Origin of the sequence: Novosphingobium kunmingense (assembly GCF_002813245.1) — a bacterium.
In the GTDB taxonomy this organism is placed as follows: Bacteria; Pseudomonadota; Alphaproteobacteria; order Sphingomonadales; family Sphingomonadaceae; genus Novosphingobium; species Novosphingobium kunmingense.
In genome coordinates this window covers 586,660-642,458 of record NZ_PHUF01000004.1, presented here as the reverse complement: position 1 = coordinate 642,458, position 55,799 = coordinate 586,660, and the positions used below count along the sequence as shown (strand labels likewise).

55 protein-coding genes (2 of these 55 only partly in view) are annotated in these 55,799 nt (G+C 66.7%); 30 read left to right on the top strand and 25 right to left on the bottom strand.

Translation table 11 applies throughout. From position 1 onward, the window contains the following. Positions 1-142, top strand: the 3' portion of a protein-coding gene (locus B0I00_RS12485; RefSeq protein WP_100867692.1) for a hypothetical protein. It extends 50 nt beyond the left edge of the window; the window shows 142 of its 192 coding nt (coding positions 51-192); its start codon lies beyond the left edge, outside the window; the stop codon is at positions 140-142. Between the two features lie 3 nt (positions 143-145). On the opposite strand, the gene B0I00_RS12480 is transcribed toward B0I00_RS12485, so the two are convergent. The 5 genes from B0I00_RS12480 to B0I00_RS12460 are packed head-to-tail and all read right to left on the bottom strand — an operon-like array spanning position 146 to position 4,429. After that, the gene (locus B0I00_RS12480; protein WP_232730225.1) at positions 146-1,375 is read right to left on the bottom strand and encodes a WcaI family glycosyltransferase; all 1,230 of its coding nucleotides are present in this window, start codon (positions 1,373-1,375) and stop codon (positions 146-148) included. 10 nt (positions 1,376-1,385) lie between these two features. Then, positions 1,386-2,561, bottom strand: coding sequence for a nucleotidyltransferase domain-containing protein (locus B0I00_RS17280; RefSeq protein ID WP_100867690.1), 1,176 nt, complete (start codon positions 2,559-2,561; stop codon positions 1,386-1,388). Between the two features lie 7 nt (positions 2,562-2,568). After that, the gene (locus tag B0I00_RS12470; RefSeq protein WP_232730224.1) at positions 2,569-3,141 is read right to left on the bottom strand and encodes an LptA/OstA family protein; all 573 of its coding nucleotides are present in this window, start codon (positions 3,139-3,141) and stop codon (positions 2,569-2,571) included. Then, positions 3,141-3,785, bottom strand: coding sequence for an LPS export ABC transporter periplasmic protein LptC (locus B0I00_RS12465; protein ID WP_100867688.1), 645 nt, complete (start codon positions 3,783-3,785; stop codon positions 3,141-3,143). Before B0I00_RS12465 ends, B0I00_RS12470 begins: the two co-directional genes overlap by 1 nt. Positions 3,786-3,808: 23 nt before the next feature. Further along, the gene (locus B0I00_RS12460; RefSeq protein ID WP_100867687.1) at positions 3,809-4,429 is read right to left on the bottom strand and encodes a ribonuclease D; all 621 of its coding nucleotides are present in this window, start codon (positions 4,427-4,429) and stop codon (positions 3,809-3,811) included. A gap of 69 nt (positions 4,430-4,498) precedes the next feature. Between B0I00_RS12460 and ung the strand changes: the two genes are divergently transcribed. After that, positions 4,499-5,188 carry a uracil-DNA glycosylase gene (ung, locus tag B0I00_RS12455; protein WP_100867686.1) on the top strand — a complete coding sequence of 230 codons (690 nt, stop codon included), beginning with the start codon at positions 4,499-4,501 and terminating at the stop codon, positions 5,186-5,188. Here ung and B0I00_RS12450 read toward each other — a convergent pair. The 5 genes from B0I00_RS12450 to B0I00_RS12430 form a co-directional block, all read right to left on the bottom strand. After that, positions 5,185-6,069: an ATP-grasp domain-containing protein gene (locus B0I00_RS12450; RefSeq protein WP_100867685.1), complete on the bottom strand. Its 885-nt coding sequence runs from the start codon at positions 6,067-6,069 to the stop codon at positions 5,185-5,187. The two genes, ung and B0I00_RS12450, sit on opposite strands and share 4 nt — an antisense overlap. Positions 6,070-6,119: 50 nt before the next feature. Continuing rightward, a complete protein-coding gene (locus tag B0I00_RS12445) occupies positions 6,120-7,556 on the bottom strand; it encodes a glutamate synthase subunit beta (RefSeq protein WP_100867684.1) in 1,437 nt (478 codons plus the stop codon). An 11-nt stretch (positions 7,557-7,567) separates the two neighbouring features. Further along, positions 7,568-12,208, bottom strand: coding sequence for a glutamate synthase large subunit (gene gltB, locus B0I00_RS12440; protein WP_100867683.1), 4,641 nt, complete (start codon positions 12,206-12,208; stop codon positions 7,568-7,570). A gap of 232 nt (positions 12,209-12,440) precedes the next feature. After that, positions 12,441-13,835, bottom strand: a complete 1,395-nt coding sequence (locus B0I00_RS12435; RefSeq protein ID WP_100867682.1) for a hypothetical protein — start codon at positions 13,833-13,835, stop codon at positions 12,441-12,443. 42 nt (positions 13,836-13,877) lie between these two features. Next, the gene (locus tag B0I00_RS12430; RefSeq protein WP_100867681.1) at positions 13,878-15,107 is read right to left on the bottom strand and encodes a TIGR04063 family PEP-CTERM/XrtA system glycosyltransferase; all 1,230 of its coding nucleotides are present in this window, start codon (positions 15,105-15,107) and stop codon (positions 13,878-13,880) included. A 200-nt stretch (positions 15,108-15,307) separates the two neighbouring features. Here B0I00_RS12430 and B0I00_RS12425 point away from each other — a divergent pair, with 200 nt between their 5' ends. The 6 genes from B0I00_RS12425 (at position 15,308) to B0I00_RS12400 (ending at position 20,884) form a co-directional block, all read left to right on the top strand. Continuing rightward, a complete protein-coding gene (locus B0I00_RS12425) occupies positions 15,308-16,678 on the top strand; it encodes a putative O-glycosylation ligase, exosortase A system-associated (RefSeq protein WP_100867680.1) in 1,371 nt (456 codons plus the stop codon). Further along, positions 16,675-17,775 carry an acyltransferase family protein gene (locus B0I00_RS12420; RefSeq protein ID WP_232730223.1) on the top strand — a complete coding sequence of 367 codons (1,101 nt, stop codon included), beginning with the start codon at positions 16,675-16,677 and terminating at the stop codon, positions 17,773-17,775. Before B0I00_RS12425 ends, B0I00_RS12420 begins: the two co-directional genes overlap by 4 nt. Positions 17,776-17,892: 117 nt before the next feature. Further along, positions 17,893-18,342, top strand: coding sequence for a MaoC family dehydratase (locus B0I00_RS12415; RefSeq protein ID WP_100867678.1), 450 nt, complete (start codon positions 17,893-17,895; stop codon positions 18,340-18,342). 51 nt (positions 18,343-18,393) lie between these two features. Continuing rightward, positions 18,394-19,578: an acetyl-CoA C-acyltransferase gene (locus B0I00_RS12410; RefSeq protein WP_100867677.1), complete on the top strand. Its 1,185-nt coding sequence runs from the start codon at positions 18,394-18,396 to the stop codon at positions 19,576-19,578. A 4-nt stretch (positions 19,579-19,582) separates the two neighbouring features. Continuing rightward, positions 19,583-20,170: a carboxymuconolactone decarboxylase family protein gene (locus B0I00_RS12405; RefSeq protein ID WP_100867676.1), complete on the top strand. Its 588-nt coding sequence runs from the start codon at positions 19,583-19,585 to the stop codon at positions 20,168-20,170. Positions 20,171-20,248: 78 nt separating this feature from the next. Further along, positions 20,249-20,884, top strand: a complete 636-nt coding sequence (locus tag B0I00_RS12400) for a DUF4126 domain-containing protein (protein WP_100867675.1) — start codon at positions 20,249-20,251, stop codon at positions 20,882-20,884. On the opposite strand, the gene B0I00_RS12395 is transcribed toward B0I00_RS12400, so the two are convergent. Continuing rightward, positions 20,881-22,125 carry a polyhydroxyalkanoate depolymerase gene (locus B0I00_RS12395; protein ID WP_198519229.1) on the bottom strand — a complete coding sequence of 415 codons (1,245 nt, stop codon included), beginning with the start codon at positions 22,123-22,125 and terminating at the stop codon, positions 20,881-20,883. The genes B0I00_RS12400 and B0I00_RS12395 overlap by 4 nt on opposite strands. Positions 22,126-22,283: 158 nt before the next feature. On the opposite strand from B0I00_RS12395, the gene B0I00_RS12390 reads away from it, so the two are divergent. From B0I00_RS12390 to B0I00_RS12370, 5 genes are all read left to right on the top strand, one after another. Beyond that, complete coding sequence (locus B0I00_RS12390; protein WP_100867674.1) at positions 22,284-24,116, top strand: ABC transporter transmembrane domain-containing protein; 1,833 nt, start codon at positions 22,284-22,286, stop codon at positions 24,114-24,116. A 72-nt stretch (positions 24,117-24,188) separates the two neighbouring features. Continuing rightward, positions 24,189-26,303, top strand: coding sequence for a M13 family metallopeptidase (locus tag B0I00_RS12385; RefSeq protein ID WP_100867673.1), 2,115 nt, complete (start codon positions 24,189-24,191; stop codon positions 26,301-26,303). A gap of 46 nt (positions 26,304-26,349) precedes the next feature. Continuing rightward, positions 26,350-26,979, top strand: a complete 630-nt coding sequence (locus B0I00_RS12380; protein ID WP_100867672.1) for a 2-hydroxychromene-2-carboxylate isomerase — start codon at positions 26,350-26,352, stop codon at positions 26,977-26,979. A gap of 33 nt (positions 26,980-27,012) precedes the next feature. Further along, complete coding sequence (locus B0I00_RS12375) at positions 27,013-27,822, top strand: undecaprenyl-diphosphate phosphatase (protein ID WP_100867671.1); 810 nt, start codon at positions 27,013-27,015, stop codon at positions 27,820-27,822. 119 nt (positions 27,823-27,941) lie between these two features. Further along, positions 27,942-28,241 carry a hypothetical protein gene (locus B0I00_RS12370; protein WP_100867670.1) on the top strand — a complete coding sequence of 100 codons (300 nt, stop codon included), beginning with the start codon at positions 27,942-27,944 and terminating at the stop codon, positions 28,239-28,241. Positions 28,242-28,312: 71 nt separating this feature from the next. Here the strand turns inward: B0I00_RS12370 and phhA are convergent, their stop codons facing one another. After that, positions 28,313-29,266 (bottom strand): phenylalanine 4-monooxygenase, encoded by a 954-nt coding sequence (gene phhA, locus B0I00_RS12365; protein WP_100867669.1) that lies wholly within the window; start codon positions 29,264-29,266, stop codon positions 28,313-28,315. 108 nt (positions 29,267-29,374) lie between these two features. On the opposite strand from phhA, the gene ppk2 reads away from it, so the two are divergent. From ppk2 to B0I00_RS12335, 6 genes are all read left to right on the top strand, one after another. Then, positions 29,375-30,154: a polyphosphate kinase 2 gene (gene ppk2, locus B0I00_RS12360; protein ID WP_100867668.1), complete on the top strand. Its 780-nt coding sequence runs from the start codon at positions 29,375-29,377 to the stop codon at positions 30,152-30,154. A 127-nt stretch (positions 30,155-30,281) separates the two neighbouring features. After that, complete coding sequence (gene rpmG, locus B0I00_RS12355) at positions 30,282-30,449, top strand: 50S ribosomal protein L33 (RefSeq protein ID WP_013832249.1); 168 nt, start codon at positions 30,282-30,284, stop codon at positions 30,447-30,449. A gap of 52 nt (positions 30,450-30,501) precedes the next feature. After that, positions 30,502-31,152, top strand: coding sequence for a LolA family protein (locus B0I00_RS12350; protein WP_100867667.1), 651 nt, complete (start codon positions 30,502-30,504; stop codon positions 31,150-31,152). 280 nt (positions 31,153-31,432) lie between these two features. Beyond that, entirely contained in the window at positions 31,433-32,224 is a 792-nt protein-coding gene (locus tag B0I00_RS12345; RefSeq protein ID WP_100867666.1) for an exodeoxyribonuclease III, read from the top strand. Further along, positions 32,221-33,276: a GTP cyclohydrolase II gene (gene ribA, locus B0I00_RS12340; protein ID WP_100867665.1), complete on the top strand. Its 1,056-nt coding sequence runs from the start codon at positions 32,221-32,223 to the stop codon at positions 33,274-33,276. The genes B0I00_RS12345 and ribA overlap by 4 nt, the downstream gene beginning before the upstream one ends. Continuing rightward, entirely contained in the window at positions 33,276-33,779 is a 504-nt protein-coding gene (locus B0I00_RS12335; RefSeq protein WP_100867792.1) for a GNAT family N-acetyltransferase, read from the top strand. Before ribA ends, B0I00_RS12335 begins: the two co-directional genes overlap by 1 nt. Here B0I00_RS12335 and B0I00_RS12330 read toward each other — a convergent pair. The 3 genes from B0I00_RS12330 to B0I00_RS12320 are packed head-to-tail and all read right to left on the bottom strand — an operon-like array spanning position 33,776 to position 35,903. Next, positions 33,776-34,717, bottom strand: a complete 942-nt coding sequence (locus B0I00_RS12330; RefSeq protein WP_100867664.1) for a hypothetical protein — start codon at positions 34,715-34,717, stop codon at positions 33,776-33,778. The two genes, B0I00_RS12335 and B0I00_RS12330, sit on opposite strands and share 4 nt — an antisense overlap. 55 nt (positions 34,718-34,772) lie before the next feature. Then, complete coding sequence (locus tag B0I00_RS12325; protein WP_100867663.1) at positions 34,773-34,982, bottom strand: toxin-antitoxin system HicB family antitoxin; 210 nt, start codon at positions 34,980-34,982, stop codon at positions 34,773-34,775. Positions 34,983-34,991: 9 nt separating this feature from the next. Further along, complete coding sequence (locus B0I00_RS12320) at positions 34,992-35,903, bottom strand: SPFH domain-containing protein (protein ID WP_100867662.1); 912 nt, start codon at positions 35,901-35,903, stop codon at positions 34,992-34,994. A 273-nt stretch (positions 35,904-36,176) separates the two neighbouring features. On the opposite strand from B0I00_RS12320, the gene B0I00_RS12315 reads away from it, so the two are divergent. Together B0I00_RS12315 and B0I00_RS12310 are read left to right on the top strand one after the other, a co-directional pair. Then, complete coding sequence (locus B0I00_RS12315; RefSeq protein ID WP_100867661.1) at positions 36,177-36,356, top strand: YdcH family protein; 180 nt, start codon at positions 36,177-36,179, stop codon at positions 36,354-36,356. A gap of 72 nt (positions 36,357-36,428) precedes the next feature. Continuing rightward, positions 36,429-37,439 carry a TerC family protein gene (locus B0I00_RS12310; RefSeq protein WP_100867660.1) on the top strand — a complete coding sequence of 337 codons (1,011 nt, stop codon included), beginning with the start codon at positions 36,429-36,431 and terminating at the stop codon, positions 37,437-37,439. Here the strand turns inward: B0I00_RS12310 and recQ are convergent. After that, positions 37,436-39,220 carry a DNA helicase RecQ gene (recQ, locus tag B0I00_RS12305; RefSeq protein ID WP_100867659.1) on the bottom strand — a complete coding sequence of 595 codons (1,785 nt, stop codon included), beginning with the start codon at positions 39,218-39,220 and terminating at the stop codon, positions 37,436-37,438. The genes B0I00_RS12310 and recQ overlap by 4 nt on opposite strands. Positions 39,221-39,251: 31 nt before the next feature. Next, positions 39,252-40,442: a serine hydrolase domain-containing protein gene (locus tag B0I00_RS12300; RefSeq protein WP_100867658.1), complete on the bottom strand. Its 1,191-nt coding sequence runs from the start codon at positions 40,440-40,442 to the stop codon at positions 39,252-39,254. 12 nt (positions 40,443-40,454) lie between these two features. On the opposite strand from B0I00_RS12300, the gene B0I00_RS12295 reads away from it, so the two are divergent. Next, a complete protein-coding gene (locus B0I00_RS12295; RefSeq protein WP_100867657.1) occupies positions 40,455-40,682 on the top strand; it encodes an OST-HTH/LOTUS domain-containing protein in 228 nt (75 codons plus the stop codon). Here B0I00_RS12295 and metH read toward each other — a convergent pair. From metH to B0I00_RS12270, 5 genes are read right to left on the bottom strand one after another with little or no spacing between them, the layout of a single operon-like run. Then, entirely contained in the window at positions 40,679-43,294 is a 2,616-nt protein-coding gene (gene metH / locus B0I00_RS12290; protein ID WP_100867656.1) for a methionine synthase, read from the bottom strand. The genes B0I00_RS12295 and metH overlap by 4 nt on opposite strands. Beyond that, on the bottom strand, positions 43,291-43,830 hold the full coding sequence (locus B0I00_RS12285) for a GNAT family N-acetyltransferase (protein ID WP_100867655.1): 540 nt from the start codon (positions 43,828-43,830) through the stop codon (positions 43,291-43,293). Before B0I00_RS12285 ends, metH begins: the two co-directional genes overlap by 4 nt. Further along, positions 43,830-44,891: a homocysteine S-methyltransferase family protein gene (locus B0I00_RS12280; RefSeq protein ID WP_100867654.1), complete on the bottom strand. Its 1,062-nt coding sequence runs from the start codon at positions 44,889-44,891 to the stop codon at positions 43,830-43,832. The genes B0I00_RS12285 and B0I00_RS12280 overlap by 1 nt, the downstream gene beginning before the upstream one ends. Then, positions 44,888-45,793, bottom strand: a complete 906-nt coding sequence (metF, locus tag B0I00_RS12275) for a methylenetetrahydrofolate reductase (RefSeq protein ID WP_100867653.1) — start codon at positions 45,791-45,793, stop codon at positions 44,888-44,890. Before metF ends, B0I00_RS12280 begins: the two co-directional genes overlap by 4 nt. Continuing rightward, positions 45,790-46,770, bottom strand: a complete 981-nt coding sequence (locus B0I00_RS12270) for an ArsR/SmtB family transcription factor (protein WP_100867652.1) — start codon at positions 46,768-46,770, stop codon at positions 45,790-45,792. Before B0I00_RS12270 ends, metF begins: the two co-directional genes overlap by 4 nt. Before the next feature lie 167 nt (positions 46,771-46,937). On the opposite strand from B0I00_RS12270, the gene B0I00_RS12265 reads away from it, so the two are divergent. The 8 genes from B0I00_RS12265 (at position 46,938) to B0I00_RS12230 (ending at position 54,394) form a co-directional block, all read left to right on the top strand. Continuing rightward, positions 46,938-47,168, top strand: a complete 231-nt coding sequence (locus tag B0I00_RS12265; RefSeq protein WP_157812555.1) for a hypothetical protein — start codon at positions 46,938-46,940, stop codon at positions 47,166-47,168. 11 nt (positions 47,169-47,179) lie between these two features. After that, positions 47,180-47,392: a hypothetical protein gene (locus B0I00_RS12260; protein ID WP_100867650.1), complete on the top strand. Its 213-nt coding sequence runs from the start codon at positions 47,180-47,182 to the stop codon at positions 47,390-47,392. Positions 47,393-47,464: 72 nt separating this feature from the next. Further along, positions 47,465-48,373 carry an SDR family NAD(P)-dependent oxidoreductase gene (locus B0I00_RS12255; RefSeq protein WP_100867791.1) on the top strand — a complete coding sequence of 303 codons (909 nt, stop codon included), beginning with the start codon at positions 47,465-47,467 and terminating at the stop codon, positions 48,371-48,373. A gap of 12 nt (positions 48,374-48,385) precedes the next feature. Next, complete coding sequence (locus B0I00_RS12250) at positions 48,386-49,552, top strand: acyl-CoA dehydrogenase family protein (RefSeq protein WP_232730222.1); 1,167 nt, start codon at positions 48,386-48,388, stop codon at positions 49,550-49,552. Beyond that, on the top strand, positions 49,553-50,761 hold the full coding sequence (locus B0I00_RS12245) for a CoA transferase (protein WP_100867649.1): 1,209 nt from the start codon (positions 49,553-49,555) through the stop codon (positions 50,759-50,761). After that, the gene (locus B0I00_RS12240; RefSeq protein ID WP_100867648.1) at positions 50,758-51,972 is read left to right on the top strand and encodes an acetyl-CoA C-acetyltransferase; all 1,215 of its coding nucleotides are present in this window, start codon (positions 50,758-50,760) and stop codon (positions 51,970-51,972) included. Before B0I00_RS12245 ends, B0I00_RS12240 begins: the two co-directional genes overlap by 4 nt. Beyond that, a complete protein-coding gene (locus B0I00_RS12235; protein WP_100867647.1) occupies positions 51,969-53,543 on the top strand; it encodes an acyl-CoA dehydrogenase family protein in 1,575 nt (524 codons plus the stop codon). Before B0I00_RS12240 ends, B0I00_RS12235 begins: the two co-directional genes overlap by 4 nt. Next, the gene (locus tag B0I00_RS12230) at positions 53,543-54,394 is read left to right on the top strand and encodes an FAS1-like dehydratase domain-containing protein (RefSeq protein WP_100867646.1); all 852 of its coding nucleotides are present in this window, start codon (positions 53,543-53,545) and stop codon (positions 54,392-54,394) included. Before B0I00_RS12235 ends, B0I00_RS12230 begins: the two co-directional genes overlap by 1 nt. On the opposite strand, the gene arfB is transcribed toward B0I00_RS12230, so the two are convergent. The 3 genes in view from arfB to B0I00_RS12215 are tightly spaced (each overlapping or abutting the next) and all read right to left on the bottom strand, a layout consistent with a single transcriptional unit that may run on beyond the window. After that, a complete protein-coding gene (gene arfB, locus B0I00_RS12225) occupies positions 54,395-54,814 on the bottom strand; it encodes an alternative ribosome rescue aminoacyl-tRNA hydrolase ArfB (protein WP_100867645.1) in 420 nt (139 codons plus the stop codon). It lies immediately after the preceding gene. Then, positions 54,795-55,463 (bottom strand): RluA family pseudouridine synthase, encoded by a 669-nt coding sequence (locus B0I00_RS12220; protein ID WP_100867644.1) that lies wholly within the window; start codon positions 55,461-55,463, stop codon positions 54,795-54,797. The genes arfB and B0I00_RS12220 overlap by 20 nt, the downstream gene beginning before the upstream one ends. After that, positions 55,460-55,799, bottom strand: the final stretch of a protein-coding gene (locus B0I00_RS12215; RefSeq protein WP_232730221.1) for a pyridoxal phosphate-dependent aminotransferase. Its footprint extends 827 nt past the window's final position; 340 of the gene's 1,167 nt are visible here — the last part of the coding sequence; its start codon lies beyond the right edge, outside the window; the stop codon is at positions 55,460-55,462. Before B0I00_RS12215 ends, B0I00_RS12220 begins: the two co-directional genes overlap by 4 nt.

Sequence of the window (55,799 nt, the reverse complement as noted above, 5' to 3'; positions counted from 1 at the left end):
GTGGTGGGCTGGCAGCATACTGTTGCTGGCCTACTGTTCGGTGCCGGCCGCCGAAGAGACGGCGGCGCCGCAAGCGAGCGCATCGGACATGGCCGCCGTGGCCGACGCACTCAAGGCGATCGACGAGGCACCCTCCGAATAGGACTCAGTCCGCCGTATCGAGCGCTGCCGCCCAGCGCGCGATGATCGCGGCCTTGCTCCACCGGTCGCTTGCCCGCGCGGCCGCCGCTGCACCCAGCACGGCACGCCGCGCTGGATCGTCGGCAAGCGCGGCGATCGCCGCCGCCAGGGCTTCGGCGTTCTCGGGCGGGGTCAGCACGCCGCAACCCTCGACTTCGGTGTAAAGCCCGGTCCCCGGCTCGGTCGTCGCGACGATGGTCCGGCCCGAGGCGAGCATGTTGGTCAGCTTCGAGGGGAGCACGAGATCGGCCGCTCCGGCGATCTGCGGCAGCAGGTGCAGGTCGGCCATGGCGAGCGTGGCACCCATCCGTTCTGCCGGTTGAAGATCGCGCAGCTGCACGTTCGGCAGCCCTGCGGCGCGGCGCTCCAGCGCCGCGCGGTTCGGCCCTTCGCCGCAGATGACAAAGGCGATGTCTGTCCGGCGTTCGAGCAGGCGTGCGGCATCGACCAGCACCTCGATTCCCTGCTTGCGCGCGATGTTGCCCGAATAGAGCGCCACCATGTGCTCCTCGAGCCCCCATTGGCGGCGCAGGGCAGCAGCGCCGGCCGCATCGGGGACGAAGCGGTCGTCGGCCCAGTTGCGCAGTTCGAGCGCGCGCGCCGGATCGACGCCCTTGGCCGCCAGCCGCGCGACCATCTGCGGGCTGATCGTCGAGACCCGGTCGGCCCGGCGCAGGATGAACCGCTCGAGCGCCAGCGCCAGTCTTGCAGCGAGGCCGCCTTCGCGCAGCAGCCCGGTGGCGACCGCCGCCTCGGCCTCGAAATCCTGGACGTGAACCCACAGCCTGGCGCCGGCCAGCCGCGCCGCGATCCACGCGGTCAGGACGGCGAGCAAGGCCGGGGCCACGGCAATCACCGTGTCGGGCCGGTCGCGGCGTAGCGCCATGCGCAGGGCCGCCGGCAGCGAAGAGAGCGCGAAGCTGGCAAGGTGGACAATGCGCTTGAGGCCGGTGGGGTCGGCCGGAATGTAGTGCGGGCAGCGCGTGACGCTGACACCTTCCTCGCAGGTCGTGCGATAGCCCGAGGCAAACCCGGCCTGGCGCCGCCACTGCGGGTAATACGGCTGGCCGCAGATCACCGACACCGTATGGCCGCCTTGTACGAGCGCCTCGGCCAGGCCTTGCGTGTAGGGACCGATGCCGACCGGTTCGGGCGCGTAGTTCAGCCCGATGATCAGGATGCGGGACCCCGGCACGGTGCAGCGATCAACCCTGCAGCCAGCGGCGGAACCGGGCGAGATCGCGCGCTTGCCGACGCTGCGCCGGGTCGGCGAGAGAGGCGGCGAGGCTGCGGAGCTTGCCGATGGTCCAGGCAAGGCGGCCGCCGTCCTGTGCGCGATCGATCCGGGTGCCTTCATCGTCCGCCACGCGGACCCGCCCTGCGGCAAGATCGTGCACCTTTCCGAAGCCGCCCGTGGCGAGCGTAGCGAGGAAGCGCGCGTTTATCTTGGTGGTGAAGTCCTGCAGCAGCAGACTGCGGGCAAGGTCCAGCATCGCATCATCCGGCGCCGCGGGTTCGGCGGCATGGCGGGGCAAGCCGGCCGCGCCGTGATAGTGCCGCACCAGCGCGAGCACGAGCGCAGCGCCATCCGCCCAGCTTTCCGCCTCGGCGCGCTGCCAGAACAGGTCCCAGTCGATCGACTGGCTGGCGGCGAGGAACCGCACGTCGGTGAGGAGTAGCGGCCCGCAATCGAAACGATGGCCATAGACGGCGTGTACGACGAGATGGGCCAGGAGATCTGCCGGGGCGGGATAGCGCAGGCCGTCCTTCACGATGGCGCGGCCCCGCAGGGCATGCTCGTCCCCCTCGGGCGTGGCGTATTCGAGCCGTCCGTTGCGTTCCATCAGGCGGGCATGCAGTTCCAGCATCGTGCCGCGCGGCATCCGCAGCGGCGGCATGTGCTTGTCGAGGCGGGCCGCCTCTTCCAGCGCGATCTTGCTCTGGCCGACAAGGGTATGGCCGGCCGCGCGCAGGGCTTCGAAAGCGGGCAGGATGCGGTCCGCCGGGACGAGGATGTCGATGTCGCGCATCGGCCTGAGGGCCGCCTCGGGATAGGCGTTGCGGGCAAGGAACGCACCCTTCAGCGCGACCGGCTCGAAGCCTTGCGCATCGAGCAAGGCCATGGCGTCGGCGGCGTCGGCGTGCTGGACCAGCGCGGTCAACGCAGCCTGGCGATAGGCGACGGCCCAGTCGCGGCGCAGCTCCTCGGGGATGGCGTCTTCGGTTTTGTGGCGATGATGCAGCCACGGGCCAAGCCGGTGCAGCGCGGCGAGCGTGCCGATGGCTTGCCAGTCCGCTGCGATGGGGGCCGACAGATCAGCCGTCGTGGCCGTCCCGGCGAGGTCGAGCAGCGTCCGGACCGCGATCCCGGGCCGGGCCAAGTCCGGGTCAGTTCCGCTTGGGAACCGAAAAGGTTCCCGTCACCCGGCCACCCCCGCTGGTCGAGCCAACGGGCGCGCCCACGGCCGACGAGCCGCCGCTGGCGCTGCCATCGACGCTGGACACGCCGGTGGCGAGGTCGATCACCAGCCGCCCGCCGTTCAGCGTGTCGGACCCGCGGCGCAGCGCAACGTTGCCGGCCATGGTGATGATCCGGCGGTTGAAATCGTAGATCGCGACATCGCCGCGCGCGCTTTCGTTGCCGCGCGTCACCTGCACGCCGCCGGTCGCGTCGATCCGCTGGATGCTTAGCGACCCGGCATCGGTATAGGCCACCGTAGTGCGCGCCGCGCGCAGGTTGAGCCCGGCCTGGGTGATCGCGACATTGCCAGACAGGACCACGCGGTTCTGCCGGTCCTGCAGCTCGATCCGGTCGGCCGCATAGCTGACCGGGGCGTTGCTGTTGTGCCCGGCGATCGCCTGGGCATCGGTGCGCCCGATCGACAACGTCGCAACCGTGCCAACGGCCAGGCCCACACCAAGCGAGCGCAGCGCGGTCGTAAGAAGCGACGTTTCGGCCATCATGGCATCCTGAGCTTGCCCGGTGCCATCAGCAGGCGGGCGTTACCTTCCAGCGCGACGGTGCGCGCGCCGAGATCGGCCACTAATTGGTTGGCGCTGAAAGTTCCAGCCGGAATGGCACCCCTTACTCCGCCGCTGCCGATGACGCGGCGGGTCTTGAGGTCGATCGAGACGTTGCCCGCCGCCATGCGATAGCCGTCGGCGGCGGTGAACAGGACCTGGTCGGGCACCGTCACGCGCTCGAGGTCGTAGTCATACTGGCCGAACGGGGCGGTCAGCTCAGCCGGGCCGTCGGCCAGGCGGATGCGGGCAGCCAGCGCATCCATCCTGACCACCGGTTCGCGCGCGCTCTGCTGGACGGCATCGCCGGCAGTCACAGTGAAGGGCCGTCCTTCGTTGTCGATGCCGCGGTACAGCGCATCGGCCACGCGCACGCGGTCCTGCGTGATCGCCACCTTGTTGCGGTCGAGCAGGAAGCTCACCTCGCCGCGCGGAAACAGCGGCTGCACGATCATCGCCGCGGCGACCACGCCGACCAGCCCCGGAAGCCATTTCGCCAGGAAGCGGACGCGCCGGTCGTGCGAACCGCCTGGGGCAGCCCACAGGCGGCGCTTGTCGCGGTTGATGTCGGCGGCCTGGCTCATGGTGGTGCGCTATTGCCGCCTGCTCATGACTCGTGGCTGAAGATATCCTTGTCGGGCCAGCCGGCAAGGTCGAGCCGCGCGCGCGCGGGCAGGAAATCGAAGCAGGCCTGGGCCAGGGCGCTGCGGCCCTCGCGCTCCAGCCGTTCGGCCAGGATCACCTGCATCGCGTGGAGATAGCGAACGTCGGAGGCGGCGTACTCGCGCTGCGGCTCGCTCAGTTCGGCGCCGCCCCAGTCGCTCGACTGCTGTTGCTTGGACAGCTCCTTGCCGAGCAGTTCGCGCACCAGGTCCTTCAACCCATGGCGGTCGGTATACGTGCGGACCAGCTTGCTGGCGATCTTGGTACAGAACACTGGCGCGGCCACGACACCAAGGTAATGCTCGATCGCAGCAAGATCGAAGCGGGCAAAGTGGTATAGCTTGACCCGCGCCGGATCGGCCAGGACGGCCTTGAGGTTGGGTGCGGCATAGTCCGAACCGGGCTTGAACCGGACCAGGTGTTCATCGCCCTGACCGTCGGCGATCTGCACGACGCAGAGCCGATCGCGCGGGGTAATGAGGCCCATGGTTTCGGTGTCGACGGCGACCGGCCCGGCAGCGAGCACGCCAGCGGGGAGATCCTCTTCATGAAGGTAGACAGCCATATGGCCAAGGTGCTTAGGCCCTTAAGCGCGGCTAGGAAAGCCCCGACAGGCGCGAAGGACGACGGAGCGATGGGCAGTGGCGATGCGGTTCCGGATTCGTGGCGCGCGGTACTCGAACCCGTGCTGGAAACGCCCGCAGCGCGCCGCCTCGGCGGGTTCGTCCGCGCCGAGGAAGCCGCCGGCAAGATCGTCTATCCGCCGCGCGGGGAGCGCCTTGCCGCGCTTGACCTGACGCCGCTCGACGCGGTCAGGGTGGTAATCCTCGGGCAGGACCCCTATCACGGCGCAGGCCAGGCGCACGGCCTGTCGTTTTCGGTGCAGGACGGCGTGAAGGTGCCGCCCAGCCTCAGCAACATCTACAAGGAGCTGGCGGCCGACCTCGGGCTTGCCCGGCCCGATCACGGCAACCTGACCAAGTGGGCGCGGCAGGGCGTCCTTCTCCTCAACAGTTCGCTGACGGTGGAGGACGGCAAGCCGGCTAGCCACGCCGGCAAGGGGTGGGAAGCGATCACCGATGCGGTCGTGGCCGCGGTGGCCGCCAAGGACGAGCCTTGCGTGTTCATGCTGTGGGGCAACCACGCCCGCAAGAAGGCGATGAGCGTGCCGGGGCTGGGCCGCGGCAGCCGCCACCTGATCCTGACCGCGCCGCACCCCAGCCCGTTGTCGGCGCACTCCGGCTGGTTCGGCAGCGGCCACTTCGGCAAGGCCAACGCGTTTCTGGCCTCGCAGGGGCGCGGAACGATCGACTGGTCGCTCTAACCGAGGCGGCGCGCCATCGCATCGGCCAGCCGTTTGCCAAGGTCGGGGCCCTGTTCGGGATACAGATAGGGTTCGATCAATTCCGCCTCCATCACGGCCAGCGCGCCATCGGCGCGGCGCACCATGTCGATCCGGGCGTAGAGCGGCGGCTGGGCGAAGGCCAGCAGCGCCATCACCGCTTCGGCGGCGCGGCGATCGGCGGCAGAGGGGTCGAGCGCTTCCTCCGTGCCGCCGTAAAGCGACTGAATCCGGTAATCGCCGGCCGTGGCGCGCTTGATCAGGGCATGGCAAAACCGGCCATCGACGAAGATGAAGCTCAGTTCCCCCTCGCTCGCGATCGCGGGCAGGAAGGGCTGGATCATCGCCGGCTGGTCGATCGACCAGTCCGCCGCCGGCGGCGAGTTGCGGGTAAAGCTGTCCTGCCCGATCGCGCCCGCACCGACCCGGCGCTTGACCACCACCCGATCGGTCCCGAACCGGGCGAAGGCGGCAAGAACATCGGCGGGGCCCGCGCTGTCGGGCCACAAGGTCGGGATCGTCACGGCGCCGCGCGCCTCGAGATCCCTGAGGTAGAGCTTGTCGGCGTTCCAGCGCACCACCTCGACCGGGTTGCAGACAGTGACCCCGGCCGCTTCCAGATCGGCGAGGCGAATCAGGAACTCGTCCTTCGCCTCGGTATAGTCCCAGGGCGTGCCGAGCAGGGCGAGATCGAACCTGGCCAGCTCGTCAAGCGGCGCGCGCCAGTCGATGTCGGTGACGGTGCCGCGCGCACCCACGCCCTGGCGCACCGCCTCGAGGTAGAGGTCGTGCTCGAAGGCGTCGGGGCGCCGCACGGGCGAACCGGGCAGGGTTTCCGGGCAGGAGAGGAAGGCGATCTTCATGCCCGCCGGTTAGGCGGACGCGGCGCGGTTGGGAAGGGCGAACCGCCGGCCTAGCGCGGCAGTTCGCTGACCCCCATCAGGACTTCGTCGACCGAGCGGGCGGCCTGGCGGCCTTCGCGGATCGCCCAGACGACCAGGCTCTGCCCGCGGCGCATGTCGCCGCAGGCGAAGACCTGAGGATCGCTGGTGCGATAGTCGATCACATTGGCCGCGACATTGCCGCGCGGGTCGAGATCGACCCCGGCCTGGTCGAGCAGGCCGGCCTTGCGCGGCCCGGTGAAACCCATGGCGAGGAAGATCAGGTCGGCGGGGATCGTGAACTCGCTGCCGGGCATTTCCTGCATCTTGCCTTCGACCCATTCGACGCGCACGCAGTCGAGGCCGGTGACCTGCCCGTCCTTGCCGGCGACGCGCTTGGTCAGGATCGCCCAGTCGCGCTCCACCCCTTCCTCGTGGCTGGACGAGGTGCGCAGCTTCATCGGCCAGTCGGGCCAGGTCAGTGCCTTATCCTCCTTTTCGGGGGGCTTGGGCATGATTTCGATCTGGGTGACCGAGGCTGCACCCTGGCGGTTCGACGTGCCGACGCAGTCGCTTCCCGTATCGCCGCCGCCGATGACGACGACGTGCTTGCCGGTCGCCGTCAGCGATCCGCGCGGCGCGGCGCGCACCTCGTCATCGCCCGCGTTGCGCTTGTTCTGCTGGGTGAGGAATTCCATGGCGAGCCGCACGCCCGGCAGTTCAGCGCCGGGGATCTCGAGCCCGCGCGGCTGTTCGGCGCCGCCGGCGAGGACGATAGCGTCGAAGTTCTCCTTCAGGCTCTTCATCGAGATATCGACGCCGACCTCGGTGCTGGTGCGGAAGGTCACGCCCTCGGCCTCCATCTGCACCAGGCGACGGTTGATGAGGTGCTTCTCAAGCTTGAAGTCGGGAATGCCGTAACGCAGCAGACCGCCGATGCGGTCGTTCTTCTCGAACACCGTCACCGAATGGCCGGCGCGCGCCAGTTGCTGGGCGGCGGCCATACCGGCGGGACCCGAGCCGACGACGGCTACGGTCTTGCCGGTGCGCTGTTCGGGCACCTCGGGCACGACCCAGCCGTTCTCCCAGCCCTTGTCGATGATCGCGCATTCGATCGACTTGATCGTGACCGGCTGGTCGATCAGGTTGAGCGTGCAGCTTGCCTCGCACGGGGCGGGGCAGATGCGCCCCGTAAACTCGGGAAAATTGTTGGTCGAATGCAGCGTTTCGAGCGCGGCCTGCCAGTCCCCTTCGTAGACCAGATGGTTCCAGTCGGGGATGATGTTGTTCACCGGGCAGCCGTTGTGGCAATACGGAATGCCGCAGTTCATGCATCGCGAAGCCTGCGCGCGCAGCGCCGGTTCGGCGTGCGGAACGACGAATTCCTTGTAGTGCTTCACCCGCTCCTTCGGATCGGCATAGGTCCGATCCTGGCGGTCGAGCTCGAGAAAGCCGGTTTCCTTACCCATTGTGCGAACCCTTATTCGGCGGCGACCGAGGCGGCATCCAGCCGCTCGGCCTCGAGTTGCTTGAGCGCCTTGGCATAGTCGCGCGGCATGACCTTGACGAAGTGGCCCACCGTGGTCTGCCAGTCGTCGAGCAGCGCGCGGGCGCGGGGCGATCCGGTGTGCAGGTGATGCCGTTCCAGCAGCACGCGCAGTCGCTCGGCGTCGTGACGCAGCATGTCGCCCATGCCGGTGTCGCTGGCACTGATCGTGCGCTGCTGCGGACGGCCGGCGCCGTCCTCGTCGTCGCGTTCGGCGCTGACCGGCGACAGGTCGACCTGGGCCGGGTTGCACAGCCGGGCGAACTGGCCGTCGGGATCATAGACATAGGCGACACCGCCGCTCATCCCCGCGGCAAAGTTCCGCCCCGTCTTGCCAAGCACGGCAACGACGCCGCCGGTCATGTATTCGCAACCATGGTCGCCGCAGCCCTCGACCACCGCGACCGCGCCCGAATTGCGCACGGCAAAGCGTTCGCCCGCCACGCCGTTGAAGAACGCCTCGCCGGCGATCGCGCCATAGAGCACGGTGTTGCCGACAATGATGTTCTCTGTCGGCTCGCGCTCGACATGGGTCGGCTGGCGGACGATGACGCGGCCGCCCGACAGGCCCTTGCCGACGTAGTCGTTGGCATCGCCGGTCAGGTCAAGCGTGATGCCGTGAGCCAGGAACGCCCCGAAGCTCTGCCCCGCGACGCCGGTCAGCTTGACCTTGATGGTGTTGTCGGGAAGCCCGGCGTGGCCATACCTTCTGGCCACTTCGCCCGACAGCATCGCGCCGACGGTGCGGTTGACGTTGATGACCTTGCGTTCGATCACCACGGCCTCGCGCTTGTCCAGCGCATCGGCGGCGGCGGCGATCAGGTCCTTGTCGAGCGCCTTGTCCAGCCCGTGATCCTGGGTCAGCGACCAGTTGAGGCTGGGGCTTTCGCCCTGCGGCACCTGGTGCAGGATGCGGGAAAGGTCGACGCCCTTGGCCTTCCAGTGCGTGATCGCCGGTGCCATGTCGAGCCTGTCGACCCGGCCGACCATCTCGGCAACGGTGCGGAAGCCCAGCTCGGCCATGATCGCGCGTAGTTCCTCGGCGACGAAGAAGAAGTAGTTGATCACGTGTTCGGGCTGGCCGGTGAAGCGCGCCCGCAGCACCGGGTCCTGCGTCGCCACGCCGACCGGGCAGGTGTTGAGGTGGCACTTGCGCATCATGATGCAGCCGGCCGCGATCAGCGGCGCGGTGGCAAAGCCGAACTCGTCCGCGCCGAGCAGCGCGGCAACCGCCACATCGCGCCCGGTCCGCAGGCCGCCGTCGGCCTGGACGCAGATCCGCGCGCGCAGGTTGTTGAGCAGCAGCGTCTGCTGGGTTTCGGCAAGGCCGATTTCCCAGGGTGAGCCGGCATGGGTCAGGCTGGTCAGCGGCGAGGCGCCGGTCCCGCCCTCGTAACCGGAAATGGTCACGTGGTCGGCCTTGCACTTCGACACGCCCGCGGCGACCGTCCCGACGCCCACTTCGGACACCAGCTTGACCGAGATCCGCGCGCTGTTGTTGACGTTCTTCAGGTCGTGGATCAGCTGGGCCAGATCCTCGATCGAATAGATGTCGTGGTGCGGCGGGGGCGAGATCAGGCCGACGCCCGGGGTCGAATGGCGAGTCGCGCCGATCGTCTTGTCGACCTTGTGGCCGGGCAGCTGTCCGCCTTCGCCGGGCTTGGCGCCCTGGGCCATCTTGATCTGGATGTCGTCGGCGTTGACCAGGTATTCGGTGGTCACGCCGAAGCGGCCGCTGGCGACCTGCTTGATCGCGCTGCGCATCGAATCGCCGTTGGGCAGCGGCTTGAAGCGCTGCGGGTCCTCGCCGCCTTCGCCGGTGTTCGACTTGCCGCCGATGCGGTTCATGGCCAGCGCCAGCGTGGTGTGCGCTTCCCAGCTGATCGAGCCATAGCTCATCGCGCCGGTGGCGAAGCGCTTGACGATCTCGCTCGCCGGTTCGACCTCGTCGATCGAGATCGGGCTCGCAGCCTTGCGGAACTCCATCAGCCCGCGGATCGTCAGCATGCGCTGCGACTGGTCGTTGATCGACTTCGCGAACTCGGCATAGTTCTTGAAGTTGTTGCCGCGCACCGCGTGCTGCAGGTTGGCGATGTTTTCCGCGGTCCAGGCGTGTTCCTCGCCGCGCAGGCGCAGGCCGTACATCCCGCCCACGTCGAGCATGTGCTTGTAGATCGGATTGTCGCCATAGGCGGCCTGGTGGCGCCGCACGGTTTCTTCGGCCACTTCCGCGAGGCCCACGCCCTCGATCGTGGTCGCGGTGCCGGTGAAATAGCGTTCGATGAACTGGCTCGACAGGCCGACCGCGTCAAAGATCTGCGCGCCGCAGTAGGACTGATAGGTCGAAATGCCCATCTTGGACATGACCTTCAGGATGCCCTTGCCGATCGCCTTGATATAGTTCTTCTGCACCTGCTTCGCGTCGTGCGGCAGGTCCTTGCGGCAGCGGATGTCTTCCAGCGTTTCGAAAGCGACATAGGGGTTGATCGCTTCGGCGCCGTAGCCCGCCAGAACGCAGAAGTGATGCACTTCGCGCGCTTCGCCGGTTTCGACGACAAGGCCGGTCTGCATGCGCAGGCCCTGGCGGACGAGGTGATGGTGCACGGCGGCGGTTGCCAGCAGCGCCGGCATGGCGATGCGGTCCGGGCCCTGGGCGCGGTCGGACAGGATCAGGATGTTCTTGTCCTGCAGCACCGCTTCGGTTGCGGCCCAGCACATTTCCTTGATCGCCATCTCGAGGCCCGCGGCGCCGGTTGCGGCATCCCAGGTGCAGTCGATGGTTTCGGTGCGGAAGGCGCCATCGAGCGCAGCCTCGACCGATCGGATCTTGGCCACTTCTGCGTTGGTCAGGATCGGCTGGTCGACCTCGAGCCGCTTGTGCGTGCCGGCTTCCATACCGAGCAGGTTGGGGCGCGGGCCGATCATGCTGACCAGGCTCATCACCAGTTCCTCGCGGATCGGGTCGATCGGCGGGTTGGTGACCTGGGCGAAATTCTGCTTGAAATAGTCGTAGAGCAGCCGGCTCTTGTTCGACAGCACCGCGATCGGCGTATCGGTGCCCATCGAGCCGATCGGATCGTCGCCGCTCACCGCCATCGGTTCAAGGAAGCGCGACACGTCTTCCTGCGTGTAGCCGAAGGCCTGCTGGCGATCGAGCAGGGTGGTGGTATCGACCGGCAGCGCGGCCAGTTCCGGCTCGACCAGGTCGAGGTCCTTGAGCTTGTACTGCGCGGCTTCGAGCCAGTCGTCATAGGGTTCGGCGGCCGAAAGCTGCGCCTTCAGTTCCTCGTCCTCGATGATCCGGCCTTCGGCGAAGTCGATCAGCAGCATTCGGCCGGGCTGCAGGCGCCACTTGCGCACGATCCGCTCTTCCTTGATCGGCAGTACCCCGCTTTCCGACGCCATCACGACGAGGTCGTCGTCGGTGACGAGGAAGCGCGCGGGGCGCAGGCCGTTGCGGTCGAGCGTCGCGCCGATCTGCCGGCCATCGGTGAAGGCGACGGCGGCGGGGCCGTCCCACGGCTCCATCAGCGCGGCGTGGTATTCGTAAAAGGCGCGGCGCTTGGCATCCATCAGCGGGTTGCCGGCCCAGGCTTCGGGGATCAGCATCATCACCGCGTGGGCGAGGCTGTAGCCGCCCGCCAGCAGCAGTTCGAGCGCGTTGTCGAGGCAGGCGGTGTCCGACTGGCCGTGCGGGATGATCGGCCACATCTTGTCGAGATCGGCGCCGAGCAGGTCCGATTCCATCGTCCGGCGGCGCGCGTTCATCCAGTTGACGTTGCCGCGCACCGTGTTGATCTCCCCGTTGTGGGCGATGAAGCGATAGGGGTGCGCCAGCTTCCAGCTGGGGAAGGTGTTGGTCGAGAAGCGCTGGTGGACCAGGCCCAGCGCCGACACGCAATCCGGGCTGCGCAGGTCGTCGTAGAACTCACCCACCTGGGTGGCGAGCAACAGGCCCTTGTAGACGACCGTACGCGCCGAGAAGCTCGGCATGTAGAGCTCGGTCAGGCCGGGCAGATCGTGCTTCTCGGCCAGCGCCGCAAGGGGGTTCTGGGTCTGCTTGCGGATCGCCAGGATCTTGCGTTCGAACGCGGCCTCGTCCGGGCAGTTTTCGCCCCTCGCGACGAAGCACTGGCGGATCACCGGCATCTGTTCGAGCACGGTCTTGCCGAGGCCCTGGGTGGTCACCGGCACGTCGCGCCAGCCGATCAGGCGTTGGCCTTCCTTGGCGATGAACTTCTCGAAGGTGCCGACCACGAAATCGCGTGCAGCCTGGTCCTGCGGCAGGAAGCACATGGCCACGGCATAGTCGCCCGGCTGCGGCAGCTTCAGGCCTTCGCCCGTCGCCCAGGCACGGAACAGGGTGTCGGGAATCTGTATCAGAATGCCCGCGCCGTCGCCCAGCAGCGGGTCGGCGCCCACGGCGCCGCGGTGGTCGATGTTTTTGAGAATTTCGAGGGCCTGGGTAACGATGCCATGCGATTTCGCGCCCTTGATGTGCGCGACGAACCCGACGCCGCACGCGTCGTGTTCATTGGTCGGATCGTAGAGCCCCTGGGGCGCCGGAAAACCCATCGAACGTGTCCATTCCTTTCTGCCACCGGACAACGCGATTCGCGGCGTGAAGCACGCAAATCGGGACAAATCCGGCAATTAAGCGCAAAGACCCTCGCTGCATTAAGCAGCAAATATTGCGCCAATTGCTCCCATGACGACACGAAGCTGTTTTTGCAACTGCGAATAAAGCCCGGCCCGGCCACCGACGGGCCGGCCGGGCTATGAATAGCGTTGCAGGGGAAGGTCGGGCCTAGCCCGCGCCGCCGATCCTCTGGAGATTGGCCAGAGCCGCGCGAAGCGAGCGGTCCGTTTCCTCGGCATCGAGCGTCGACGGACGGGCGCCGTGCGAATTTGGACTCTGCGCCGGGGGCGTGACCGTGTCGACGGCGCTAGCGGCTTTCAGTCTCGGAGCGCCAAATCCCGGACGCGCAGCCTGGCCAGGGAATATGATCACCGGTTCGACAGGAACGTCTTCGGCAGCGGCTTCCTCCGCCCGTGCGAAGGTCGGACGGGTGGGTACGGACCCAACTTCGAGCAGCGAGGCGTAACCCTGTCCAGTGATTGCGCTCGCCTCGTCCTCCTCGTCCTGGGCCGCCTCGACAGCGTCATTGGACGGCGGAACAAAGGGCGAGACCGGTTCGATGGCCGGGACCAGGACCGGACGATGGGGCAGAGTGCCGAGCACGACGCTGCGCTCGTCGTTGTCTGCGTCATGGTCGTCGCGGTTGATCTCGCGCAGCATGGACGGCAACTCGGTGGCCATGTCGGCAGGAGGAGTTGCCGGTGCGGGGCTTTTGCCCGCCGCCAGGGTTGCAGGTGCGTGGTCTGTCGGCTCTGGTTCCGGCCCGCCCCACGCGGCGCGGCGGCGCGCCATTGCCTGCTGCAGCCGCAGCGCGAGATCGACCATGTCGAGATCGGCAAGCGGCGGCGCGGGTTCGGGTTGCTGGCCGCCCATATCGTCGTCAATCGAGGGCTGGAAGATCTGCCGCTCGGCAAGTTCCTGCGGCTCGACCGGCGCGCGTCCGAAGACCTGGCGGCCGGCGCGGGCGTTGTCATCGGCGCTGGGTGCCGACACCGTCAGGACAATCGGCAGGTCCACGGGTTCGGGTTCCGGCGCGTCGGTAAAAGCGTTGAGATCGGTCGGCACGTCATCGCGCCGAAGGAGCGGAGGCGGCGTCGTGGTGCCCTGGGCGGCATTGAGCGGAGAGGCTCCGGCCAGTTCCTCGCTGGCCAGGATCGGGCGCCGCGCCGGCGTGCCTGGCGCGCCCGGATCGGAAAGAAATGCCGCATCGGGAACGAAGGGCTCGTCCTCGTCGGCCCCGTTTGCGCTTCGGCGGCTTTCGCGGCGCGATGCGGTGCCGCGGGCCATCCGGCGTGCGATCGCCGCGCCGACCAGCGCACCCAGCGCAGCCAGAGCCAGGGCGACCAGGATGCGGGCGGTCAGGCCCAGCGGAGGCGCGGCGGCGTGAAGGACGAGGTCGAGCTTGCTCAGCCGCACCAGGCTTTCGATCACGGACACGCGCACGACCAGGCTGCTCAGCCCGAACAGCGCGGCAAACCACAGCGCAACGATGGCCGGGAACAGCGGGTTGGCCGTTATCGGCGGCGGGGCCTTTGCCCGATGCTGATCTTGCTGGTTCGCCACGATCGTCAAACCTCGTCCTGTCGTATTGCTTGGCCGGGGCCGTCAGGCGGCGGCACGGATCCGGCTGTCCAAGGGTCTGCCTAGGGCCTTTTGGTAAACATCCTGATAACGATGGACGTTGCGGGCCCAGTCGTGGGCGCTTGCGACGCGGGCACGGCCGGCGGTGCGGCGCGCGTCCCAGCTGGTCGGGTCGGAGAGGAGAATGGCGAGGGCCCCGGCGCAGGCGGCGGGATCGTCGGGCGCAAACAGCGTGCCAGTTACCTCGTCGTCGATCAGTTCGCGGTGCCCGCCGACGTCCGAGGCGGCGACCAGCTTGCCCTGAGCCATCGCTTCGAGCGGTTTGAGCGGCGTGACCAGATCGGTCAGCCGGCTCTTCTTGCGCGGATAGGCCATGACGTCGGCCAGCGCGTAGTAGCGTTCGACCTCGTCGTGAGGGACGCGGCCGACGAAGCGGATCGCCTCGCTGGCCGGGCTCGCCTCGGCCTGCGCCTTGAGCTTATCCGCCATCGGACCGCCGCCGACCAGCAACAGGCGCACGCCCGGCACGGCAGCGGCCAGCGCCGGCATGGCGGCGATCAGATCGTCCAGCCCTTCGTAGTCGTAGAAACTGCCGATAAAGCCGATCACGGGTCCGTCGCCCAGGGCAAGGTCGCGGCGCAGATCCGGGTTGGGCAAGGCAGCCGTTCCGAACAGCGCCAGATCGACCCCATTGGGGCTGATTTCGATTCGCGCCGGGTTCGCGCCGCGCGCAATCAGATCGTCGCGGAGCCCGCCGCATATCGTCACCACCGCATTGGCCTGCGAGACCACCCGGTTCTCGAGCGCGCGGGTCAGCCGGTACTTGAGGCTGCCCTCGCGGCCCGTGCCGTTCGACACGGCGGCGTCTTCCCAGAATGCGCGGATTTCGTAGACCACCGGCACGCCGAGGCGCTTGCCGGCCAGCACTGCCGCCATGCCGCACAGCGCGGGCGAATGGGCGTGAAGCAGGTCGGGCCGCCATTCCGCCGCCAGCGCGACGATGGCATCGGCAAGCGCGCGGATCTCGCGCCATTCGCGCAGCACGGGAGGACCCCCGGCAATGGCGCAAGTGCGATGAAAGGTCAGTCCGTCGATCGTCTCGCAATCGGGACCGGCGGCGGTGTGGCGCAGGCCGGTGATGCCCCGCACCTCGAACCCCATGGCGACCTGCGCGGTCAGGATCGCACGGGTGCGAAAGGTGTAGCCGCTGTGCAGCGGCAGCGAATGGTCAAGTACGTGGAGGACCCGGGTCATGGGCTGGTTTCCTAAGCGGACAAGCTTAACGCGGCGTCAACCGCGGCCTGCTAGGCGCGGGAGCGTGGTCGATATCCTCGCCTTGTCGGTGGCGCATGCCGCCCTGCTAGTGGCCCTGTGGCGGCTGGTCGGTCGCGCCGACCTGGATCACGAAGCGGGAGGCACCCGCACCGGGAATCGCGCAGGACGGGGCAAGCCACGTGCTTAATGTTGCCCTCACCGCTTTTATCCTGCTGTTCTTCGCGATGGGGCTGCGCCGCCCGTTCGTCTGGGTGCTGGCCTATCTCTACATCGATATCCTCACGCCGCAGAAGATCTCCTGGGGCCTTCTCTCGACCTTGCCGGTTTCGTTGATAGCCTTCGTTTTGGCCTTTGCCGGCTGGGCGCTGCTCGACGACAAGCGCGACAGCCGCTTCACCCTGCGCCAGGGCCTGATCCTGGTCCTGCTGGTCTACTGCGGGATCACGACCCTCGCAGCGGATTTCCCGGCCCAGGCGTTCGAGAAGTGGGCCTGGGTATGGAAAGCTCTGGTCTTCGCGGTTTTCCTGCCGCTCACCCTGCGCACCCGCCTGCGGATCGAGGCGACGGCTCTTGTCATGATCCTGACGCTGGGGGCGCTGGTCATCGACGGCGGGCTCAAGACGCTCGCCGGTGGCGGCGGCTATGGCACGCTGCGGCTGTTCTTCGACGACAACTCCGGCATCGTCGAAGGATCGACCCTGTCGACTGTCGCCATCGCGGTGATTCCTCTGATCTGGTGGCTTGTCCGCCATGGGACCATCTTCGAACGCAGCCGTCTGACCGTGCTGTTCGGCATCGGGCTGACCGTGGCCAGCCTTCTCATTCCGATCGGCACGCAGACGCGGACCGGCCTTCTTTGCATCGTGCTGCTCGGGCTGCTGACGCTGCGCAGTGTCAGGCGACGGGCGTTGTTCAGCGGTGCGGCGGCACTGGCCGTCGTGGTCGCGCTGCCATTCCTGCCGAGCAGCTACACCGAGCGGATGAGCACGATCGAGGACCACCGATCGGACCAGTCGGCATCGACCCGTGTGGAAGTGTGGAAGTGGACGCTGCAATATGTGCAGGACCATCCCTTTGGCGGCGGCTTCGACGCCTATCGCGGCAATTCGATACGGGTCGAGACGCGCCGCGCGGTCGGTGCCGGTTCCAACACCGTAACGGTCGAAGTCGGCGAGACCTTCGACAAGGCCCGCGCCTATCATTCGGCCTACTTCGAGATGCTCGGCGAACAGGGCTGGCCGGGCCTGATGCTATGGCTCTGGCTCCAGGTGCTGGGCCTGTGGCAGATGGAGCGCCTGCGCGCGCGTTGGAAGAATCGCAGCGGCCCCGGCCAGGACTGGCAAGCTCCTCTGGCCAACGCCCTTCAGCAGGCGCAGATCATCTACCTCTTCGGCGCGCTGTTCGTTGGCATCGCCTTCCAGCCGTTCATGTTCATGGTCATCGGACTGCAATGCGGGCTGTGGAGCTATCTGTCACGAACCGAGGCACCGCCCGTCAGGGCGGGACGCAAACCGGTGCAACTGTCGCTATCGCGCGCGGGCCTGCCGTGACGGGCCCTGTCGCTCCGAAACAGATCGATGCCCTGACCGGGATCCGGGGCCTCGCGGCTCTTGGCGTGGTGCTTTACCACGTGCGCCTGTCGTTGCAGGAGATCGTACCGGCGAGCGTCATCGCGGTGCTGGGCAAAGGATACCTGGCGGTCGACCTGTTCTTCATGTTGTCCGGCTTTGTCATCTGGCACAATTACGCCGAAAGGATCGCGCAGGGCGGTTGGGCAGCGTCCGGGACATTTCTGTGGCGCCGTTTCGCCCGCGTCTGGCCGCTTCATGCGGCGATCCTCGGTGCTTTCCTGGGTTTTGCGCTGCTGCTCGAGGCAAGCGGGCGCGACGCGTCCGGATACCCTTTTGCCGAACTGCCGCTGCACCTCATGTTGTTCCAGAACTGGGGCTTCTCCGATGTGTTGACCTGGAACCATCCGGCTTGGTCGATCAGCACCGAATTGGCGGCCTATCTGGCCTTTCCGGCGCTTGTCATGGTCGTGCGCTGGCAGCGCGTGCCGACCACGGCATTGCTGGCTTTCGCCGCCGCAATCGCCGCGGCGCTTTATGGCCTGTTCCGCCTGACCGACCAGGCGAGCCTTGGCGGAGACATCCCTCACCTTGGTCTGTGGCGCTGTCTGGCCGAGTTCGCCATGGGTTGCCTGGCGTGCCTTGTCTGGTCGCGATGGCGCGACAGGACCGCCGCCAGCCTCGTCTGCTGCCTGGCCTGCGCCGCAATGCTTGCCGGCGCCAGCGCCACGGCTGCGGCCGAAACTGCCTTCGTTCCCGCCGTGCTCTTTGCCGGGCTGCTTGCTCTCGCGCTGGGCAAGGGCTTAGCTCAACAGGCCCTGGGTCACCCGGTTATGCGCTATCTCGGCGAGATCAGCTATTCGGTCTACCTCGTCCATTACCTGCTGTTCATCGTCTTCAAGATCGCTTTCGTGGACAATTCCATGCACCTCGGGTGGGTTGGCCTGGCCGGCTATCTGGCGCTGGTTCTCGCCACCTCGGCCGTGCTGTTCCACAAGTTGGAGCGACCGGCGCAGCGCTGGCTCAACGCCCGCCAACCGCGCTGGCCCAGCCCTGCCGTCAATGCCGCGGCGGAGTGATTCGCGCCGACCATCCACGCCGTGCGCCCCTTGCCGTAGCGGCACGCTAGGGCGTGTTGCACCGCCGTCCGGCTTGCGCCATTAAACCGCCTTTCCGACAGAAACAGGAGAGGCCCGATGACCCCCCAAGAGCTGCAAGCAAAGACCGGTGAAGTGATCGGCGTATCGGACTGGTTCCACGTGACCCAGGAACGGATCAACATGTTCGCCGACGCCACCGGCGATCACCAGTTCATCCACATCGACGAGGAAAAGGCTAAGATGACCCCGTTCGGCGGGACCATCGCCCACGGCTTCCTGACCCTGTCGCTGCTGCCGGTGCTGGGTGCGATGACCGAGGGCGCGCGGATGGACGGGGTGAAGATGGGCGTCAACTATGGCGGCAACAAGACTCGCTTCATCAGCCCGGTGCGCGCCGGCAAGCGCGTGCGCAGCCACACCAAGTTGCTCGAACTGGTCGAGAAGCGCCCCGGCCAGTGGCAGCAGACCAACGAAGTGACCATCGAGATCGAGGGCGAGGACAAGCCTGCGCTGATCTGCGAATGGATCACGATGCTCTTCGTTTGATCGACCTCCTCCCCGGGATCGGTTGAACCTCAAGAACCCAAGGAACTACCCATGTCACGTGATGCAGTCATCGTTTCCACCGCCCGTACCCCGCTGACCAAGGCGGCGCGCGGCGCATTCAACAACACCACGGGTGCCACGCTCGGCGCCTACTCGATCAAGGCGGCGGTCGAGCGCGCTGGCCTGGAAGGCGGCGAAATCGACGACGTCATCATGGGGACGGCGGCCCAGCAGGGATCGACCGGCGGCAACGTTGCGCGCCTTGCCGCGCTTCGCGCCGGCCTGCCGGTCACCGTCCCGGCGATGACCATCGATCGCCAGTGCTCGTCTGGCCTGATGACCATCGCCACAGCGGCCAAGCAGATCCTGGTCGACAACATGGACATCTGCGTCGGCGGCGGCGTGGAAAGCATTTCGAAGGTCGTCGGCAGCGGCAAGATGTTCGTCGAGCCCGATCGCCAGCTGCTGGAAATGCACCCGCACATCTACATGCCGATGATCGGCACCGCCGAAGTGGTGGCCAAGCGCTACAGCATCAGCCGCGAGTATCAGGACGAATACTCGCTGCAGTCGCAGCAGCGCACCGCCGCCGCCCAGGCCGCCGGCAAGTTCGACGACGAAATCGTGTCCTGTCAGGCGACGATGGCGATCGTCGACAAGGAAACCAAGGAAGTCTCGTTCAAGGATGTCACCGCCGACCGCGATGACTGCAACCGTCCCGATACCACGCTCGAAGGGCTGGCCAGTTTGAAGCCGGTGATGGGCGAGGGCCATACGATCACCGCGGGCAACGCCAGCCAGCTGTCCGACGGGTCGTCGGCTTGCGTGCTGATGGAAGCAAAGGTCGCCGAGAAGCGCGGCCTCGATCCGCTCGGCCGCTATGTCGGCATGGCCGTGGCCGGCACCGAACCCGACGAAATGGGCATCGGTCCGGTCTTCGCCATTCCCAAGCTGCTCGAACGCTTCAACCTGAAGATGGATGACATCGGCTTGTGGGAACTGAACGAAGCCTTTGCCGTCCAGGTGCTCTATTGCCGCGACAAGCTGGGCATTCCCGACGAACTGCTCAACGTCAACGGCGGCTCGATCTCGATCGGCCATCCCTTCGGCATGACCGGCGCGCGCTGCACCGGCCACGCTTTGATCGAAGGCAAGCGGCGCGGCGCGAAGTATGTGGTGGTCACCATGTGCATCGGCGGCGGACAGGGTGCTGCCGGCCTGTTCGAGGTCCTCTAACCCCATGCGGCTCTCGGCGCCTCGCATTGCTCCGGTCGATCTCGATGCGATCGACGACGAGCAGCGCGAGGCGCTGGCCACGCTGACCGGCGGGCGCGATGTCACCCGCTCCTCCGGCGCGGTGCTCAATATCTTTCGCACGCTGGTCCATGCGCCAAGGGCGCTGACCGCGTTCCTCGCCTGGGGCGGATATATCCTGTCGCGGCGCAACAGCCTGTCCGAACGCGACCGCGAACTTGTGATCCTGCGCACCGGTTATAATTGCGCCTCGGGCTACGAGTTCACCCAGCACACCCGCATCGGCCTCGACGCCGGGCTGACCGAGACCGAGATCGAGGCGATCAAGGCCGGTCCTGACGATCCGTCATGGAGCAACGAGGACCGCGCCCTGCTTCGGGCGGCCGACGATCTGACGGGCGACCATCACGTGTCGGACGATAGCTGGGCGGCGTTGGGCTTCCTCAGCGACAGGCAGAAGATGGACCTGGTCATGACGGTCGGCCAATACACCCAGGTATCGATGATGCTGAACAGCTTCGGCATCCAGCTCGACCCCGGGCAGGAGCTTGACCCCGCGCTCGACCGCCGCTGAACCGGCACCCTCGCGCGGCGGCTTGCCAGAAAGGCGGCAAGGGCGCATCACCGGCCCCGAAGCAAGGGGACCGGGCGCATGATCGAACACCTTGGTATCGTGGAAATTCTGGGCCTTGCCGGCAGCGTCAGCCTGCTCGCCGGGTGGCGGCTTTACCTGTGCGTGCTGGCCACTGGTCTTGCCATGCATTTCGGCGTCCTGCCGCTGCCCGAACACCTCAAGGCCTTGCAGGTGCTGGCCAACCCGTGGGTCATGGGCGTGGCGGGGCTTGCCGCCTTCTTGGAGTTCTTCGCCGACAAGGTGATTTGGCTCGACACCGTGTGGGATACGATCCACACCGCGATCCGCCCGCTGGGCGGCGCACTGCTGACGCTGGCGGTGGTCGATCCGTCCGATCCCGCGACCCAGGCGATCGCCTTCATCCTGGGCGGTGGCGCCTCGCTTCTGGCCCACGGCGGCAAGGCCAGCGCGCGCGCCGTGGTCAACACCAGCCCCGAACCGTTCAGCAACATCGCCGTCTCGACGCTCGAGGACGTTGCGACGACCGGGCTGCTCTACCTTGCCTATACCAATCCGGTGACGGCGGGCATCGTCGCGCTGGTCCTGCTGGTCCTCGCGGTTGCGCTGATGGTTGTCGCCTGGCGGGTGTTGCGGCGGATCTTCCTGCGCGTGCAGCCGGAGCCGGTCGCGCCACTTCCGGCTGGTGGCCCCTAGGCGACGATCTTCAGTGCCGGCTTGTCGAAGCGGGCAATCCACTCTTCCAGAACCGGAGCGATGTTGTTGCGCCAGCGGCTGCCGTTGAAGATGCCGTAGTGGCCGACTTCGGGGGCGAGGAGATACTTCTTCTTCGATTCGCTGAGTCCCGTGGCCAGGTGCAGCGCCGCCCTGGTCTGGCCGATGCCGGAAATGTCGTCGCGCTCGCCCTCGACCGCAAGCAAGGCGGTATCGGAAATGTCGCCCAGGTCCACGCGCTTGCCGCGGTGGACGAAGGTGCCGTTGGGCAGCGAATGCTTCTGGAACACTTCTTCCACGGTCTGCAGATAGTAGGCAGCGTTGAGATCACAGACCGCGCGGTATTCGTCATAGAATGTCTTGGTCGCGTCCGCGCTTTCGCCGTCGCCTGCGACCAGATGCTTGAACATATGATAATGGCTGAGCATGTGATTGCCGAGGTTCATGCTCATGAAGCCAGCGAGCTGCATGAAGCCCGGATAGACTTCGCGGCCGGAGCCGGGGTACTGCAGCGGCACCTTGGCGATCACCGAATGGCGGAACCACTCGATCGGACGCTGCATGGCAAGGTCGTTGACCGTGGTCGGCGCTTCGCGCGTGTCGATCGGGCCGCCCATCATGGTCAGGGTCAGCGGGCGGCAGGGATGCTTGGCCTCGGCCATGATCGCCGCAGCGGCCAGCGTGGGAACCGACGGCTGGCAGACGGCCAGGGCGTGAGCACCCGGGCCGATGTGCTCGAAGAAGCCGATCAGGTAATCGATGTAGTCGTCGAGATCGAACTCGCCCTCGCTCATCGGAATCATGCGCGCGTCGGCCCAGTCGGTGATGTAGACCTCGCAGCGCTCGATCATCCGCGCGACCGTGCCGCGCAGCAGGGTGGCGAAGTGACCGCTCATCGGCGCGACGATCAGCAGGCGCGGCGCGTTGTCCGGCAGGCCCGAATGGGTGAAGCGCAGCAGATTGCCGAAGGGCCGGTGGACGACGATCGCTTCGGTGACCGGCCAGGTCTGGCCATCGACCGTGCAGGTCTGGATATCGAAGGCCGGCTTGCCATAATTGGCCGAGGCGTGGGCAAAGACCTCGAGCGCCGAGGCCATGACCGGGCTCAACGAGTTGTAGCCGAACGGCAGCGCCGGGTTGTTCAGCATCTCAGCCCCGATCGAGGCCCAGCTGCTGGCCGCGTTCATCCACGACCGGTTGAGTTCGTACATCGTGTAAAGCACGGGGATCGATTCCTTCCTGCGGGCCTTTGCGACCTTTATGAACGCACAGGGTGCGCCCGTTTTATTCATTGTGCAATGCAATATAATACGCCGCAGTGCACAAGGCTGTGGTCGAATGGCCCTTTCGCCCGGGCACGGCTGTGCTAGGGCGCAGCGCCATGAGTGCCCCGCCGCTGCCAGCCAGCCCCGCGCCGACCGTCGAAGAAGCTGCAACGCAGGCGGCCAAGCCCGCGCGCACGTTGGGGCCGCTGCGCATGATCTGGCGCGAAACGGCAAAGTATCCGCGCCAGGTCCTGTTCGCGGCGCTCGCCCTGCTCGTCACGGCCACGGCGACCATCGGAATACCCGCCAGCTTTCGCCTGATCATCGACCGCGGCTTTGCCGAAGGCGGCGACCTGACCGCGATCGGCCGCTGGTTCCGCTATCTGCTCCTGCTGGTGGTGGTGCTTGGCGCGGGTACGGCCAGCCGGTTCTATTTCGTGTCGTGGCTGGGCGAGCGCGTCGTCGCCGACATTCGCCTCAAGGTGCAGGAAAATCTCCTGCGGCTGTCGCCATCCTTCTTCGAGGAGAACAGCCCGAACGAGATTTCCTCGCGCATGACGGCGGATACCGCCCTGATCGAACAGGTGGTCGGCACCACGGTCTCGGTCGCGCTGCGCAACCTTATCATGGGGGCGATCGGCATCGCCTACCTGTTTTACCTCGCGCCCAAGCTGGCGGCCGGCCTGTTGATCGGAATCCCCGTCGTGGTCCTGCCGATCATGCTGTTCGGTCGGAGAGTGCGGACCATCTCGCGCTCGAGCCAGGATCGAGTTGCCGATATCGGCACGATCGTCGCCGAAACGCTCGGCGGGATGCGCGTGGTCCAGGCCTTCAACCAGGAACGGCGCGAGCTTGACCGCTTTGCAGGCGCGGTGGAGCGCACGTTCGAAACCGGCCGCCGCCGCATCCGCCTGCGCGCGATCATGACTGCGCTGGCGATCATGGCGATCTTCGGCTCGATCGTCTTCCTGGTCTGGGAAGGGGCGATCGGCGTGGCGCGGGGCACGGTCACCGGAGGGACGATTTTCGCCTTCGTCGTCACGGCCGGCATCGTTGCGGGAGCCTTCGGCGCGCTGACCGAGGTCTATGGCGATCTTCTGCGCGGGGCGGGGGCGGCCAGTCGCCTTGCCGAACTGCTCAACGAAAGGCCGGCCATCGCCGCGCCGGCGCGCCCGTTGGCCCTGCCCGAGCCGCCGCGCGGCAAGCTCGCCTTCGAACACGTCTCGTTCCGCTATCCGACGCGGCTCGACACGTCGGCCCTGGCCGATTTTTCGCTAAGCATCGAACCGGGCGAGACCGTTGCCATCGTCGGGCCGTCGGGCGCAGGCAAGTCGACCCTGTTCCAGCTCGCCGAGCGATTCTACGATCCTCAGGCCGGAACCATCAAGCTCGACGGGGTGCCGTTGTCCTCGGTCGATCCGGCCGCGATCCGCCGCCGCATCGCACTGGTCCCGCAAGAGGCGGTGTTGTTCGCCGCATCGGCCCGCGACAACCTGCGCTACGGCAACTGGGACGCGAGCGAGGAGCAGATCTGGGAGGCGGCCCGCGCCGCCAACGCCGAAACCTTTCTGCGTGCGCTCCCCGAAGGTCTCGACACGTTTCTTGGCGAAGGCGGTGCGCGGCTGTCGGGTGGCCAGCGCCAGCGCCTCGCCATCGCCCGCGCGGTGCTGCGCGAAGCCCCGATCCTTCTGCTCGACGAAGCGACCAGCGCGCTCGACGCGGAAAGCGAACGGCTGGTCCAGGACGCGCTCGACCGGCTGATGGCGAACCGTACCACGCTCGTCATCGCCCACCGCCTCGCCACCGTGCGCGCGGCCGACCGGATCGTGGTGATGGATCACGGCCGCATCGTGGAAACGGGCACGCACGATGCGCTGATCGCGCAGGGCGGCCTCTATGCGCGCCTTGCCAGCCTGCAATTCGACGAACGGTCCAGCCAGCCCCACTAGCGTCGTTGGAGCGACGCGCACCCGATAATAGACCGTCCTGACAATTTGGTCGCTCAATCAGGACATCACACCATGACGATCCGTGCCGCCGGCATCCTTGCCGCTACCGCGCTTGGCCTCGCGCTCGCCGCTCCCGCAACCGCCCAGACCGCCCAGGCGTCCGCACCGGTTCCTGCCGACTGGGGCTGGGGCATCCAGACCGCCAACATCGACAGCGCGGTCAAGCCGGGCGACGATTTCAACCACTTCGTCAACGGCAAGTGGCTGGCCACGGTCGAAATCCCGGCTGATCGAACCGAGACTGGCGGATTCATCGCGCTGCGCGACCTGTCCGAAGTGCGGATGAAGTCGATCATGGACGAACTGGTGGCCAACCCGCAGCCGGCAGGCTCGGCCGGCGCGCGCGTGGCGGCCGTCTACAGCGCTTTCATGAACACCGACGCGATCGAGGCGGCTGGTCTGACCCCGGCCTATCCGATGCTGACCCGGATCTACGGCGCCAGGACGCTCGACGACCTGACCGATCTGTTCATGGCCCCGGGCCTTGCTTCGCCGGTCAACCTGCACGTTCATGCCGACGGCAAGAACAGCGCCGTCAACGCACTCTACGCCAGCCAGGCGAGCCTTGGCCTCCCCGACCGAGACTATTACCTCGTCGATAACGAGCGGAACCGCACGATCACCGGCAAGTACAAGGATTACCTGACCTTCCTGGCCAAGGAACTGGGCTATGCCGATCCGGTCGCCACGGCCGAGGCCGTCTACGGCCTTGAAAAGCGCATGGCCGCGCAAAATTGGGACCGCGCGCTCGGCCGCAACCGCGACCTGACCTACAACAAGCTGACCGTGGCGGAATTCGCGGCGCTGGCTCCCGACGTGCCGCTGGCCGCCGCGCTTGGCCGCGCCGGTCTTGGCGCGGCTGGCGAGATCATCGTCGGCCAGCTTCCCCCGACCAGTGACGAACTGGCTGCGGCGAAATACACGCCCGAAATGGCGGCGAAGCTGGGCGGCGGCGTACCTGCGCTGGCCCGCATGATCGCCACCGAGCCGATGGCAACCTGGCAGGCCTGGCTGGCCGTGCGCTTCATCGCTTCAAAGGCGGCCGTGCTGCCCAAGCGGATCGACGATGCCAACTTCGCCTTTTACGGCACGACGCTGGGCGGCCAACCCGAACAGCGCCCCCGCTGGAAGCGCGCGATCGGCGCGGTCGAAGGGGCGGTCGGCGAACTGGCCGGGCAGGTCTATGCCGAACGGTTCTTCCCCGCGGCCAACAAGGCGGCGATGGACCGTCTGGTCGGCAACCTACGCACGGCCATGGCGGCAAATCTGGCCGACCTGAAGTGGATGGGGCCCGAAACCCGCGTCGCGGCAAAGGCCAAGCTTGATGCCTTCACCACCAAGATCGGCTATCCCGGCAAGTACAAGACCTACGACGGACTGATCGTGGGTAGCGACGCCTTCGCCAATGCGCTTGCCGCCGACAAGTGGCGCAGCGACGACAATTACGTCCGCATCGGCAAGCCGGTCGACCGCGACGAGTGGCTGATGTTCCCGCAAACGGTGAACGCCTATTATCTGTCGACGGCCAACGAAATTGCCTTCCCTGCCGCAATCCTTCAGCCGCCGTTCTTCAACATCAGCGCCGACGATGCCGTCAACTACGGCGCGATCGGCGGGGTTATCGGCCACGAGATCGGCCACGGCTTCGACGATCAGGGCGCGAAGTCCGATGGCCAAGGCAACCTGCGTGATTGGTGGACGCCCGCCGACAAGGCCAATTTCGAGAAGCTGACCGGCGCCCTGGTCGACCAGTACAACGCCTTCTGCCCGTTCGACGACGGCGAGACCTGCGTCAACGGACGGTTGACCCTAGGCGAAAACATCGGCGATCTGGGTGGCCTCAGCCTCGCCTACCGCGCCTACAAGCTGTCGCTGAACGGCAAGGAAGCGCCGGTGATCGACGGTTACACCGGCGACCAGCGGTTCTTCATGGGCTGGGCCCAGGCGTTCAAGAGCAAGAGCCGCGAGGCGGCCGCCCGCCAGCAGCTGCAGACCGATCCGCACTCACCCGACGAATACCGGGTCAACGGCGTCGTCCGCAACTTCGACGAATGGTATCGGGCGTTCAACATCCAGCCGGGTGACAAGCTTTACCTGCCGCCGGAAAAGCGCCTGCGCATCTGGTAAAGCCCATCGAAACAGGCATGATGCGCGGCAAAGGGGGAGATCGTCCATGACCCAGCCGCGCATCGAACTGTTCTTCGACGTCACCAGCCCCTGGACCTGGCTGGGGGTGCATAACCTGGTTCCCATGGCTGAGCGGCTGGGCGAGCCGATCGCCTGGCGGCCGATACTGGTGGGCGGCGTATTCAACGCGGCCAACCAGTCGGTCTATGCCGCGCGGGCCAACCCGGTTCCGGCCAAGGAAGCCTATTACGCCAAGGACCTCAAGGACTGGGCGCGGCTGGCCGGACTGACGATCCGGTTTCCCTCGCCCGACCACCCGGTCAACGCGGTGCTGGTCATGCGCTGCGCGGTGGCGCTGGAAGCGCGGGGCAAGGTCCAGCCCTTTGCCTTCGCCGCGTTCGACGCGCTGTGGGCACATTGGCGCGATCTGACCGATCCCGCCGTTCTGGCAGAATGCATCGTTGCGGCGGACGAGGATCCGGAAGCGATCCTCGCCGCTGCCGCCAGTCCCGAGGTCAAGGCGGCGCTGCGTGCCAACACCGAAGAACTGGTCGCGCGTGGCGGGTTTGGATCGCCGACGATCTTCGTCGACAGGACCGACATGTATTTTGGCAACGATCGCCTGCCACTGGTCGAAGCGGCTTTGTTGCGCGGCAGGGCGGATGCGGCGGCTTGACTTGTCGGGGCCAGTGCCGTTGAGCGGACGCCCATGGACCTGATCATCATCGCGATCCTCCTCGGCGTAGTCGAGGGCCTGACCGAATTCGTTCCCGTCTCTTCCACCGGGCACCTAATCCTCGCCTCCGAGCTTTTCGGCTACGACGCGGCGACCTGGGCGGTGTTCAACGTTGTGATCCAGCTCGGCGCGATCCTGGCCGTGGTGGTGCAATACTGGCGCACGTTCTGGGCGGTCGGCATGGGGCTTCTGCGGCTGGAACGGCTGAGCCTGGTCTTCGTGCGCAACATCCTGCTCGGCTTTCTTCCCTCCGCCGTGCTCGGCCTGATCTTCAAGGATCAGATCCGCGTCCTGCTGGGCAGTCCGCTGGTCGTCGCCTGGGCGTTGATCGGCGGCGGCATCGCGATCCTGGCGATCGAACGCTTCGCCAAACCCGGACCGGCCAGCGGCGTCGCACAATTGCCCATGCGCCAGGCGCTGGGCGTCGGGCTGTTCCAATGTGTGTCGATGATCCCCGGCGTCAGCCGGTCCGGTGCGACGATCATGGGGGCGCTGGCCATGGGAATCGAGCGGCGCACCGCCGCCGAGTTCAGTTTTTTCCTGGCCATCCCGACCATGATCGGCGCGACCAGCCTTGAACTGTGGGACAGCCGCCAGGCGCTGATGGCGGGCACCGGCCCGGTCGGCTGGAGCGAGATCGCGGTCGGTTTTGCCGTGTCCTTCGTCGTGGCGCTTGCGGTGATCAAGGCCTTCGTCGCCTATGTCAGCCGCGCGGGCTTCGCGCCCTTTGCCTGGTACCGCATCGTCGTCGGCATTCTGGCGCTTGTTTTCCTGACCCGCTGATCGACATCTGGGAACTTGTTCCCGCGTTATCGGTTGATGCCTTGTTGGCGAGGGTTTGCCCGCCGCCAATGCGTTCAACGCGCGCCCTATTCAGGTGGGCACCAACAAGGGATGATCACATGAAGTCTTTCTACAAGAGCGTGATGCTCGCTTCTACCGCCGCGATGGCTCTTGGCCTGACCGCTTGCGACAGCGGTTCGGAAAACGCCGACGAAGCCGCCGCCCAGGCCGTCCGCGAATCGGGTGAAGCCACCGAAGCAGCGATCAACGCGTCGGCAGCCGCGATGGATGCCTCGGGCGCAACGACCGAACAGGTTCAGGCTGTCGAGGCCAAGGGCGAAGCCGCTGCCGACGCAGCCGATGCCAAGGCCGACGCCATGGAAGACGCGGCCGACAAGAAGGACGCGAAGCCCGAATAAGACCTTGCGCGCCCCCAGAGGGCACCGAGGGGCCGGCGGTTGCAGCGACCGCCGGCCTTTTCGCATGCGGATCAGACCGGCTTTGCGCCCGATCCCCTGCCGCCGCGCAGGAAATACTCCAGCGTGCCCCGGTGCAATACGTCGTCGACGTCGATGACCGAGGTGTTGGCATAGGTGAAGCCGGGCGCCAGGCTGCGGTAAAGCCGGTCGAAGTCCCGGTCGACCGTCTGGTGGTAAAGGTCCTCGAAGCTTTCGATGACGAAATAGGTCGGCTGCAGATCGTCGATGACATAGTCGGTCCGCATGACGCGATCGACGTTGAGCATGATCCGGTTGGGGCTTTCGGCTTCAAGGCAGAACCGCGCCTCGGTCGGGCCGGACAGGATGCCCGCGCCATAGGCGCGCAGGTCCTTCGCCGGATCGGGCCCTTCCAGAATCAGGCCGAATTCGACCGTATACCAGTAAAGCGCGCCCAGCGCCTTGAGCCGGTTGTAGCGCATCGCCTTCCACCCGGCGCGCCCGTACTCCTGCATATAGTCGGCATAGGTCGGATCGGCGAGCATCGGCACGTGACCGAACACGTCGTGGAACACGTCGGGTTCCTGGATGTAGTCGAACGTCTCGCGCGTGCGGATGAAATTGCCGGCGGGAAAGCGGCGGTTGGCCAGATGCCAGAAGAACACGTGGTCGGGGATGAGCATCGGCACCGGCACTACGCTCCACCCTGTCAATGCGCCCAGTTCGCGCGACAGTCGGGCAAATTCGGGCACGCCGCCGCGGCCGAGGCCCAGCTTCTGCGTGCCGGCCAGGAAAGCGCTGGCGGCGCGGCCGGGCAACAGGTCCATCTGGCGGGCGTAAAGATCGTTCCAGATCGCGTCCTCGTCGCCCGAATAGATGTGTTGCTCCGGTTCGATCCAGTCCTCGCCGATATGGGCCGGGCGTTGCAGCGGGGCGGTGAATACCGTGGGATCACCGGCGGGCAAGCGTGAGAAGTCAGGCGGGGAAATGATCGAGGTCGGCGACATGGTTGCAAGTGTAACTTTTTCAGCACGGGACAGCAACGGCGATCCACGCCGGTTGCGCATCGCCGCGCACTGGCGCAGTCTGGCCTCGATGAAAGGACCGGCCTGGCGATGAAGATCCTGAAGCGAAAGGCGTTCGAAGAGCTTTACGCCCCGATGGAGGAAGAGCTGGTCGCCATGGCGCGGTGGGTCGCCAAGACCGGCGCGCGCGTGGTCGTCCTGATGGAGGGGCGCGACACGGCGGGCAAGGGCGGGGCGATCGACGCGATCCGGGGCCCGCTAAACCCTCGCCAGTGCCGCGTCGTCGCCCTGCCCAAGCCGACCGAACGCGAGAAGTCTCAGTGGTATTTCCAGCGCTATATCGAACACCTTCCCGCTGCGGGCGAGATCGCGCTGTTCGACCGCAGCTGGTACAACCGCGCTGGCGTTGAAAAGGTCATGGGCTATGCCACCGAGGACCAGGTGACCGCCTTCCTCACCCAGGTCCCGCGGTTCGAGGACCTGCTCGTCGCCGACGGAATCCTGCTGTTCAAGTACTGGCTGGCGACCGACCAGGACCAGCAGGAGAAACGCTTTGCGGAACGGCTTGAGGACCCGCTCAAGCGGTGGAAGCTGTCTCCGATCGATCTTGCCGCGCGCACCAAGTACGATGGCTATACCAAGGCGCGTGAGGCCATGTTGCGCGCCACGCACACCGACACGGCGCCGTGGACACTCGTCGATTTCAACGATCAGCGGCGCGGTCGGCTGACCCTGATTCGCAACTTCCTCGACCGGCTGCCCGATACATTCGTGGCGCCCGAAGACCTCGTTCTCGAGCCACTCGGCCACGATCCCCTGGACGAGGTCTATGGCGTGCTGCAACCGCTTGCGCCCTTCAAGCCCGATTGAACGGCACAGTGCCTTGACTTTTGAGGTGCGCTGACGCATTGGCGCGACCTTCCGGGGCGGCACCTGTGTGCCGCTTCAGCAGTTTTACGGGGCCACCGCGCCCGAATCGAGAGTTCAGGAACACGCCATGGCGAAGCCCGCAACCGTCAAGATCCGGCTGGTCTCCACCGCCGACACCGGCTTCTTCTACGTCACGAAGAAGAACCCGCGCAACACGACCGAGAAGATGAGCTTCCGCAAGTACGACCCCGTCGCGCGCAAGCACGTCGAGTTCAAGGAAGCCAAGATCAAGTAAGGAACCTTCGGGTTCATTCAGAGTTCAAGCCCCGTTCCTTAACGGAGTTGGCATGAACAGCTTGATTTCCAAAGTTCGCCTTGTTGCAGGTGCCGCCGTTTCGGCGGCGCTTGTCGTTTCCGCCCCGCTGACTGTCGCGGCCCCGGCCGCGGCGCAATCGTCGGGCGATCTGGCCCAGGCGGTATCCGCCCTGCGCGGCATATCCACGCTGCGCGCCAATTTCGTGCAGACCGATCGCAACGGCAAGCGCCTTGGCGGCGTGCTGACCCTTAAGCGCCCCGGCAAGATCCGCTTCCAGTACGAAAAGGGCGTGCCGATCCTGGTCGTGTCGGACGGGTCGGCGCTGACCTTCGTCGACTATTCGGTGCGCCAGGTGCAGCGCTGGCCGATCCGGAACAGCCCGCTGGGCGCGCTGCTCGACCCCAATCGCGACGTCATGAAGTATGGCAAGCTGGTGCCCGTCGGCAATCCGAACGTGGTCGGCATCGAAGTGCGGGACAAGAGCCACCCCGAATACGGCGTCATCACGATGATGTTCGTTCGCAAGGCATCGGCGCCGGCCGGGCTCGAACTGTCGAGCTGGGCTTCGCTCGACTCGCAGAACAACCGCACCGTCATCAACCTCAGTGGCCACCAGTACGGCGCGGCGGTCCCTGACAACACGTTCAGGTACAACGATCCGCGCGGTGCCGCTCGTCGATGAAGGTGAACGGCTTGTCGTGGAGCGTGCGCGGGAAGCGACAAACTGCGACAATTCTGCCGATTCTGTTCATGGCGCAGCAAGCCGAAAAGGCCTAGAACGGTTCTCGACGGCGCGGCCTGAGGCGGGTTTCCCCCCTGTTGCCCGCACCTCCAGTGAGGGCGCACCGTCAAAGCGTGACGAACGCACAAACGAACCCCTGCTCCAATGCCCCCGGAGCAGGGGTTTTCTTTTGCGTATTGCCGGTCTTGCCGCTCATAGGCTTGGCACCTAAAGCCGGGCCATGGTTTCGATCGCTACCTGGAACATCAATTCAGTCCGCCTCCGCGCCGATCAGGTCGCGCGTTTCCTGACGCAGGAGGAGCCGGACGTGCTGTGCCTGCAGGAGATCAAGACCGAAGAGAAACACTTCCCTCACCAGGTCTTCGAGGACCTGGGCTATACCCACCGTGCGGTGCACGGACAAAAGGGCTATCACGGCGTCGCGACGGTCAGCCGCCTTCCCTTTCGCGAACTCGACCGGCACGACTGGCAGGCCAACGGCGAGGCGCGCCACGTCGGGGTCGAACTGCTCGGCGCAGCGCAAGGCATGGTGATCGAGAACGTCTACATTCCCGCCGGCGGCGATATCCCTGACCGGGAGCAGAACGCCAAGTTCGGGCAGAAGCTCGATTTCCTCGAACGCATGGCCTTCTGGGCCGACAGGCTCGACCGGCCGACGCTGATCACCGGTGATTTCAACATCGCCCCGCTCGATTGCGATGTCTACGACCACAAGGCGCTGATCAAGGTCGTGAGCCACACGCCCATCGAGATCGCCGCGCTGGACAGGTTCCGCAACGCCCACGGATTCGAGGATCTGGGACGCAAGCATATCCCTGCGCCCGAGCGAAACTATTCTTGGTGGTCGTACCGCACCTACTGGCAGGACAAGGACCGGGGGCGCCGGCTCGACCACATGTGGGCTTCGCCCGATCTGGCCGCCCAGTCGCGCAGCCACCGCTTCGTCGAGGAGACGCGCCGGTGGGACCAGCCGAGCGATCACATTCCGCTGGTGACGGAGTTCGATCTGTGACCAGCCCGGCGCGGCGGGTGGCGCTGGCGCTCGACGCGCTGCGCCACGGCTGGCCGATTGCACTTGCCGGCGGGGCGGTCTTGCTGCCCGCCGAAACCGGCTTTGCCACAGGCGCGACGAGCCGCACCATGCTGATCAGCGCAGCGCGCGCCGCCACCCTGAAGCTCGCCAACCAGCGCGAAGCGGCCGAGCCCCACGCCCCCGTCCTGATCCGCGCGGCCGAGCCGTTCGACCTTGCCGCCGCGCGAACGCTGTCCGATCCGGCGCTGGACCTGGCCTATCCCTTGAAAGGGCCGTTCCTTGCCGAACATCTCGTCTGGCCGGACGCCGCCGCCGCGGCCATGGACCTGGCGCGGCTGGCAGGCATCCTGCCGGCTTTCCTTGTCGATCCCGACGACGCGGGCGAGGCGCAGGCCGTCTCCGCCGCCGATCTTGCCGCCTGGAAGGACACTGCCGCGCTGACCATTGCGGCGCGGGCAAGGTTGCCTGTTGCAGCGGCCGAGGAGGCCGAGATCGTCGCTTTCCGTTCCGCCGACGACCTGCGCGAACACGTTGCGCTCGTCATCGGCGAACGTTCGGGCGATCGGCCCCCACTCGTCCGGCTCCACTCCGAATGCCTGACCGGCGATATCCTCGGCAGTCTCAAGTGCGATTGCGGGCCGCAGCTCGATGCCGCGCTTGCGGCCATGGCGGCCGAAGCGGGCGAGGGAGGCTGGGGCGTGCTGCTCTACCTTCGGCAGGAAGGGCGGGGCATCGGTCTCATCAACAAGCTGCGCGCCTACCAGTTGCAGGACCAGGGCTTCGACACGGTCGATGCCAACAACCGCCTCGGCCTGCCGACCGAGGCGCGCGACTTTCCGGTAGCGGCGCGAATGCTCGAGCTTCTCGGCATCGGCGCGATCCGGCTGATGACAAACAATCCGGCGAAGGTCGATGCACTGGCCACTGCCGGCGTCACCGTCGCCGAACGTGTGCCCCACCAGTTGCCGCCCAATCCGCACAACGCCCGCTATCTCGACACCAAGCGTGACCGGACCGGGCACCTGCTATGATGGCGGGCCTTGTCATCCGGCCCGAAGGCGCGGCTGACCGCGCCGCCATCCATGCCCTGACCCAGCGCGCTTTCGCCGCCCAGCCCCGCGCCGATGGCGACGAGCAGGATCTGGTCGACCGCCTGCGCGATCGCGGCGAGCTGATCCTGTCCCTGGTTGCCGAACTGCCGGGCAAGGGCGTGATCGGCCACATCGGTTTCAGTCCGGTGATGATCGATGGCGCGGATCGCGGCTGGGTCCAATTGGCGCCGGTATCCGTCGATCCGCCGCTGCACCGACAGGGCGTGGGATCGGCCCTGATAGAGGCCGGCGTTGCCAGGCTGCGCCAAAGCGGCGCACGCGGTATCGGTGTGGTCGGAGATCCGGCATACTATGAGAGGTTCGGTTTCACTGTCGTGCCGGGGCTCGGCCCTGATGGGCCGGAGGCGGCCTATTTTCGCGCGAAGGTGCTGGACGACCCTGCACCGTGCGGCTTGGTCCGTTACGCCTCCGCGTTCGGCTAGCGCTTCTCGTAGCGCGTCAGCCTGGGGCTCAATGTGTTGCTCCCGATCTTTCGAACCTCGCCCGTCCAATCGGCGACAAACACGCTTGGCCAGGTGACGCCCGGCGCAAAGCGCGCCTCGTTGGCTTCGATCACCAGGCCCGCGCTGTCGTGCTGGCGACCTTCGGGCGCGACGGTGATGAAGGCCGAATGGTTCTCCTTGTTCGGTCCCTGGACGAACCAGTTGCCGGCGATCCGGCCGCTTGCTCCGTTCGGCAAGTCGATCATGTAGTTGGTCGCGCGCCCGGCGCTGTCGTCGAAGCTCGATCCCGTCACGGTGATGCGGGCAGCGCGGCTCTTGAGGTAATGCCCGCCGCGGCCCGCCTCGAACCGCGTGCGGGTCACGCTGACCGATCCGTAGTCGCCGACATAGACCGAATGCGCACAGCCGCCCGGACCCTCGCAAGTGCCGAGGCGGGAGAAGGTCGATTTGTCGATGGTCAGCGTTCCGGTAGTGTCGTTGCCGGCCAGGATGCCCTGCTGGCTGTCGCGGAACCACGCCTGCCGCACCGCAAGGCCGCCCTTTTCCAGCCGGATGCCGGCTCCGTTGAAATCGGGCACCTTGATGTTGGCGAAGACGAGCCCTTCGACCCGGGCCGAACGTCCACGCAGCACCAGCGCGGCCTTGCCCTCGCAGGCCTTGCCGTCGAACACGGCCCGGCCCGGCACCTCTGCGACATAGGCGATGCTGCCCTGTGTCTGCACGGCGCATTCGGCATGGCGCCCGCTGGCGACGCGGATCGTGCCAGATCCGCCACCTATCGCATTGACCGCGTCCTGCAGGCGGGCATAGCCGCGGCCGGTTTCGCCGTGAAGGAAGGGCGCGGCCTGTTGCGCGTGGAGCGCAGGGGTGGCGGCAAGGGTCGCAAAGATGGCGGCGGCGCGGATGGCGTTTCTCATGGGCCTGATCTAGCAGGGCACCCCTGAATGCGCGAAACGCTTTGTCGGGCCTTCATCATTCGCTGCCGGCATCCCGCGCGGGACGCCCGCGCTTGACTGGCCTGGGCGGAGCGACCTTGAGCCCGCGCCGGGACAAGGCTTCGCGCAGCAGGACCTCGACCTGGGCGTTGATCGACCGCAAGTCGCCCGCCGCCGACCGTTCCAGCGCGTCGAACAGCGCCGGATCGAGCCGGAGCGGGAACGCCTTGCGGGGCGGCTGCGCCATGGCTGGTGCCTACTGGTACAGCGTGCCGGCATTGACGACCGGCTGCGTATCGCGTTCGCCGCACAGCACGACCATCAGGTTCGACACCATTGCGGCGCGCCGTTCGTCGTCGAGGTGGACGACGTCCTTCTCGGACAACAGCTCGAGCGCCATCTCGACCATGCCGACCGCGCCTTCGACCAGGGTCTTGCGCGCGGCGACCACGGCTTCGGCCTGCTGGCGGCGGAGCATGGCTCCGGCAATTTCCTGCGCGTAGGCGAGGTGGGTAAAGCCGCATTCGTCGACCGTGATCCCCGCCATTCGCAGCCGCTCGATCAGTTCCTTGCGCAGTTCCGAGCCGACTTCCTGGTGGTTGCCGCGCAGGGTGACCTCGGAATGGGCGAAGTCGTCGTAGGGGTAGCGTGATCCGATGGTCCGCACAGCCGCTTCGATCTGGACCACGACGAAGGCCTTGTAATCGTCGACGTCGTAGAGCGCCTGGGCCGTGTCGACCACGCGCCAGACCACCTGGGCTGCCATTTCGATCGGGTTCCCGCGCAGGTCGTTGACCTTGATCCGTTCGGACACGAGATTGTTGGCCCGGACCGAAATCTTGGCCTTGCCCATCCACGGCCAGACCCATCGCAGACCGGTGGTGCGATCCGTGCCGCGGTAGGATCCGAACAGGGTGATGGCGGCGGCCTGGTTCGGCTGGATCATGTAGAAGCCGCTGGCCAGGATGATGAGGGCGAGGATGCACAGGCCGGTCGAAACGAGAAAACCGAACACCTGGCTGTCATCGGGATTGCTGCCGGCGAAAGCGATGATCCGCCAGACCGTCAGCGCGAACACGACGAGCAAGGCGACAAAAATCAGGTAACCGCTTGTACTCCACGCCCGGCGCTCGGCGCTCTGGATGATCGGTGCATGCGAATCGGACATATCAGTTCCCCTTAAATCTGATATCAAATTAATATCAGGCACGCTGAAACGGTCAAGCGGGGTTGAAACTTTCCGCGCCGATACGCATTATAGGTCTCGCGGGACCGGGCCCCTCTGGCGCGGCGTTTGCCCAACACGGGGAACGCAGCGTGATGTCGGACCGCATCGGATGTTGCCGATGCTAGGGTCCGGGTGCTGTTCCCCCCTCCTTGAGCATACGAGGCCCTGCTCGGCGCATCCGATCGTATTAACCTACGATAGGGAGCATAGCCCATGTCAGACCGCCTGTTCCGCCTGATGGAACGACACCAGAAACTCGACGAGGCGCTGCACCGCCTGCAATCGCGCCGCTTCGCCGACCCGTTCGAGATCGCCCGGCTGAAGAAGCTGAAGCTGGCGATCAAGGATCGGCTGGTGCGCTTCGGCGCGCGCCACGCGCCGGTTCGCGGCTGATCGGTCTGCACCCGGTGCCTCCGCAGCAGGAGGTGCCGGGTGCCTTTTTTGCACGCAAGATAGGGGCAACCAATGGAATTCCTGTTCGCCGACTGGCTCGGCACGCCGCTCTGGTTCTGGCTTTCGTTCGCCGGCATCGTCCTGGCACTGACCGCGTTCGACCTTGGCGTCCTCCACAAGGAGGACCGCGAGATGGGCATCGGCGAATCGCTGAAGCTCACCGCCTTCTACATCACCGTGGCCATGGCCTTTGGCGCCTGGGTCTGGGCGACCAAGGGCGCCGACCTCGGCATGAAATACTACACCGGCTTCTTCATCGAAAAGGCGCTGTCGATCGACAACGTCTTCGTGATCAGCCTGATCTTCACCTTCTTCGCCATTCCGCCGAAGTACCAGTACCGTGCGCTCCTCTGGGGCATTCTTGCGGTGATCGTGCTGCGCGGGGCGATGATTGCCGCGGGCGCGGCGCTGGTCGAGCAGGCCTACTGGGTGCTCTACATCTTTGCCGCGTTCCTGGTGTTCACCGGCATCAAGATGTTCTTTGCCGGCGATCATGACCCCGACATCGCGAAGAACCCGGTGGTGCGCTGGATTTCCACGCACATGCGCGTGACAAAGGATCTGCACGCCCAGCACTTCTTCGTGAAGGTGCCGGACGACAAGACCGGCAAGATGGTGCGGGCTGCGACACCGCTGTTCCTGGCGCTGGTCGTGATCAACCTGGCCGACCTTGTCTTCGCGGTCGATTCGGTGCCGGCAATCTTCGCGATCACCACCGACACCTTCATCGTCTATACCAGCAACATCATGGCGATCCTCGGCCTGCGCGCGCTGTACTTCGCGCTGTCGGCAATGATCCACCGCTTCTACTATCTCAAGTACGCGCTGGCCGCCGTGCTGGTGTTCATCGGCTCGAAGATCTTCGTGTCGGATTTCATCCTTGGCGGCGACAAGTTCCCGCCGGTGTTGAGCCTTGCCGTCACCTTCGCCCTGATCGCCGCGGGCGTGGTCTACTCGCTGTGGAAGACCCGCCACGGCGAAGACGCCGCGCCGCAGCTGCCGCACGACGAAATCCGGCCCTAGTATTGCCGGATAATGCCCAGGAACGCCTCGCCGTGGGCCTCGAGCTTGCGGGTGCCGACCCCGCCGATCTCTCCCAGCGCGGAGAGCGAGGCGGGGCGGCGGGCAGCCATTTCGCGCAGCGTCGCGTCGTGGAAGATGACATAGGGCGGTACGCCGGCTTCGGTTGCCAGATCGCGGCGAAGGGCTCGCAAGGCATCGAACAGCGGATCGCCGACCGGGTTGATCGTATCGCTGCGCCCGCGCCGCGCGCCGCGGCCGCCGCGCTCGCGCTTGGGCGAAAGGGCTAGGCGCACCGCCGCCTCGCCTTTCAGCATCGCTCGCGCCTCACCGCCCAGGGCAAGGCCGCCGTGTTCGGTCGGAACCAGCGCGCCGCGCGCTTGCAGAGCACGGACCAACGGGCGCAGCAGCGGCGCCTCGTCGGATGGAACGATGCCGAACACGCTCAGCCGGTCGTGCCCGCGCTGGGTCACGCGCTCGTCAGCCGTGCCGGTCAGCACCTTCTCGACGTAACCGAAGCCGAAGCTCTGCCCGGTGCGGTAAACGGCGGAAAGCACCTTCTGCGCCAGTTCGCTCGCGTCGATCACGCCCGGTGCGTAGAGGCAGTTGTCGCAGTTGCCGCAGGTGGCGGGCGGGTCCTCGCCGAAATGACGCAGCAAGACCGCGCGGCGGCATTCGCCGGTTTCGACCAGCGCGGCAAGCGCATCGAGCCGCGCCCGCTCGCCCGCCTGGCGGTGCTCCTCGACCTCGGACAGACGCAGCCGCGCGCGGGCAAAGTCCTCCGCTCCCCACAGCATCAAGGCCAGAGCCGGATCGCCATCGCGCCCGGCGCGGCCGGTTTCCTGATAATAGCCCTCGATCGACTTGGGGATCCCGGCGTGGGCGACGAAGCGCACGTCGGGCTTGTCGATGCCCATGCCGAAGGCGACGGTCGCGACCATCACCATGTCTTCCGATGCCACGAAGGCCGCCTGGTTGGCCGCACGAACCGCCGGATCAAGTCCGGCGTGATAGGGCAGCACGCGCCGCCCGCCGGCACCTGTCAGCTTCTCGGCCAGTTCCTCGACCTTGCGGCGGGTCGGGGCATAGACGATGCCGGGTCCAGGCTGTTCGGCCAGCAGCGCGCGCAGTTGCTGCACCCCGCCATCGCGAGGGCGGATGGCATAGCGGATGTTCGGCCGGTCGAACCCGGCAACGATCAAGCCATCCCCGGGAATGCCGAGCTGGGTAAGGATATCGCTGCGGGTGTGGGCATCGGCGGTAGCAGTCAGAGCAAGACGCGGCACGGCCGGAAACGCATCCATCAGCGGGCGCAGCAGGCGATAGTCGGGGCGGAAGTCGTGGCCCCATTCGGATACGCAGTGCGCCTCGTCGATGGCGAAGAGGCTGATCCGCCCGCGGCTGAGAAGCTCGCGGAAATGCGGCTGGCTCGCTCGTTCGGGCGCGACGTAGAGCAGGTCGAGCGCACCACCGCGGAAGGCGTCGATAGCCGCCTCGCGGTTCTCGTCACTGTCAGCGCTGGTCAGGCTCGCGGCGCGGATGCCGTTGGCCGCCGCGCTGCGCAGCTGATCGTGCATCAGCGCGATCAGCGGGCTGATCACCACGCAGGTGCCGTCCATCACCACGGCGGGAAGCTGATAGGTCAGGCTCTTGCCTGCGCCGGTCGGCATCACCGCCAGCGTTGAATGTCCGGCCAGCACCCGGCCCACGACCCGATCCTGCACCCCGCGAAAGGCGCTGAAACCGAAGGTTGCGTGTAGCTGGTCGAGAAGGTCGGGCGGCATGGCTGCTCTCGCGCCTAGCCTCTCGCGCCGGTCAGGGAAAGGCAGCGTCCCGCATCCTGTCCACAACCCGTTCCTCGGCGGCGGTAAAGGTGCTGCGGAGACCCGGATCCTTTTCTGGCACCGCCGCGGTGAAGAAGGCCAGCCCCTTGCCGCTTACCGGGTCCCACCACAGGCCCGACTTGAGGCCATAGGCGTCGCCCGCGTGGCCAATGCGGACCTGGTGCGGGCCGAAGAGGTTGTCGCGGCACCCGCGCCCGTCGTTGCCAATGCGGTGCAGCGCCAGCGCATAGGAGCAGAAGAAGCCGCCGGCCTGCCCGTCTTCGTCGAGGCCGTTCGCCCCGTCCAGCGTCCACAAAGGCTGCTCGAGCCGGGCCATCGCCTTTGCCGAAAGGAAGCCCTTGCCGCCGCGGCCCAGCACCTGCCCGATCCTGGCGAGGTCGCGCGTCGATATGCGCAGGCCCCCCTGCGGTGAAAACAGAGCGCCGTTGTGACCCAGGACATAGCTGCCAAGATCGCAGGCACCGCCCGTGCCGCTGACGACAAGACAGTGCGGCCGCTTGCCGCCGAGGTCATCGCGCGCAACCGAGCCATCCGCCCGGTAGAGCACGACCGCCTTGCGCACCTTTTCGTCCGAACAGCCCTCGCCCCAGTTGAAGCAGGCGTCGATGCGCAGCGGCCTGAACACAAGGCGCGCCATCAACCGGTCGAAGCGTTCGCCGCCCGCGCGCTCCATCGCGCTGGCAATGACCGGGAAGTTGAGATTGGTGTATCGGAACCAATCGCTTCCCGGCGGGTGCTGCGCGTCCCACACCCGCGGATCGGCCAGCCGCTCGCGCAGGGTCGTGCCGAGCGGGATGATGTAAAGGTCATCACCGTCGAGCAGGCTCGAACGATGCGAGAGAAGCATGTTGAGAGTGATCACGCGCTTGGGAAACGCCGGATTGCGCAGCCGCCATCCGAGATAGTCCGATACGTCGCGGTCCAGATCGAGTTGCCCCCGATCGACCAGGCGCATCACGCCCAGCGCAGTCACCAGCTTGGAAATCGAGGCAATGCGCACCGGGTCGTCGGCGCTGACCGGGCGGCCGGTCGCGCGGTCCGCTTCGCCCTCGGCAAGCACGGGGCGGATGGACTGCCGGTCGAATGCGACGGCGACCGTGGCAGGCGGCGAGGCGAAGGCGGGGGCAGCTAGCGTTAACGCGATCAAAGCAAACAGGCGCATAGAAGTCGGGGGGTGCAATTTGCCCAGCTTTGGGTCAAGCTTTTGCGGCATTGGCCCCAACCAGCAAGGACACCATTAATCAAGCGGCAGGCCCCGATCGATCCCCGCAACTATGGGGCCAGGACGTTTACGGAATTGATGACTGCAACCGGATTGTTTGACCTCGTGAAGTTGACCGACGGCCGGATCTTCGTCGCCGACAAGCGCAACAAGGATCGCGCCGCCAAACCGTCCGCCTAGTCGAGGTTCGGCCGGACCCAGCGTTCCGCGACCGCTTCCTCGATCCCCCGCCGCGCCGCATAGTCGGCCAGTTGATCGCGGCCGATCCGTGCCACGCCGAAGTATTCGCTTTGCGGATGGGCGAAGTAGAACCCAGAAACCGCTGCCGTCGGAAGCATGGCGAAGCTTTCGGTCAGTTGCAGCCCGGCGTTCGCGCCCGCATCCAGCAGGTCGAACAGGATCGGCTTGAGGCTGTGGTCGGGACAGGCCGGATAGCCTGGCGCCGGACGGATGCCGCGGTATTCTTCCTTGATCAGCGCCTCGTTGGTCAGTTGCTCGCCCGGCGCATACCCCCACAGCGTGGTGCGGACGTGCTGGTGCAGCCGCTCGGCAAAGGCTTCGGCAAAGCGGTCGGCCAGCGCCTTGAGGAGAATGTCGGAATAGTCGTCGTGGCTGGCGCGGAACCGTTCGAGGTGCGGTTCGATCCCGTGGATCCCCACAGCGAACCCGCCGATCCAGTCGCCATCGGGGTCGATGAAGTCGGCGAGGCAATAGTTCGCCCGGTCGCGGCTCTTGCGGATCTGCTGGCGCAGGAAAGGCAGGCGGATTGGCGGCACGTTGCCTTCGATGTGGAGCAGGACATCGTCCTCCTCGCGCGCGCAGGGCCAGAAACCGGCGACACCCCTGGCTGTCAGCCACTTTTCGGTGACGATCCGGTCGAGCATGGCCCGTGCGTCGGCGTAAAGCGCGCGGGCGCTTTCACCGACGATCGCGTCGTCGAGGATCGCCGGATAGACGCCCGCCAGTTCCCAGGCGCGGAAGAACGGCGTCCAGTCGAAGCAATCGACCAGGTCCTTGAGATCCCAGTGGTCGAACACGTGCACGCCGGGCTGCTCGGGCGGCATCGGCTTGTCGCTGAAATCGGCCTTGAAGGCATTGGCGCGTGCATCGGCGAGGCTCAGGAGGATCGACGGATCCTTGCCGGCGCGCACGTCACGCACGTGCTGGTAATCGGCGGCAGTACTTGCCACGAACGGATCGCGCTGGGTGTCGGACAAGAGCTGGCTGGCGACGCCGACGGCGCGGCTGGCGTCGAGCACGTGGATCACCGGGCCATCATAGGCCGGGTCGATCCGCAGCGCGGTGTGGACCTTGCTGGTGGTCGCCCCGCCGATCAGCAGCGGGATGGTGTGCCCGTCGCGCTGCATTTCCTCGGCGACGGTGACCATTTCGTCGAGGCTGGGGGTGATCAGTCCCGACAGGCCGATGATGTCGGCGCTTTCGGCGCGCGCGGTTTCGAGGATCTTCGACCACGGCACCATGACGCCAAGATCGATCACTTCGTAGCCGTTGCACTGCAGGACCACGCCGACGATGTTCTTGCCGATGTCGTGGACGTCGCCCTTGACCGTGGCCATGACGATCCGGCCCTTGGCCTTGGCGCCTTCATCCTTTTCCGCCTCGATGAACGGAATCAGGTGGGCGACCGCCTTCTTCATCACGCGAGCCGACTTGACCACCTGGGGGAGGAACATCTTGCCGCTGCCGAACAGGTCGCCGACCGTGTTCATGCCCTCCATCAGCGGGCCTTCGATTACCTCGATCGGGCGGCCGCCCCGGGCGAAGATCGCCTGGCGGGCCAGTTCGGTGTCATCGACGATATGCGCGTCGATGCCCTTGACCAGGGCGTGCTCGATCCGGCGGACAACGTCCCAACCGCGCCATTCCTCGGCCTCCTTCTGGGCCTTCGCGTCGGTCCCCTTGAAGCCCTCGGCCAGCGTGATCAGGCGGTCGGTCGCGTCGGGATCGCGGTTGAGGATGACGTCCTCGCAGGCGGTGCGCAACGCGGGATCGATCGTGTCGTAGACGTCGAGCTGCCCTGCGTTGACGATAGCCATGTCGAGCCCGGCCGGAATCGCGTGATAGAGGAACACCGAGTGCATCGCCCGGCGCACCGGCTCGTTGCCCCGGAACGAGAACGACAGGTTCGACAGCCCACCGCTGAAGTGGACGTGCGGGCAGCGCAGGCGGATCTCGCGCACCGCCTCGATGAAGTCGACCGCGTAGCTGTTGTGCTCCTCGATCCCGGTTGCGACGGCAAAGACGTTGGGGTCGAAGATGATGTCCTCGGGCGGAAAGCCGATCCCGGCCAGAAGCTTGTATGCGCGCTCGCAGATCTCGACCTTGCGTTCCCTGGTGTCGGCCTGCCCCTTTTCGTCGAAGGCCATGACGACCACGGCGGCGCCGTAATCCATGCACTTGCGGGCCTGGGCAAGGAAAGCGTCCTCGCCTTCCTTCATGCTGATCGAATTGACGATCGGCTTGCCCGACACGCACTTGAGCCCGGCTTCGATCACGTCCCATTTGGAACTGTCGATCATCACCGGCACGCGGGCGATGTCGGGTTCGGCGGCGATCAGCTTGAGGAAGGTGGTCATCGCCAGTTCGGCGTCGAGCAGCCCCTCGTCCATGTTGACGTCGATCACCTGCGCGCCGTTCTCGACCTGCTGACGCGCGACTTCGACCGCCCTGGCATAGTCGCCGGACAGGATCAGCTTCTTGAAGGCGGCGCTGCCGGTAACGTTGGTGCGTTCGCCGACGTTGACGAAGCGGGCGGAAGACGGGGTGGTCATGTCAGGCTTTCAGGTAGCGGCCGGGCGTAGATGTAATCGTCGAAAGTGGTAGTGCCGACTGTGAAGGTGCGGGTCCCGGCAATCGCGAAGCCGTGCTTGCGGTAGAAGCCCTGCGCCTTTTCATTGTCGCGGTTGACGCCAAGGGTCAGCCGGGCATGCCCTGCGCCGGCATCGACCACGGACTTGAGCAGCGCTGCGGCAAGACCGGTGCCCTGGCAGCGGTCGAGCACGTAGATCCGCTTCAGCTCGATGTCGCCGGGCTGCGCGTCGGGCAGGGTGGAGGCGACCAGCATGGCAAAGCCGATAGGTGCGCGGGTTCCTTCGGCCTCGGCGATCCAGATGCGACCGCCCGCATCCAGGGTCGCGCGCATCGCGTCGGCGCTGTTCTGGGTACGCGCGTGGGCCAGCATATCCGCACCTTCGACCAGCCCGGCATAGGCCTCGAGGAAGGTCGCCTGGGCAATCATGGCCAGCGCCTCGGCATCGGCGGCCGTGGCCGGACGGATCGTCCAGGCAAGAGGCGAATGGATGCCCATCAGGCGGCCATGACGAAGGGTTCGAGCCCGGCGAGCCGGGTGACGACCGGAACGTGGGGCAGGGCGCGCGGAGGCAGACCCTGGACTGCCTGGGCCATGGCGGCAATGTGCGCCGGGGTCGATCCGCAGCAACCACCGAGCACGTTCACCTGCCCGCTGCGCGCCCATTCGGCGACAAGTCCCGCCGTGGTATCCGGCAATTCGTCGTACTGCCCCAGCTCGTTGGGCAGGCCGGCGTTGGGATAGACCATGATCAGCGCGTCGGCGACGTCCGACAGGGCGCGCACATGTGGGCGCAGCTGCTGCGCGCCGAAGCTGCAGTTCAGTCCGATGGTCAGCGGCCGGGCGTGGCGCACGGCGTTCCAGAAGGCTTCGACGGTGTGGCCCGACAGGTTGCGGCCCGACAGGTCGGTCAGCGTCATCGACAGCATCAGCGGCACCTCGCGGCCTAGCGCCTGCTCAACCTCGCGCACAGCCATGATCGCGGCCTTGCAGTTCAGGGTGTCGAACACGGTTTCGACCAGGATGAAGTCGGCCCCGCCCTCGACCAGTGCCTCGGCCTGCTCGCGATAGACCGCGACCAGTTCGTCCCAGTCGATCTCGCGAAAGCCCGGATCGTTGACGTCGGGGCTCAGGGACAGGGTCTTGTTGGTCGGGCCGATCGCGCCGGCGACAAAGCGGGGGCGGCCGTCCTTCGCGGTGAATTCATCCGCCACGCGCCGGGCCAGCTTCGCGCTCTCGACGTTGATCGCACGCACCAGGTGTTCGGCAGCGTAGTCGGCCTGGCTGATCCGGTTGGCGGAAAAGGTGTTGGTCTCTGCGATGTCGGCGCCCGCCTCGAAATAGGCGCGGTGGATCGTTTCGGGCACGTCGGGGCGCGTCAGCGCCAGGATGTCGTTGTTGCCCTTCTGGTCCCGCGCCAGGCCCAGCGTGCCCGCGTAGTCGGCCTCGCTCAGCTTGCGGTTCTGGATCTCGGTGCCGAAAGCGCCGTCGGTGATCAGGATGCGCTTCTTCGCTTCGGCCAGGAAAGCCGCGCGGGCTGCACTTGGGGTCAGGGTCATTGCGGGCGCACTCCCAGAAGGTGGCAGATGGCGTAACTCAATTCGGCGCGGTTGAGGGTGTAGAAATGAAACTCGCGCACCCCGCCGGCATAGAGCCGGCGGCACATCTCGGCCGCCACCGTCGCCGCCACGAGCTGGCGCGCGGGGGGGTGGTCGTCGAGCCCCTCGAACAGGCCGGCCAGCCAGTCGGGCACGGCGGTGCCGGTCATCCCGCTCATCCGCTGGATCGCGGCAAAATTGGTCACCGGCATGATGCCCGGGACGATCTCCGCCGTGATGCCAGCGGCTGCGGCGGCGTCGCGAAAGCGGAAAAAGGTGTCCGGTTCGAAAAAGAACTGGGTGATCGCTCGGTCGGCGCCGGCGTCGATCTTGCGCTTCAGGTTGTCGAGGTCGGCCGCAGCGCTGGCGGCTTCGGGATGGGTCTCGGGATAGGCGCCGACCGAGATCTCGAACGGGGCCACCGCCTTGAGGCCAGCCACCAGATCGGCCGCGCTGGCATAACCGTCGGCGCGTGCCTCGAACCGGGTGCCAGCGACCGGCGGATCGCCCCGCAGCGCGACGATGTGGCGCACCCCGATGTCCCAATAGCCGCGGGCGACCTCCTCGATCTCGGCGCGGCTGGCGTCGACACAGGTGAGGTGCGCGGCGGCCGGAATGGCGGTTTCGCGCACGATCCGTTCGACGGTCGCGTGGGTGCGCTCGCGCGTCGATCCGCCGGCGCCATAAGTGACCGAGACGAAGCGCGGGGCCAGCGGTGACAGGGTGCCGATCGCGTCCCACAGCGTTTCGGCCATCTTCTCGGTCTTGGGCGGGAAGAATTCGAACGAGACGCCGACATCGCCTTCAAGGCCCGCAAACAGCGGGGAGGCGGCGGCGCGGCGGGCTTCGCTGAGCGAGTTCATGCTTGGATTGTCTTTCGGGTGGCGACCGGCGCGGCGCGGCGCGCGGTCCAGATCTTGACGGTCAGGGGCTTGCCGGGAAGGGCGACCGGCTGGGCGGGCGCGAAGCCGGCGGACGACAGCAGGGCAAGCATCTGCTCGTCGCTAAAGCCGAGGCGCGCATGGGCGTGCTTTTCGCGCAACTCCTCGCGGTCGTGGGCGGCAAAGTCGACCACGGCGACCATGCCGCCGGGCCGGGCCACCCGCGCTGCTTCGGCCAGGACCGCTTCAGGCGCCTGGGCATAGTGCAGGACCTGGTGGAACAACACCGTGTCGAAGCTCTGGTCCGCAAAGGGCAGGGCGGTGAAATCCCCCTGGACCAGCGAGACGTTGTCCGAAGGCAGGTGCTGCAACCGGGCGCGGGCAATGCGCAGCATTTCCGGGCTCTTGTCGAAGGCGGTGACGTGGTTGCTCGACGGCGCGAACAGTTCTGCCATGCGACCCGTGCCCGTCCCCACGTCGAGCAGCGTGCCAAGCGATTCCCGGCCCAGCGCTCTCGCCAGGGCGGCTTCGACCGGCCCGTCGGGGCTGTGCAGCCCGCGCAGGGTATCCCATTCTGCCGCGTGGCGGGCAAAGTAGGTTTCTGCGCTGGTTTCGCGCGCGGCGCGGATCGCGGCGAGATGGCGGCGATCCTCGGCGCAGCGGGCGGCAAAGGTCGCGTCGTCGGCCTCAGCCACGTCGAGCAGGCGGGCGGCGGCCGCGCCGAGCGGCGGCGCGCGGCTGGGGCCAATGGCGCTTCGCAGGAACACCCAGCTGCCTTCCTTGCGCCGTTCGGCGAGGCCCGCATCACACAGGATGCGGATGTGGCGCGAGACGCGCGGCTGGCTTTGCCCCAGCACCTGCGCCAGTTCGCCCACCGCGAGCTCCATCGTCGACAGCAGGCGCATGATCCGCAGCCGGGTGCTGTCCGCCAGAGCGCGCAAGGTGGGGTCGATCTTCATTGCGCAGCATCATATAAAGAAATCTTTATATCTATTCAACTGTCTTGCCCGGGAACGGTCTTAGCCTGCGTCCGGTTATCGGTTGGCAGCGCAAGCACGCTTGGCTAGACAACCCTTGAGGGTCCAGCACGCCGCCGTTTTTTCGCCATCCTGACGAGGTTATGCCCATGTCGAAGTTTGTCCCGATTGCCCTTTCTGGCGCCGCCCTGTTTGCCCTGTCCGGCTGCGGCAGCAGCGAAAGCGCCAACGAAGCGGCCCAGGCTGAAAACGTCGAGATGCCGGCCGAGGAAGCCGTGGGCGACGTCGTGGCGACTCCGGTGGCCGATCCGTCGGCGAACGCGGTCGATGCGGCCGCGGCAATGGACGCCCCGGCCGAAGAACCGGCCAAGGCGGAATAAGCGCCAACCCCGTGCGCCGCGCGTTCGCCCTGGCTTTGCTGTTGGCGGTTTCCGCTTGCGGCAAGGCCGACAACCAGCCCGGTCCCGGCAACGTGACCGTCGGCGAAGCCCGCGCGCTCGACGAGGCGGCCGAGATGATCGAGGATCGCCGCCCCGCAGCGGCGGCAACGGCCGCGGCGACCCCACCGCCCTCGACCGTGACCCCTGCCGCTTCAGCCAGTTGATTTTCGCTGGCCGGCGCCGCATGAGCGCTTAAGCGAACGATTAAACGGGTAGAGGATTCGGCGCGAATGGGCATGCTGGAAGGCAAGGTTGTAGCGGTGACCGGTGCGGGGCGCGGCGTGGGCCGCGAGATCGCGCTGCTTTGCGCCAGGCATGGCGCTTCGGTCGTAGTCAACGACCCCGGCGTGGGCGGCGGCGGCGATGGCGGCGATGCCGGCCCGGCGCAGGAAACCGTCGACGACATCGTCGCGGCGGGCGGCAAGGCCCATGCCAACCTTGCCTCGGTTGCCGATCCGGCGGGGGCTGTCACGATCGTCGAGGACGCGGTGCAGCGGTTCGGCAGGATCGACGCGGTCGTTAACAACGCCGGAATTCTGCGCGATACGATCTGGCACAAGATGAGCCACGAGGACTGGCGCGCGGTGATCGACGTGCACCTCAATGGCAGCTTCAACGTCAGCAAGGCGGCCACGCCCTATTTCCACGAGCAGCAGTCGGGCAGTTTCATCCACTTCACTTCGACCTCGGGCCTTATCGGCAACCTCGGCCAGGCCAATTACAGCGCGGCCAAGCTCGGCATCGTCGGCCTGTCGCAGTCGATCGCGCTCGACATGGCCCGCGCGGGCGTGCGCTCCAACTGCATCGCGCCCTTCGCATGGAGCCGGATGACCGCCTCGATCCCCGCCGAAACTCCCGAACAGCAGCAGCGCGTTGAACGATTGAAGACGATGAGCGCGGACAAGATCGCGCCGCTGGTGGTCTACCTCGCCTCCGACGCCAGCAAGGACGTGACCAACCAGATCTTCTCGGTCCGCAAGAACGAGATCGTCCTCTACAACAAGCCGCGCCCGATCCGTTCGATGACCAAGGTCGAAGGCTGGACGCCGGAAAGCATCGCCGACGAGCTGATTCCCGCCTTCCGCCCCAGCTTTGCTCGCGGCGACGAGGTTTCGGCCCATGTCTTCCCCTACGATCCCATCTAAGGACCCGCACCCATGAACACCGGCATGGATCCCGACGTCTTCGACCAGTTCATCGAGCAACTGCGCCGCTACGTGCGCGAACGGCTGGTCCCGGCGGAGAAGGACGTTCTCGAAACCGACCGCATCCCCGACGACATCATGGCCGAAATGCGCGATATGGGCCTGTTCGGGATCACCATGCCCGAGCAGTATGGCGGTGCTGGCATGAATGTGTCGCAGTACGCCCGCACGATCCGTGAACTGAGCTATGCGATGCCGTGCTACCGTTCGATCACCTCGATCAACATCGGCATGGTCTGCTCGGCAATCATGAAGGGCGGGACCGAGGCGCAGAAGGCCGAATGGCTGCCGCGCCTGGCCGCAGGCGAGGTCGCCAGCTTCGGCCTGACCGAACCGGGTTCGGGATCGGACAGCGCAGCCATGCAGACCATGGCGGTGCGCAGCGGGAACGGCTGGGTGCTCAACGGCACCAAGCGCTACATCACCAACGCGCCCTTCGCCAATGTCGCGCTGATCATGGCGCGCACCAGCAAGGAAGCGCTGCCCAAGAACGCCCACGTCTCGGCCTTTCTGGTGCCGATGGACACGCCCGGCATCACCGTAGGCAAGAGCGACAAGAAGATGGGCCAGGCCGGCAGCCACATCGCCGACATCATCATGGAGGACGTCCACCTGCCCGCCGATGCGCTGCTCGGCGACGAGGAAGGCAAGGGCTTCATCACCGCGATGCAGAGCCTCGACAACGGGCGCCTTTCGGTCGGATCGGCAGCGGCCGGCTACGCCCGCCGCGCACTCGATTCGGCGCTTCGCTACGCCAACGAACGCAAGGCGTTCGGCGAGCCGATCGCCAATTTCCAGCTGATCCAGCAGATGCTGGCCGACAGCGAGATCGAGATCTACGCCGCCGAATGCATGCTCGACGACGCCTGCCGCCGCGCCGACGCGGGCGAGAAGGTGCTGCGCCAGGCGGCTGCGGCCAAGGTCTTCGCCACGGAAATGTGCGGCCGCGTGGTCGATCGCGTGGTGCAGATCTATGGCGGGGCCGGCTATCTGGCCGAATACGATGCCGAACGCTTCTTCCGCGATGCGCGCATCTACCGCATCTACGAAGGCACCACGCAGATTCTGCAGCTGCAGATCGCCAAGCACATGCTGCGCGAATGGGCGGCCCAGCAGTAGATGTACGACATCCTCACCGGTCTCTCGCTCGTCGAGGTTTCGTCCTTCGTCGCCTCGCCCACCGCGGGGCTCTACATGGCGCAGTTCGGGGCCGACGTGATCCGGGTCGACCAGATCGGCGGTGGTCAGGACTTCCACCGCTGGCCGGTAACGCGCCAGAACGATTCGCTCAGCTGGGAAAACCTCAACCGGGCCAAACGCAGCCTGGCGCTCGACCTGACCCGGCCCGAGGGGCGCGACCTGCTGGTCGAACTGACGCGCAAGGTCGGCAACCTCGTCACCAACCTGCCGGCAAAGGGATTTCTCGCCCACGACCGCCTTGCCGAAGGAAGGCCGGACCTGGTCACGGTGCGGATCATGGGCTGGCCCGACGGCTCGGTCGCGCTCGACTACACCGCCAATGCCGCCGTCGGTTACACCGCGCTGACCGGCCCGGTCGAGGATCCGCGCCCGGTCAACCACGTGCTGCCCGCCTGGGACCTGTTGACCGGCGCCTATGCCGCCTTCGCGATGCTGGCGGCCGTGCGCCGGCGCGAGCTGACCGGAGAAGGGGGTGAAGTGCGCCTGCCCCTGACCGATATCGCGATCGGTTCGGCCGCGAACCTGGGCCGCGTCGCCGAAGTGCTCTACACCGGGCGCGACCGCGAGCGACTGGGCAATGCGGTGTTCGGCACGATCGGCCGCGACTTCGTCACCCGCGATGGAGTCCGATTCATGCTGGTCGCGATCAACGAACGCCAGTGGCAGGGGCTGGTCAAGGCGCTGGGGATCGCCGATGCCATCGCCGCGATCGAGATCGAGCGCGGGGTCACCTTCGCCGATGACGACGGCGCGCGCTTTGCCCACCGCGATGCGATCTTCGCCGCGATCGAGCATGAAGTGGCGCAGTACGATCACGCGGACCTTGCAACACTGTTCGACGTCAACGGCGTGGTCCATGGACCCTATCGGACGATGATGGAAGCGGTGGAGGATCCGCGCCTCGTCACCGAAAATCCGGTGTTCGCGATCACCGCCGACAACCCGAGCGGCTTTGCCTATCCGGCCGCCGGCGCCTTTGCCACGCTACCCGGCCTCGAGCGCATGGTGCCCGCACCGGCCCCGCGCAACGGACAGCACAGCGAAGCCATTCTTGCCGACGTCATGGGCTTGTCCTCGGGCGAGATCGGCAAACTGATCGACCAGGGAATTGCAGGAACTGATCTATGACCCAGCTACGTCGCGCCGCCATCGTCGCTCCGATCCGCACGCCGGTAGGCAAGTTCGGCGGGGCCTTGTCCTCTCTGACCGCTGGGCAGCTTGGCGCAGCGATCCTCAAGGCGCTGGTCGAACGCACCGCCATCGACCCGAACCGTGTCGACGACGTCGTCTTCAGCCAGGGTTACGGCAATGGCGAGGCTCCCTGCATCGGACACTGGTCATGGCTGCTGGCCGGCCTGCCGGAACAGGTGCCCGGATACCAGCTTGATCGACGCTGCGGCTCGGGCCTCCAGGCGATCGTCAACGCGGCGATGATGGTGCAGACCGGGATGAGCGACGTGGTCGTCGCCGGCGGTTGCGAGAGCATGTCGAACGTCGAACATTACAGCACCGACATCCGCAAGGGCGTTCGGGCCGGTAACCTGACCCTGCACGACCGCCTCACCCGCGGCCGGGTGATGAGCCAGCCGATCGAACGTTACGGCGTGATCAGCGGCATGATCGAAACCGCCGAAAACCTCGCCAAGGATTGGAACATCAGCCGCGAGGCCTGCGACGCCTATGCCGTGCGCAGCCACCAGCGCGCCGCCAAGGCCTGGGTTGACGGCAAGTTCGCCGACGAACTGGTGCCGGTCGATGTGCCGCAGAAGAAGGGCGATCCCCTGCGCTTCGATCACGACGAGGGCTATCGCGCCGATGCTTCGATGGAGACGCTAGGCAAGCTGCGCGCGCTGGAAGGCGGTGTGGTGACCGCCGGCAACGCCAGCCAGCAGAACGACGCCGCGGCGGCCTGTCTGGTCGTGGCGGAAGACAAGCTCGAAGAACTGGGACTTGAACCCATCGCGTGGTTCCATAGCTGGGCCGCGGCGGGCTGCGATCCCAGCCGCATGGGCTACGGCCCCGTCCCGGCCACCGAGCGATTGTTCGCCCGCAACGGCCTGTCGTGGAACGACATCGGCCTGATCGAACTGAACGAGGCGTTTGCCCCGCAGGTCTTGGCCTGCCTCAAGGGCTTGGGCTGGGCCGATGATGACAGCCGCCACGACATGCTCAACGTCAACGGATCGGGCATTTCGCTAGGGCACCCGATCGGGGCGACGGGCGGGCGGATCCTTGCCAATCTGACCCGCGAAATGCAGCGCCGCGATGTGCGCTACGGCCTTGAAACCATGTGCATCGGCGGCGGGCAGGGGATCGCGGCGGTGTTCGAAAAGGCGTGAACCACGCTGCCACCCTAGACGCTGCCCGGACCTACCGCGACGCCGCGCGCGCGGCGGCCGCGGGGATAGACACCGCGAACCAGCGCGCGCATCACGGCTTTGCCTGGATCGCGACGAGCGTTGCCGCGCTCGAAGCTGTCGCAGCCTGGGTCGCATCGGGCCGGGGTGCAAACCCGCAGGATGACCGCGTCGCGCGCCTCGCCTTCGCGGAGACGATCGCTCAGCTGATCGGCGGCCTGCCCATGGGGCAGAACGAACTGCTGCGCCCCGCCGACCTTGGACTGACCGAGGCAGCGGCGACTTTGGCCAAGGACTGCGCTGATCTGCTCGAAACCGATCATGCCGCTACGCGCGCGGCGCTGGCGACTGGTCTTGCTGAAGGGCAATGGCCCAGCGAATCGCTCCACGATTCCGAACTAAACGCGATCCGTGACCAGTTCCGCCGCTTTACCGAAGCCGAGATTCTGCCCCACGCCCACGGCTGGCACCTCGCCAATGCGCTCATCCCCGATGCGACTGTCGCGGCGATGGCCGACCTCGGCACGTTCGGGGTTTGCATTCCCGAGGAGTACGGCGGGCTGGGTCTGTCGAAGCTGGTCATGTGCCTCGTCACCGAGGAGTTGTCGCGCGGCTGGATCGGCGCGGGGTCGCTCGGCACGCGCAGCGAGATCGCGGGCGAACTGATCGCCGGATCGGGCACGGCAGCGCAGAAAGCGCACTGGCTGCCGCTTATTGCCAGCGGCGCGGTTCTGCCCACCGCCGTATTCACCGAGCCCGACACCGGGTCCGACCTCGGCAGTCTGCAGACCCGCGCGCGGCGCGAACAGGGCCAATGGCGGATCGACGGGGCCAAGACCTGGATCACCCATGCCGCGCGGTCGGACCTGATGACCCTGCTCGCCCGCACCCTGCCCGATGCCAGGGGCTATGCCGGGCTGTCGATGCTGCTGGTCCCGAAACCGCGCGGGACCGAGGCCGATCCGTTTCCGGCAGACGGCATGGCCGGCAGCGAAATCGAGGTGCTGGGCTATCGCGGGATGCGCGAATACGCGCTGTCGTTCGACGGCATGATCGCGCCTGCCGATGCGCTGCTCGGCGGCGAGGAAGGCCAGGGCTTCAAACAGTTGATGCGCACCTTCGAGGGCGCGCGAATCCAGACCGCCGCGCGCGCGGTGGGCGTGGCGCGACGCGCGCTGGAACTGGGGCTCGATTACGCGCTGCAGCGCAAGCAATTCGGCAAGGCGCTGGTCCATTTCCCGCGCGTCTCCGACAAGCTGGCGATGAGCCTGGTCGATCTGGTCCTGTCGCGCGAGCTGACCTATGCCGCCGCAAGAGCAAAGGATTCGGGCAAGCGTTGCGATATCGAAGCGGGGATGGCCAAGCTGCTCGCCGCACGCACCGCCTGGTCGAACGCCGACGCCAGCCTGCAGATCCACGGCGGCAACGGCTACGCGCTGGAATTCGAGATCAGCCGCGTGCTGTGCGACGCGCGCATCCTCAACATCTTCGAAGGTGCTGCCGAAATCCAAGCCCAGGTCATCGCCCGCGGGCTGCTGGAAGGACGCAACTGATGACCGACTGGCAGGACTGGAAAGGGCGCGAGGAAGTTCGCGCCGACCGGATCGACCCCGGCCATTTCGACCGCTGGTGCGCCACGCTCGACCGCGAAGCCCCAGCCGATGGCAACGTGCCGCAGGGCTTTCACTGGTGTCTGGGCCTGCCCGATGCGGCAACCGCGCGGCTCGGTCCCGATGGTCACCCGAGGCGTGACGACGGGACGGCTGGCTTCATTCCGCCGATCCCGCTTCCGCGCCGGATGTGGGCGTCGAGCAAGGTCGAGTTCGTCGCGCCGTTGCGTGTTGGTGAGGCGGTGACGCGCCTGTCGCGCATCGCCGCTTTAACGGAAAAGACCGGATCGAGCGGTACGCTGGCCTTCGTCGACGTTGCCCACGAGACGAGCGGCGAGGCCGGGCTGGCCGTGCGCGAAGTCCAGACCATCGTCTATCGCGATGCCGCCGCGGATGGTACGCCCCCGGCGCCGCCTCCGCTTGGGGATGGCGCGTTCGACGTGACCGGATGGGACGCACACCGTGCCATCACTCCTCATGAGACGCTGCTGTTCCGTTTCTCGGCGCTGACCTTCAACAGCCACCGGATTCATTACGATCTGCCTTACGCGACGAGCATCGAAAACTATCGTGGGCTCGTCGTCCATGGCCCGCTGACGGCAACGCTGCTGCTCGACCTCGCGCGGCGCGAATTGGGCGACAATGCTCTCAAGAGCTTCGCTTTTCGGGGCGTGTCGCCGGCAATCGCGGGAGAATTGCTGCACCTTGCGCTGCGCAGCAAAGATGCAGCATTCGAGCTTGGCGCCTTTGCCGCGGACGGCCGGCAGGTGATGAGCGCCAGCGCGACGACCTGATCAGTCCAGCCGTACCTTGCCGCGCCCGGCCTTCACCGCGCCGCGTTTCTTCTTGCCTTCCAGCCGCTCGCCCTTGTTGATCCGGTTGAGCCGGCTTTTGGCGCGCTTTTCGGGCAGGCGGAACGCGTCCTCGATCAGGGCGGCGAGACGCCCGCGGGCATCCTCGCGGTTGGCTTCCTGCGTGCGAAAGCGCTGTGCGCCGATCAGCAGTTCGCCCTTCGCGGTCATCTTGCTTCCGGCCAGCGTCTTCAGCCGCGCGAACACCTCGACCGGAAGGCGCAACGCGTAGACATCTACGCGCAGTTGCACCGCTGTCGCCACCTTGTTGACATTCTGCCCCCCGGGCCCCGAGGCGGCGATGAAGCTTTCGCTGGCCAGCGCCTGCGCACGGGCCACGGCGTCATGTGCCGGCGTCGACATCGACGAAACCCAGTGCGGCGAAATCGGCAGGCAACGGCGCACGGGCCACGATCGGGCCCTTGCCTTCGCGCGGCACGGTCAGCGTCAGCGCGTGCAGCATCGTGCGCGCTGCGCCCTTGCCGGTGCCGTAGACCGGATCGCCGAGCAGCGCGTGGCCAAAGGCTTCGGCGGCATGGATGCGGATCTGGTGCGTGCGGCCGGTCTCGGGCCGGAACTCGACCAGGGTCACTCCACCGCGCTCGTCCAGCTTGCGCCAGTGGGTAATCGAAGGCTTGCCCTTCTTTGCGGCAATCATCCGCCAGCCCTTGTCGGCGCTGCTGATCTTGCTCAGCGACAGTGCGATCGTGCCGTCCTGGCCATCGACCGGCCCCGCGACCACGCCGAGATAGACCTTTTCGACCGTCCGCGCCTCGAAGGCGGCGTTGAAGCGCTTCAGCGACTTGGGATTGCGGGCGAGCAGCAGGCAGCCCGAAGTGTCGGTGTCGATCCGGTGGACCGGCACCGGCGCGCGCTGAAAGCCCAGCTTGAGTTCCTCAAGATGGTCTTCGAGGCTCCGACCTCCGGCACGCGGGCGTTCGATGGGCAGGCCAGCCGGCTTGTCTATGACGATCGCTTCGCCATCCTCGAACAGGATCGGGATCGCCGTCATGCCAGAGCCTTTGCTATCCGTCGGCACGCTTCGTCGAGCGTCGCCTGATCGGCGGCGAAACTGATGCGAAAGCCATCCCTGCCGCCGAACGCCGAGGCGGCGACCAAGGCCACGCCGTGTTCCAGTAGATGCAGGCACAGTGCCTCGTCATCGCCGAAGCGGATCATGTGCGGTGCGGCATCGACCATGCAGTAGAACGCTCCGTCGGGCGCCGGTGTCGAGAGTCCCGGTATGGCGTTGATCGCGGCAACCACTCGGTCGCGGCGGATACGGAACTCGGCGCACCATTCGGCCAGGTAGCCTTGCGGCCCTTGGAAGGCGGCGACGGCGGCGGCC

What these genes read in the sequence shown, in the direction of transcription:
- B0I00_RS12450 (WP_100867685.1), bottom strand. Translation starts at nt 6,069, where the DNA reads ATGAAGATCGCCTTCCTCTCCTGCCCGGAAACCCTGCCCGGTTCGCCC.
- B0I00_RS12465 (WP_100867688.1), bottom strand. Translation starts at nt 3,785, where the DNA reads ATGAGCCAGGCCGCCGACATCAACCGCGACAAGCGCCGCCTGTGGGCT.
- B0I00_RS12370 (WP_100867670.1), top strand. Translation starts at nt 27,942, where the DNA reads ATGAAGTCTTTCTACAAGAGCGTGATGCTCGCTTCTACCGCCGCGATG.
- B0I00_RS12250 (WP_232730222.1), top strand. Translation starts at nt 48,386, where the DNA reads ATGAACACCGGCATGGATCCCGACGTCTTCGACCAGTTCATCGAGCAA.
- B0I00_RS12410 (WP_100867677.1), top strand. Translation starts at nt 18,394, where the DNA reads ATGTCACGTGATGCAGTCATCGTTTCCACCGCCCGTACCCCGCTGACC.
- B0I00_RS12280 (WP_100867654.1), bottom strand. Translation starts at nt 44,891, where the DNA reads ATGACCCTGACCCCAAGTGCAGCCCGCGCGGCTTTCCTGGCCGAAGCG.
- B0I00_RS12245 (WP_100867649.1), top strand. Translation starts at nt 49,553, where the DNA reads ATGTACGACATCCTCACCGGTCTCTCGCTCGTCGAGGTTTCGTCCTTC.
- B0I00_RS12220 (WP_100867644.1), bottom strand. Translation starts at nt 55,463, where the DNA reads ATGACGGCGATCCCGATCCTGTTCGAGGATGGCGAAGCGATCGTCATA.
- metH (WP_100867656.1), bottom strand. Translation starts at nt 43,294, where the DNA reads ATGACCACCCCGTCTTCCGCCCGCTTCGTCAACGTCGGCGAACGCACC.
- B0I00_RS12315 (WP_100867661.1), top strand. Translation starts at nt 36,177, where the DNA reads ATGTCAGACCGCCTGTTCCGCCTGATGGAACGACACCAGAAACTCGAC.
- B0I00_RS12325 (WP_100867663.1), bottom strand. Translation starts at nt 34,982, where the DNA reads ATGGCGCAGCCGCCCCGCAAGGCGTTCCCGCTCCGGCTCGATCCGGCG.
- recQ (WP_100867659.1), bottom strand. Translation starts at nt 39,220, where the DNA reads ATGCCGCCCGACCTTCTCGACCAGCTACACGCAACCTTCGGTTTCAGC.
- B0I00_RS12460 (WP_100867687.1), bottom strand. Translation starts at nt 4,429, where the DNA reads ATGGCTGTCTACCTTCATGAAGAGGATCTCCCCGCTGGCGTGCTCGCT.
- ppk2 (WP_100867668.1), top strand. Translation starts at nt 29,375, where the DNA reads ATGAAGATCCTGAAGCGAAAGGCGTTCGAAGAGCTTTACGCCCCGATG.
- B0I00_RS12265 (WP_157812555.1), top strand. Translation starts at nt 46,938, where the DNA reads ATGTCGAAGTTTGTCCCGATTGCCCTTTCTGGCGCCGCCCTGTTTGCC.
- arfB (WP_100867645.1), bottom strand. Translation starts at nt 54,814, where the DNA reads ATGTCGACGCCGGCACATGACGCCGTGGCCCGTGCGCAGGCGCTGGCC.
- B0I00_RS12345 (WP_100867666.1), top strand. Translation starts at nt 31,433, where the DNA reads ATGGTTTCGATCGCTACCTGGAACATCAATTCAGTCCGCCTCCGCGCC.
- B0I00_RS12400 (WP_100867675.1), top strand. Translation starts at nt 20,249, where the DNA reads ATGATCGAACACCTTGGTATCGTGGAAATTCTGGGCCTTGCCGGCAGC.
- B0I00_RS12310 (WP_100867660.1), top strand. Translation starts at nt 36,429, where the DNA reads ATGGAATTCCTGTTCGCCGACTGGCTCGGCACGCCGCTCTGGTTCTGG.
- B0I00_RS12255 (WP_100867791.1), top strand. Translation starts at nt 47,465, where the DNA reads ATGCTGGAAGGCAAGGTTGTAGCGGTGACCGGTGCGGGGCGCGGCGTG.
- gltB (WP_100867683.1), bottom strand. Translation starts at nt 12,208, where the DNA reads ATGGGTTTTCCGGCGCCCCAGGGGCTCTACGATCCGACCAATGAACAC.
- B0I00_RS12335 (WP_100867792.1), top strand. Translation starts at nt 33,276, where the DNA reads ATGGCGGGCCTTGTCATCCGGCCCGAAGGCGCGGCTGACCGCGCCGCC.
- B0I00_RS12300 (WP_100867658.1), bottom strand. Translation starts at nt 40,442, where the DNA reads ATGCGCCTGTTTGCTTTGATCGCGTTAACGCTAGCTGCCCCCGCCTTC.
- B0I00_RS12390 (WP_100867674.1), top strand. Translation starts at nt 22,284, where the DNA reads ATGAGTGCCCCGCCGCTGCCAGCCAGCCCCGCGCCGACCGTCGAAGAA.
- ung (WP_100867686.1), top strand. Translation starts at nt 4,499, where the DNA reads ATGGGCAGTGGCGATGCGGTTCCGGATTCGTGGCGCGCGGTACTCGAA.
- rpmG (WP_013832249.1), top strand. Translation starts at nt 30,282, where the DNA reads ATGGCGAAGCCCGCAACCGTCAAGATCCGGCTGGTCTCCACCGCCGAC.
- B0I00_RS12470 (WP_232730224.1), bottom strand. Translation starts at nt 3,141, where the DNA reads ATGGCCGAAACGTCGCTTCTTACGACCGCGCTGCGCTCGCTTGGTGTG.
- B0I00_RS12240 (WP_100867648.1), top strand. Translation starts at nt 50,758, where the DNA reads ATGACCCAGCTACGTCGCGCCGCCATCGTCGCTCCGATCCGCACGCCG.
- B0I00_RS12405 (WP_100867676.1), top strand. Translation starts at nt 19,583, where the DNA reads ATGCGGCTCTCGGCGCCTCGCATTGCTCCGGTCGATCTCGATGCGATC.
- B0I00_RS12385 (WP_100867673.1), top strand. Translation starts at nt 24,189, where the DNA reads ATGACGATCCGTGCCGCCGGCATCCTTGCCGCTACCGCGCTTGGCCTC.
- phhA (WP_100867669.1), bottom strand. Translation starts at nt 29,266, where the DNA reads ATGTCGCCGACCTCGATCATTTCCCCGCCTGACTTCTCACGCTTGCCC.
- B0I00_RS12320 (WP_100867662.1), bottom strand. Translation starts at nt 35,903, where the DNA reads ATGTCCGATTCGCATGCACCGATCATCCAGAGCGCCGAGCGCCGGGCG.
- B0I00_RS12415 (WP_100867678.1), top strand. Translation starts at nt 17,893, where the DNA reads ATGACCCCCCAAGAGCTGCAAGCAAAGACCGGTGAAGTGATCGGCGTA.
- B0I00_RS12375 (WP_100867671.1), top strand. Translation starts at nt 27,013, where the DNA reads ATGGACCTGATCATCATCGCGATCCTCCTCGGCGTAGTCGAGGGCCTG.
- B0I00_RS12330 (WP_100867664.1), bottom strand. Translation starts at nt 34,717, where the DNA reads ATGAGAAACGCCATCCGCGCCGCCGCCATCTTTGCGACCCTTGCCGCC.
- metF (WP_100867653.1), bottom strand. Translation starts at nt 45,793, where the DNA reads ATGAACTCGCTCAGCGAAGCCCGCCGCGCCGCCGCCTCCCCGCTGTTT.
- B0I00_RS12350 (WP_100867667.1), top strand. Translation starts at nt 30,502, where the DNA reads ATGAACAGCTTGATTTCCAAAGTTCGCCTTGTTGCAGGTGCCGCCGTT.
- B0I00_RS12380 (WP_100867672.1), top strand. Translation starts at nt 26,350, where the DNA reads ATGACCCAGCCGCGCATCGAACTGTTCTTCGACGTCACCAGCCCCTGG.
- B0I00_RS12285 (WP_100867655.1), bottom strand. Translation starts at nt 43,830, where the DNA reads ATGGGCATCCATTCGCCTCTTGCCTGGACGATCCGTCCGGCCACGGCC.
- B0I00_RS12430 (WP_100867681.1), bottom strand. Translation starts at nt 15,107, where the DNA reads ATGACCCGGGTCCTCCACGTACTTGACCATTCGCTGCCGCTGCACAGC.
- B0I00_RS12230 (WP_100867646.1), top strand. Translation starts at nt 53,543, where the DNA reads ATGACCGACTGGCAGGACTGGAAAGGGCGCGAGGAAGTTCGCGCCGAC.
- B0I00_RS12445 (WP_100867684.1), bottom strand. Translation starts at nt 7,556, where the DNA reads ATGGGTAAGGAAACCGGCTTTCTCGAGCTCGACCGCCAGGATCGGACC.
- B0I00_RS12270 (WP_100867652.1), bottom strand. Translation starts at nt 46,770, where the DNA reads ATGAAGATCGACCCCACCTTGCGCGCTCTGGCGGACAGCACCCGGCTG.